The organism is Phaeodactylibacter sp., assembly GCF_022763345.1.
Taxonomy (GTDB): Bacteria; Bacteroidota; Bacteroidia; order Chitinophagales; family Saprospiraceae; genus Phaeodactylibacter.
In genome coordinates this window covers 1-57,671 of record NZ_JALEGS010000040.1, presented here as the reverse complement: position 1 = coordinate 57,671, position 57,671 = coordinate 1, and the positions used below count along the sequence as shown (strand labels likewise).

Here is a 57,671-nt window from a genome sequence, read left to right as displayed (position 1 = left end):
GTAGTGCGGGTAAGAGATTATGGCATCGGTATTGACCTGGACCGCTACGGGGATAAAATTTTCAAACTGGGCGGGCGCCTGCATCAGGATAGCCGGGGGGAAGGCCTGGGGCTGTTTATGACCAAACAGCAGGTGGAAGCTCTTGGGGGGAGCATTGAAGTGCAAAGCGAGCCTGGGCTGGGCTCTACATTTATCCTTACCTTTGTGCAATGAAAATTGCCCATGCTTACCGGGGGCTTGTCCGTCAGATTACCGCCGTATACGATGAACGGGAGGCCCGCAATATCGCCCGTTTGGTTTTCGAGGATGCTTTCGGGGTCCGTAACCTGAACCGGGAAGATGAGCTGCCAACAGAGCAAGCGTCAAGACTTCAGGACATCGCGCAAAGACTAATCAATGGCGAACCCTGGCAATATATCCTTGGTCAGGCTGACTTTTACGGGCTGAAGTTTACGGTTACCTCCGATACGCTTATCCCAAGAGCGGAAACGGAAGAACTGGTTTATGAAATATTGCAGGACCATCCTGTGGGGTCCGGGCGTTCTGTTTTGGATATTGGTACCGGCACAGGCTGCATCCCACTTACCCTCAAGGAGCACCGTCCTAATTGGGCTGTTGCCGGGCTGGACGTCAGTCAGGGTGCCCTGGAGGTCGCCAGCCAAAATGCAGCCCAGTTGGGATCAGTTGTCCATTTTCTGCAGGCCGACATCCTTGACGAACAAAGCTGGCCCCGATTTCCTGTTTATGACCTCATCGTGAGCAATCCGCCATACATTCCGCCCTCAGAAGCCAGGCTGATGCCCAAACACGTGCTTGAGCACGAGCCTCATCTGGCGCTATTCACCGATACCGAAAACGCCCTTGTCTTTTACGAGGTTATTGCCCGGTTTGCGAAAGCTCATCTTTCCTCAGGGGGCATGCTCTACTACGAGCTCAATGAGTTCAATGGAGCTGAGGTGCTTAAAACTGTTGAAAGTCAGGGTTTTAAAATGGCTAGGCTCAAGCAAGACATGAGCGGTAAGCCCCGGATACTAAGGGCTGTGAAAGGCTAATAACTGTTGAACAGCGATTGCAACAGCTCGATAAGGGTTTTATTCAGTGCGGAAAGGGCTTCTTCCACTTTCCAGTTGTCCCGGTTGCGGGGCTCCACAAAGTTGGATACGGACCGGATTTCCAGAAATGGCACCTTTTCCATCAGGCAGGCGTAGAAGAATGCCGCGCCTTCCATCGACTCAATCTCCGCGTCCGGGTAGTTGTGCTTCAATTGCTCAATAGAAGCCGCTGACCCGTGCACCCGGTTAACGCTGATGCCGTGCGCCTGAGGCAGAAAGTCAAACCCTTGTGCGTGCTGATTGCGCAGTCTGCCCTGTTCATCAAAGGGAGCCTGCCCCTTTTCAATGAGCCCCATTTCATGGACGGAAGTAAAGCGCCCGTCCGCTTCTTCCACCCCCAGGTCCGCAAAACGCTCTGTCACCACCTGTACCACACTGCCCGGATCGAACTTAGCAGACAGCGAGCCTGCAATGCCGGCATTGATCACAAGGTTCCATTCCTCCAGTGCCAGCACCCGCCCTAAAGCATATCCGGTCAGGGGCAGGCCCACACCGGTAATCAAAAGCGCAACTTTGACATCTCCTTTTTGAAATTGATGCTCAGCCGTCTGTACGAATGCAGATTGTAAGTGGGCGCGGAGAGCTGCGATTTCAAAGGGCGTGGCAGAGACGATAAGTATATTCAAAGCAAAGCGTTTTTTAGAACTGATAATGAATGCCCCCGGCGGGCGAAAAACCCAGGATTTCGTGATAACCTGATGCTACATCAAACCAAAGCCGGTCTGCAATTTGGTACCCGATCCCTAGCGTCACGGTCGCCGGGTGCGTAGCAGCACCAAACCGCAGGTAAAAGGGGTCGGCAACCTGATATTCAATGCCGATTTTAGTGCGGACCGGATAGTCGATGTCTTTTTCTGCTTCCAGTAAAATGGATACCTGATCGGAGGGCGAATACCGTGCGCCAACACTGAGCACGGTAGGCAAAAAGGCCCCGTTGGCTTCCTCCACCCGCGCCGGGCTATTGATATGGGCGGCAAATTCCAGCTGTGGCAATGCCTGATATTGCAATCCTAGAGCGAAAGTCAGCGCCAGCCGGCTGCCGTATTCCTCAATTTGAGTATTCAGGGCTAAAAACTGCCCTCCGATGGAAAGGTTATCAGCCAAGGGCCGGGCATAGGCGAGTCCGATACGCTGCTCGTTATAGCCTTCAAATCCAAAGTGCTGAACGCCCAGCCCAAAAGTGCCGGCATTGGTAGGCAAAGCCACTGCAAAGGAATAAACGCCCAACTCTTCAAGGAGGAAGCGCTGCTCTCCAAAAGCAGCTACAGAGGTGCGGTCAAGGTTGGCGATACCGGCCGCATTACTGAATACCGCGTGTACATCATGGAAGGTCAGGCCCGTAAAGCCCATGCCAATGCCCCGGGCACCCGCCGGAGGAGGCGTGCCGTTTTGCCCAAAAAGCGAAGGTACAACCAGTAATGCAGCAAACAGGGTCAATAGGTATTTCATAGGGTTCTTTTCAGGCCCTAAAATTAAGATTTAAAACGGGAAAGCCGGTATAACCCCGAAAGGATATACCGGCTTTCCATAACTACAGAAAGGCGGCCTTTATTAATCTTGCCACTCTGCAAGGAACACATTGGTGTCGCGGGTGCCGCCATTATTGCGGTTGGAGGAGAAGACCAGGTATTTGCCATCGTAGGAAAACATCGGGAAGGCATCGAAGGTCTTGTCGAAAGTCACCTGCTTGAGCCCGGTGCCGTCCAGGTTGATGGAGAAGATATTGAACTGCCGGCCGCCTTCTACATGGTGATTGGTTGAGAACAACAACTTGTCACCGGAAGGGTGGAAATAAGGAGCCCAATTCGCGCCACCGAGATCGGTAATCTGCTGCATGCCGGAGCCATCCACATTGCAAACAAAAATTTCCATTTCAGTAGGCTGTACCACCCCCTGTGCCAGCAGAGCCTTATACGTTGCCTGGTCTTCTTCTGTTTTTGGACGAGAAGCCCGGAAGATGAGCTTGGTCCCATCGGGAGAGAAGAATGCACCGCCGTCGTAGCCCAGTTCATCCGTTACCTGTGTCAGTTCAGAACCATCGGTGTTCATGGTCCAAAGTTCCAGGTCGCCCGAGCGGGTGGAAGTGAAAACAATTTTGGAGCCATCCGGGCTCAGGGTCGCTTCAGCGTCATAGCCGGGATGATCCGTGAGCTGCTGCTTGATATTGCCCTCAAGGTCCGCCACAAAGATGTCATAACTTTCGTAAATCGGCCAAACGTACTTGCCATTTACAACTGGGGGGGTCTCCGGGCATGCATCTCCCCCAAGATGGGTAGAGGCATAGAGGATCGTGGTATCGCCCGGCATAAAGTAGGAACAGGTGGTTCGGCCCTTACCGGTGCTGAGCAGAGGGGGGCGTTCGCCGGTATAGCCGCTTATGGGCATGTAGAAGATTTGATCACAGGGAGCATCCCATGCTTCATTGGCCGCCTGAAAGACAAGCTTGGAGTTGTCAAAGCTAAAATAAGCCTCAGCGTTATCGCCGCCAAAGGTGAGTTGACGGAGGTTTTTCAGATTGGCTTCCTGCTCATAGCGCAGGGTATCAGCAGCCGGTGCATCTGTGTCTTCCTGAGTGGTTTGATCAGTGGACCCAGTATCGCCTCCGCATGCGGAAAGGAACATTAAGGCAGCGAGGAGCCCAAAGAGTTGGATTTTCATGCTTAATTTTTCCTGCAAAGATACTCGTCGGGCTGAATTCTCAAAATGCAACCTTCTCACCGCTGCGTCATCAAATGGTCATACTATCCTTTTCAATCCCTTGGGTTAGCGTCCAGGTTGAGGTCCCCGACTTTGATAGCTTTCCATTGCAGGGGCTGTAGGCTGCCCGGTGTGAGTACGGCCTGATTGAGGTTGCCGTTATATACTTCATCAAACGGGTCTTCCGGATTTTGAAAGTCATAATCTGCAGGTATCACGATCCAGGAAGGTTGTTCCCCAAAGTCGCTGTCAATGCTCAGGATCAGTTTTCGGATCCGGATTTGATCCAGGAGACTGACCCCTCCACTGCGGTTGGCATCTGCGGCGAGGAGGCGCTCGGGATCGGTAATGGGCTGCACGCCAAGGATATGCTGGCTCAGCAAGATCAGGTCAAGGGTGCTCACACCATTGGTCGGGTTGATATTCTTGGTGGCTTGAAGGGTGTAAGATTGCCCAGGCATGACCTGCAGGTTAAAGCTGTAGGAACCGGTACTATTGGTCTGCGCTACCATGGAGTCCAGCTCTACTATTTCCAGGGCCATGCCGGCTACGCCGTCATCTTGGGGGTCTACAGCACTCCCGTTATTCGCCAGGCTGACCAGCGGTCGCTGAGCACCTGTTGCCTCAATGGCCGCATCCACTTCCATAATGGTCGCGGATTGATTTGAGCCTCTGGGATCATAATCGACGGTGCCATCCGGAGCAATGACCACAAAGGTGGGAGTGCCCAGGAAAAAGCCGTAGGTGCCATTTTGGTAGGGAGCAGTGGCTGCCAGGCTACCGCCCGCCGGGCTTGCCCCAGGATAGGTGATGCCGTGGTTGGCTTTATAGTTATTGACCAGGTTGTCTGTGTCGTTGCTCAGTATACTCAAGCTAATGAAAACCACATCATTGTTGCCGCCGCCCCATTCCTGGTTAAGCTGTTCTGTAGAACTGGCGATGGCATTACAGGGCGGGCAGGAAGTGAAAAACAGTTTGAGCACCACCGTTTTCCCCTGATTGAGGTAATCCGCGTAGAGCTGATGGCTGTTTCCTTCGCTATCTGTGATGCTGAAATCCGGAGCAGGCTGCGCAAGGAGATTCAGGCAGCTGAGAAGAATAAGGCAGGGGGTAAGCAGATAGGTTCGCATATTATCAGTGGTTTTTATCAGATGATACAGTTGCTGTATTCAAAGCTGGGTAAATCATTTTTGCAGTTTTTGCCCCTCCATGATATTCCCATTGATGTTAATGATCATTTTGGAGCCTTCAAATTGTATACGAAGCTCGTTCGTATAAGTTAGCATCAGGGTACCTTCTTTTTCGGCCAGCAGTTCGTCGTTCAGGAACAATTTGCCTTCGAAAGCGTGCAACCGGATGACCGCTCGGTCCATGCCCAGGTGCCTGGTCAGTTGTTCCTGATCAAATTTATATTCGCCCATCCGCGCAGCGTAATCTCTGGGGTTGGCCAGCACATTTTCTGCCGGCGGGGCGGCTTCCGCTCCGATAAGGGTAAGATACAAGTCTCTGAGCAATTGAAGAATAGGCGTGTTGCCCCAATTAGAAGTAATACCGATATAATTGCCGGAATCCGGCATTCGAATGATGACACTCTTAGTGCCATAGCCGCTGCCTGCTGCAAAGTGGATTTTTTCCCCTCCGAATTTTTTAATACTCCAGGCATACCCTTCAAAGTCTGTTTCACCGCTTTGCACATGTGGCTGAAACAACAGCGCAGTATAAGTTTCCGGCAACAGCTTTTGGGCCTCGAGCCCAAGCACATACTTGTAAAGGTCTCCGGCAGTAGAGTAGAGCCCGCCCCCGGCATTATCCCCGAAGTGTTTGCTCCTCTGGGCAGTCTCAAGCCCGTTGGCAGAGAAGCGGTAAGGGACTGCCTGACGTGCCACAACATTCCTTCCCTGATAGCAGCCGGTGTTGGTTAGGCCGAGCGGCTCAATGATTTCCTGCTGTATGAAATCCCCATAGGGCCGGTTGCTTACTTTTTCCAGAATGGCACCAAGCAGGATTAGCCCGCAGTTCGAATATTCAAAACGCTTGCCCGGAGAAAAAAGCAGCGACTTGGTTTCCACCAGTTTAAGTTGTTCCATAAAGGAGAGCTCATCGCAGGCCTGAATACCTGACTCCCTGGGCAAACCTGAGGTGTGAGACAACAGGTGGTGCACAGTGACGGTATCTTTCCACGGGGCATTGAGCTCAGGCAGGTAGGCCTTGATGGGCACCTGCAGGTCAATTTTCTGGTCCCTGGCCAGCATTAGTATCGCAGTCGCTGTGAAGGTTTTGGAAATAGAGTTGATGGAAAACCGGGTTTGGGGCGTATTTTCAATACCGAAGCTTCGATTGGCCAGGCCATAGCTTTGTTCAAAGATCTCCTTGCCGCCCTGTACCACTTTAATATTGCCGGAAAAGCCAAATACAGACTGATACCCCTTGGCCATTTGATGGAGCTGCTGATGGAGATCGTTATCCTGACCATAGGCAATAGAAAGGGATAGGAAAAGAAAGATTGCGGTGATTTTCAAATGTGGCATAAGTGTCCTTTTACATTTTACAGGTGTCAGAGACTAAGCTTAAGATGAAAATAGCAATCGTTTCCCTGACGTACCCATGGGCAATTTAGGTTCAAAGATACCCACCTGCAGAGATGTAAAGGATTAAATATCAGAATAATGCCCTAAAAAACTTGATTTATACCCTAATCCCGTTACCTTTGCGGCACATTTTGAAAAGCATGCAGAAAGTTGTATTTCAAGACTTGGGACGCATCCGCTATCAGGAAGCGTGGGACCTACAGGAAGCGCGCTTGCAGGAAGTTGTCGGGCGCAAACTCCACAACCGGTCTCAGCGCAAAGCTGGTAAGGCGGAGATCCCACAGTCACACTATCTGCTGTTCTGCGAGCACTCCCCGGTTTACACCCTTGGCAAGAGCGGTTCTCTGGATCATCTTTTACTTTCGGAGGCTGACCTGGAAGCGCAGGGCTTTGAGTTTTTTAAGATCAACCGGGGTGGGGATATTACCTACCACGGGCCTGGTCAAATCGTGGGATATCCGATTTTTGACCTGGACGAATTCTTCACCGATATACACAAATACGTCCGCTACCTTGAAGAAGCCGTGATCCTTACCCTCGCCGCCTACGGTATTTTCGGTACGCGGGAGGAAGGGTATACCGGTGTCTGGCTTGAGGCCACCTCCCAAAAGCCTAAGCGGAAGATTTGTGCAATTGGTGTCCACCTCAAGCGGTGGGTGACGATGCATGGCTTTGCATTCAATGTCAATACCAACCTTAGCCACTTTGAGCACATCATACCCTGCGGCATAGCCGATGATGACAAAGCGGTCACTTCCATGGAAGCAGAGTTGGGGTACACCGTAGATATTGAAGAAGTCAAGACAAAATTAAAAACCACCTTTGCACAGTTATTTGAATACGAATACGCGGATGCCAACGTATCCAAGCAGCCCGCAGGGAAATAACCCCAGTTGCTGAATCCTATGAAATCCTATAACGGCATGACCGACCCAACTATGATGAAAGACATTCCTAAGCTGAAAGTGGAAGATGTAGCCATCGCTGTCGCGCCACGCGAGGCACAAACAACCGAAGAAGAACTCTGGGACAGTTACCTCATTAACCTGAAGGAGGAGCCGATCTCCAATGTGCTGATCAACAGCCGGGGCTACGGCGAACTTGATGGCGAGAAGATGAAGACCACAGTCCTACGCCATTTCTTTGAGGAAATTGGCCCACTACAGATCGTAAAGATTGAGCCTATTCAGGTAAAGCTCTTCGACCTGACTAACGAATACTGGATCAGCTTCACCCATCAGGGGCATATGTACGACAAGAAGTACGTCTTTGTCAAAGGCAGTATTCAGGAGAACAACTTCACCACGATCCCCTTCATCAACCTCAAAGGGGTAATGATCCGATAATAGCATGAGCGAACGCAAAGCCAAGCGGGTAAGCGAGTCCCGTACTGTAATGACGGAAATGGTTATGCCCAACGACACGAACCCTATGGGCAACCTGATGGGCGGCAACCTGCTGCGCTGGATGGATATTGTATCCGGCATTTGTGCGGGCAAGCATTGCGAAGCCCATGTCGTGACAGCCTCCGTAGACCATGTGTCTTTTCAAAAGCCCATCAAAGTTGGGGATGTAGTTACCCTGGAGGCTTCCGTCACACGGGCGTTTCGTTCCTCCGTGGAAGTCTATGTAGAGGTATTTGCCAACAATATCAAGGGCGGAGATGCCCGTCGCTGCAATCATGCCTACTATACCTTCGTCGGTCTTGATGATGACCACAAGCCCATACCGGTCCCGCCTGTGCTGGCCCTTACAGAGATTGAACAACAACGGTATGACAGTGCGCCCCGCCGCCGGGAAGTCCGCCTAATCCTAAGTGGCCGCATGAAGCCGGAGCAATCCACGGAAATCCGCTCTTTTTTTGACGATATGCCACGGCCACAATAAGCTGTATTCTGTCTGAATGATGCCAAATACCGCTTTTTCAGTTTAGGGCAACTAACTTTAACCGGCAGATGCTGTACCTTTCTTGTAACAACAATCTGCTGTATGAAAAACAGACTTCTTCTTGCCGTGCTATCCTTGTGCTTTTTGTGGGGATGCGGGCAAGATTATGACTCCAGTTTCTCCTCCTTTGACGCTAAGCACCAGCCGTCAGAAGACTTCTTCCTTAAGCGGTCCTATCCGGACGACCATTTCAACCTTAAAGGGTATGAAAAAGCCCTTTCCAAAGCCAGGGCAGCGCTGCAATTGCGGTCGGGGGCTTTTCCCGGCTTCGATCAGCCCTGGACGGTCAGAGGCCCTGGAAACCTTGGTGCCCGAATCAATACTATTGCTGTACACCCTCAGGATGATGCGACCATTTATATTGGCTTTTCCAGAGGAGGCGTTTGGAAGACCACCGATGACGGAGCTTCCTGGGCTCCCATTTTTGACGACCAACCTTTCCTGGCTATTGGAGATATCGAAATAGACCCCACCGATCCTGAGCGCGTATACGTAGCTACCGGCGATCCGAATATCAGTTCGCACCCTGGGATAGGGGACGGCCTTTACAGAAGCGAGGACGGCGGGCAAACCTGGGAAAAACTCGGGCTTCAGGCACAACGCATCCTACCCCGTATCCTGGTCCATCCTGACCAACCCGATATACTAACGGTGGCAGCCATGGGCCTCCCTTTTGAACGCAATACACAGCGTGGTATCTATCAATCTACAGACGGTGGGGCGAGTTGGGTGCAAACCTTGTTCATCAGTGATCAGGCGGGCGCCATTGATTTGGTGCGCCACCCCGCTAACCCGGAGGTGCTCTACGCCAGCGGCTGGGACCGGATCCGGAGCAATACCGAGAGCCTGGTCACCGGGCCAGGCGCTAAAGTGTTCCGGTCTATGGATGGCGGATTGACCTGGGAGATGCTCTCCGGAGGCCTTCCTATGGAACCTACCGGACGGGTGGGGCTGGCCGTCACACCTGCCGCGCCCGAAAATGTCTATGCCATGTACGTAGGGCCGAATAGCCAGTTGCAAGGCATTTACAAATCAGAAGACGAAGGAGAGTCCTGGAGCCTGATCACCGAAAACCTGGGGATGAATGGCTTGCCTACAGATGCCCTTGGAGGCTTTGGCTGGTACTTTGGCAAACTCCGGGTAAGCCCGGTTTCTGAAGACGATATCTTTCTGCTTGGCGTGGACCTGTGGCGGTCGCCGGATGGTGGCGCAAACTGGGCTATGGCATCCCCTCCCTGGTTTATCTACGAGGTCCATGCCGATAAGCACGACCTGGTGTTTGACAGTCAGGAAAATATTCTACTGGCTACCGATGGCGGGCTGTACCGTTCGGATTACAGCGCCTTTATCTGGGAAGACATGGAACGCATACCCACCAGCCAGTACTACCGGATAGCCTGGAACCCTCACCGCCCCAATTGGGTGTACGGGGGGGCTCAGGACAACGGAACGTCCGGCGGGCCCAATCTCGAATTCGAATGGCCCCGCATTTACGGTGGGGATGGCTTTCAGACGGCTTTCCGTCCGGATTTGCCGCAGGTGATTTACGCAGAGACTCAAAGAGGGAACATCGTGGGCTCTTCTGACGAAGGGCAGTCCTGGTTTAGTGCCACTGAAGGGATTATTCCGACCGATCGCCGGGACTGGGATATGCCTTACATCATCAGCCCTCACGATCCGGATGTGATGTACACCGGCACCTTCAGGGTTTACCAAAGTACGGCTGGTATTGTTCCGCAGTGGGCCCCAATCAGCGAAGATTTGACAGATGGATTGGTGCTCCACCCCCGCTATCATGCGATTACGAGCATTCAGGAATCGGCGTTAGTTGAAGGGAGATTGTATGTGGGGACAGTAGATGCCAATGTCTGGCGTTCTGACAACGCCGGTGGGCAGTGGACCAACATCAGCGCCGGGCTTCCGGAACGTTACGTGACAAGTGTGAAACCCTCCCCTGATTTCGAAGACTACGTTTATGCGGCTCATTCCGGTTACAAGGACAATGATTTTATCCCTCACTTGCACCGGAGCAAAGACGCCGGTCAAACCTGGGAAGATATTTCCGGAGACCTGCCCCCTTTAGCCGTTAATGACGTATACATTTTGCCGGGTCATCAGGATTCTATCCTTTTCGCAGGTACTGACGGAGGGGTATATGGCACTATGAATGCCGGTATGCAGTGGGAGAGACTTGGGTCCGATCTTCCCTTCGTACCAGTATACGACCTGGAGTACGACAGCATCAACAACCGTTTGCTGGTGGGGACATTTGCCCGGTCAATTCTTTCCTATCCGCTTGATTCCTTAATTGTTGAACAGGAAATGGAAGACACCACCGTGGTTCAGGTTAATGAACTGGAACTTCAATCTGCCGTGGAAGCTCATCCGAATCCGGCCACAGCCTTTGTCAACCTTTCTTTCTCAAATATTTATCCCAGGCGGGCCTATGAAATTGCCATTCTGAATGCTAACGGGCAGTTGGTTGAATTGACAAAAGGGCATCAGCAGGGCAGGGCTGTCCATCAAATTGACATTCAAAACTGGCCTGCGGGCTGGTACGTCGCAAAAGTAAAAATGCATCACCAAATCCATCAGGTCAAATTCCTGAAGCAATAGACTGAAACAGACAGGGCTTCGATGATGACCATCGAAGCCCTGCAACTCCTTCCCAATCATCTTCGCTGGGTTATTCCTCCTCTTCGTACCGGTCTCTTCCCGAACGATCGATGATGGTACTGCTGGCTTGCTGTGTACCCTGCAGGACCACATCAAGGATATTGACATGTGCCGGCTGAGTAACCATAAAGTAGATGGACGCTGCGACATCGTGGCTGGACAATGGTTTGAAGTCCTCATAAATCCGGGCCTTTTGCTCATCGCCATCGAATCGGACCAGGGCAAACTCGGTTTCTTCCACATGTGCCGGGCTCACCATGCCAACCCGCACCCCGTGTTTATGGAGGTCCATTCTCATGGCTTTGGTCAGGCCATCCACCCCAAATTTAGTAGCGTTGTAGACATTGCCATTTGGATAGGCCTCCTTGCCCGCTGTAGAGCAGATATTAATGATATGACCGCTGCCGCGCGCGACCATACCTGGAGCCACAAGACGCGTCATATACAGCAGCCCTTTGAGGTTCGTATCAATCATCTCCTCCCAGTGGCGGAATTCTCCTTCGTGCACTGGAGCCAGCCCTTTAGCTTTGCCAGCATTATTAACCAGGATGTCGACATCGGCCCAATGCCCGCTCAGTTGGTTGAGTGCGGCTTCGCACTCCTGTTCACTGCGCACATCAAAAGTCAAGGGCATTACTTCTGCTTCAAACTGCTCCGTAAGCTGTGAGCGGAAGAGGTCCAAACGCTCCCTGCGCCGCCCGGTGATAATCACGCGATAGCCTTTTTCTGCAAACAACGAAGCTGTTGCCATGCCGATACCAGAAGTCGCGCCGGTTATCAAAACAGTCTGATCGACCTTAGGGCGGGGTGGGGGCGGAGGCGTAGCCGGGCGGGCGGCAAGCTGCCCCTGTAAATTATTGACCGTTTCTTCTTTTTCCCTTAGTAACTGTTCGAGTTGAACGATACTGTCCTTGAGGGCTTCGATAGCACCAATGTTGACAACGCTTGAAGGAGTTGTAGAAGGTTGCTTTTGTTGTTCCTGTTGCTCCGCCTGAGCAGCGGCAATCGCGAAAGCTTCGTCATTTTCCGCAGTCTTCAGCTCCGGATTGATCTGAATCGCTTTCTGATAAGCATCTGCTGCCTTTCGGTATTCGCCAAGCTGATGGTAGACCAGTGCCATATCGTAGTACGCAAACGGATGGAAAGCATTGATTTTCAAGGTTTTTTTGAAATACTTCACTGCTTTTTCAGGCTTACCAAGCACTTCATTCAGGAGCAGTGCATATTGGTAGAGCGCATCGTAGTTGCTTCTGTCCTGCTTCGCCGCTTTTTTGAAGTATTTAGCAGCTTCGGCACGTTCTTCTTCAAAATGAGCAGCCGTGATCATGCCCAGTCGGTAGTACGCATTTGGATAATCTTCATCCACATCAAGCAGCATCAGGTAATGGTTGCGGGCAGAACTGAAATCGCCATCCAGCTCTTCCAGTTCTCCGAGCAAAAACAGCGCATCTGTATTTTCCGGGTCCAGCTCAATAACCGGCAGCAGCTCTTCACGAGCGGAATGGTAATCCTTGCGGGACCGGGCAAGCATCAACGCATAATGGTAGCGAAGGGCGGCGTTATCAGGTTGTGCCTCGATGGCATCAGCCATGGTTTGCAGCCCATCCTCTACCTGTCCGTTATTGAGGAGGCTCAGGGCACGCTCAATTCGGTCCTGGTCCTGTATTTCGGTTGAAGCTTCCTCTTCTTCCGGCTCGGTTTCTTCAGCAGCAGGCTCGAAGACTTCCTCATGTTCCTGATCGCCCGATTGCTGCCAGTACCCGGAGCCATCTTCCATATTTGCTTCTTCAGCCTCAGGTTCCTCCTCCTCTTCCTCAGGGCTGAAGCCAGTCTCTGTTTCGGGCGTAGGAGTGTCGGCTACCACATCTTCATCTTCCTGTTCATTGAATTCCGGCGCCTCAGTAGGCATATCCTCCACCGCTTCATCCATATCCGGGCTGACGTTGCTTTCGTTTTGCTCCGGGTAGAGTTTGTCTATGCCTGGTATATTGGCGATGATTTCGGGGTCTGGTTCCGGCGCTGCTTCGATTTCTACTTCACGGGCATCCGGTTCCGGGGCAGGCGTTTCCCGATGCGAAACAGGAGCACTAAAGGTGGTTTTGAAGGAGGCCCAACTGGCTTCGTCTTCTGTGAAGATGAAAAATTGCTGGTAGGCATTGGCTTTGAACTGGGGCAAGATCAGGTAGTTCATACTGCGCAGCAAACGGAGAAATTCACCCACTTCGCTGGATACCTCCCGCATCACTTTTAGATGCGAATTAAAGTGGTCTTCATCGAGCTCGCTCATCTGCCGCTTCTGCCGGCGCAGGTCGAGGTATTGGTCCTGCCAGTAATTGATGTACTGAATAATATCGCTTACCCGCTCAAAATCGGTATGCACCGCTTTTTTCTGCCCTGTCGCCGGATCTTCGGTGATGCCATCAATGATAATCGGCAGAATATCGTGCCGCTTTTCCTGCAATAGCTTCAGCCCCCGGCTCATGCATTGGGCCGACTTCAGGTAATTGTCGCTAATGAAAAGCAAGATGGGGTCTGACTGCCCGAGCAACTGATCAGTCAGGAAGTTGTTATCCGTCGACCGGTTGCAGGAATAATGGTGAAAAGTGTAAGGAGAGGCAGACAAGTGCTCCTGAACTTCTGCAACGGTAGATTCATTGTCAGCGCAGTAGGCCAGTGCAATACTATTCGTACTCATGATTGTTGATGATTTTTGGGTATTATGCTCAGTAGTATGACGGGAATAAAGAAAATTCCATCATTTATTTTTTCTCCGTCACTCACTCCAGCAGGCTAGCTATAAATGTATTAAAATCTTTCCTGAAATCCGCATAGGCAGAGGTGGCAGGACCATTGAAACCGGTATGTATGCGCTCTACTTCGCCGTTTTTGTTTAGGATAATCATCGTGGGATAGGCAATGACTTCGGATAGCATCGGCAGGGCTGCTGCGGCTGCTGATTTGTCAGCGGGCCCGGCAAGTGCGATGTCATAGCCCGGATTCAGATGATCTTTAAAACGCCGGATGGCCTCCATCGCTTTTTCCGGGTCTTCGTGGCGCTCAAAAGCGAGCCCGATGACCTCCAGGTCAGCCTGTGGGTGGTTCTCCAGGTATGCTTTCAGGAATTCCGTTTCATCCCGGCAGTTGGGGCACCAGGTGCCGAGCAGCTGCACGATGACGACCTTGCCTTCATACCGGGCATCCGGAAACCGAAGGGTATCACCAGAAGGGGTAGGAAAAGCAAACTCAAGTGTAGAGTAGCCCGCCTTCAGCCCGGTCAGGCTATCGGGGTCAGCCAGCGTGGCCTCCGGATCTTTTTTGGCCGTCCAAAGGGTCTGAAAGTGTTTGCCGGAACGGAAGGAGCCCAAGAGGCTGCCGTCTTCCCGGATCCGGGCTTCAAACATAAAGGCATGGGCGCCGTCGAAACAGCTGAGGTAGACTTTGTCGGTCTGCACACTGCCCTCTAAAAAGCGGTAATCGCCCGTTTCGGTCATAAAGGTGCCGGTCAAAGCATTTCCATCTTGCTTTAGCTCAGCTACTGCCGGGTACTGATCGCTTTCCGCTCCTTCCACTCCAAAGGTTACCGCCCATTTGCCGCTCAGGTCCATTTTAGGCGTTTTGCGGAGCGTGGTAAAACGATGGCCTTTTCCGTGATAGCCTTTAAAGGGGATACGGTAGTCCTCGCCCCGGTTGTTGACGATCCATTCACCCTCCATGACATCTTCTTCGTAAATAGCTTCGATGCGGGAATCGTAGACCGGGAAATTGATCACGATGGTATCTTTCGCGGTAGCCCGGTCCAGCCCAATCGTAATGTCATCTACCCGGAACCGCTCGTCTCCGTTGATCAGCTCAATGTAGAAATCGGTGTCGTTGGTGTAGATGACTTCAAAATTGAAAGGCAGCTCACCGTTGGTTACTTCTTCGAATTCCAGGTTGAGTTTCTCCGGCAGAGGTTCGCCATCGGGGTTGGGGGTTACCAGATTGGGTTCCAGCTCAAGTACGCCACGCCATGGGCCGGGAGGCAGAGCCGAAAACTCATTTTCGACAACGATGCAACCGGTGTGCTGTAACAGCATAACGGAAACGATCAGCAGGGCGGCTAGCCGGGAAGCGTTGTTCATGTAATATTCGGGTTTGCTGGTTTTGCTTTTTATACTATACTCCATAATCGGTCGAAAGATACATTTTTAAGGCTCAAATGTTAATTTTTCCATTTTGTTGCCCGAAATCTCCCCCGATTTAGGATTTTGTTCCTCTAAACTGGTCTTCTTTGTACTTGAACAGCACATTGAAGCTGGTCAGGCTGCCGTAAATGCGGGTGATGTACTGCTGCAGATTGACTTTTTCTTCATCGTTCAGATTGCTGCTGTTAATGCGCTGTTCCATTACGCGCAAGCGGTCGCGGACCATCACGATTTTATGGAAAAAACTCTCGATGGGCATCTCCTTAGCTTTTGCCGGATCGCCCGGCTCCAGTATGAGTTTGCCGCCTTCCCAGCGGTTGCCCAGCTCCGTGATTTCCTGTAAATCTGAAAAATTGCGGAGGACTTTGATCAGGGACTTTTCGATCTCGTTGAAGGAGACCCCTTCCTCAGCCGGGACCGCATCAATGATTTCCCATTTATCGTATTCCTTACCGACCTGTTTGATGCCATAAACCATGAAGCATACATCGTAGGCCACTTTGTGCAATCGGATGACGACGCCATCACCGTAAGCCGGGTGCTTGACCCGGGAGCCAATTCCAAGCAGTTGTTGTTCAGCCATGGGTATTTAAAATTAAACAGTTTCAAGTTCTTCGAGCCGTTTCACATCCAGTTCGCCTTCCGTTTGGGCAATCAGGGTGGAAACCGTTGCATCCCCGGTCACATTTACCACCGTCCGGCACATATCCAGGATCCGGTCCACCGGGAAGATGATCGCGATCCAGGCCGGGTTGAGCCCTACAGATTGCAGCACTACGATCATCATAACCAGGCCTGCACTGGGCACGGCAGCTGAGCCGATGGAAGCCAGCGTGGCGGTGAGCACGATCGTCAGCTGTTGCCCAAGGGTCAGGTCTACCAGGTGCATCTGAGCTAAAAAGACCACCGCAATGGCCTGATAGAGGCTTGTACCGTCCATATTAACGGTTGCCCCAATGGGGAGTACGAAGTTGGTGACATTTTGAGAAACCCCGATGTTGTCCCGGACGCATTCCATCGTCACGGGCAGTGTGGCCGCACTGGAGCTCGTTGAAAAAGCCAGGAACTGCGCCGGGCTGATGCGCCGGAAGAACCCACCGTAGGATAGTTTCTTTACGAAAAAGGAAGCGACCAGAGGATAAAAAACAAAAATCATGAACAGGAGCCCGATCAGTACGGCAATGGAGTAACTGAGCAGGCCTTTAAATATTTCGATAACCTCTGCCGGTGTACTGGCCATTTTGGAAATCACCCCTGCCATGAGGGCAAAAACGAAAAACGGTGCGGCTTCCATTACGACTTCTACCATTTTGAGGAAGACTTCATTGACGCCATCAATAAGCTGCCGTACCGGTTGTGCCTTTTCCTGAGGGATGAGCAACAACATAATGCCAAAGAAAATCCCAAAGAAGATAACTTGCAGCATGCGGCCTGAATCGGTCAGTGCTGCGAAGATGTTGTCGGGCACGAAGTCTACTAAAAACTGCAACGGGCCTGCTTCTTTAAATTGCTCAGCGGCTTTCATCCGGGCTTCCACACCTTCGTCGCTCATTTCTGTCTTCATGGCGGCTTCTGCTTCGGCCACAAGGTCTGCGTACTCTGGCTTGGAAAGGTATCGCTCCCCGTCTAATATACGTCCGCCAGGGGTGCTTTCTGCCCATAATTCGTACTTGAGCCGGTTCTTGACCCGCTGCCCTTCATCGATATAGTCGCCTGGCTGGAACAGGTTCACCACCACCAGCCCGACGGTAACCGCTGCTACCGTGGTGACGACATAGGCTACCAGGGTCTTTGCCCCCATTCTGCCCAGTTTTGCAGGGTCAGGAAGCCCTGCGACACCGCCAATGATGGAAAACAGGACAAGTGGTACAGCGATAAATTTCAACAGGCGGATAAAGATGGTGCCAAAGGGGTCAATCCAGTTTTGGGTAAAACCATTCCATCCCAGTGAGCTGGAAACGAGAGAGTAAATAATACCGGCAATAAGGCCAATGATGATCTTCCAGTGCAGCGGTAAGTTTTTTATCATAATCGTGTAAGGTCAGGTAGTTGAAGCCCCCAAATTAGACATTTTATAGCAAGCAAAATAAAAATTTGGCTAAGTTTGCCGCATGAGCACAAAGAATGACCTCTTTCTAAGAACCGCCCGTGGAGAGGCGGTGGAACGCCCGCCGGTATGGCTAATGCGGCAGGCAGGGCGCATCCTGCCACAGTACCGCGCCATTCGCAACCGGCTTTCCGGCTTTAAAGAATTGGTGGAAACACCGGAGCTTGCTGCCGAAGTGACCATTCAGCCGGTAGACGAGCTCAATGTGGACGCTGCGATCATCTTTTCTGATATTCTGGTCATCCCCGAGGCGATGGGGCTGCCCTATGAAATGGTAGAGAAACGTGGGCCGCTTTTTCCGGAAGTGATCAAGAGCGAGGCGGACGTTCAAAAGCTGACAAGTGGTGCCGACGCAGCGGCTGAACTGCAGTACGTTTACGATGCCGTGGCCCTCACGCGGCAGCAACTGGATGGCCGGGTGCCCCTCATCGGCTTCTCGGGCGCGCCCTGGACGCTGCTGGCATACATGGTGGAAGGCAGTGGCAGCAAGACGTTCTCAAAAGCCAAGAAGCTACTTTACACAGACCCAAAGCTTGCCCATCAGTTGCTGGAGAAGATTTCGGAAACGATCATTGCTTACCTCAAGCTGAAGGTCGAAAGCGGCGCGCAGCTTGTCCAGGTTTTTGATTCCTGGGCGGGCATTCTCAGCCCGGCACAGTACCGGGAGTTTGCACTGCCGTATATAAAGGTGATTGCGGAATCCATTACCGATGTTCCGGTCACTGTATTTTCGAAGGGCGCCTGGTTTGTCTACAAAGACCTTGGGCAGGTGGATTGTCAGGTAGTTGGGCTGGACTGGAACACGCCCCCTGAACTTGCCCGGGAATGGATAGGGCCTGATAAAGTATTGCAGGGCAACCTGGACCCTTGCCAGTTGTACGCTCCGCCTGAGGAGGTAGCGCAGGCAGCTGTAGCCATGCTGGACCGCTATGGCAGGGGGCATATTGCCAACCTGGGGCACGGTGTTTATCCGGATACGCCCCTGGAAGGTGTTAAGGCATTTGTCAACGCTGTCCGGGCCTATCGGTACAAATAAGTATCTGGTTTTTTATTAGATTTGCCCCCGTGCGCATTATTTTGGATGCGTTTTTACGACAGGCAAAGCTGGATAAATAAGCTTTTTATGATCGTATACCGCTGACAATCAATACACTGCCTGTTTGCGGCAAGGTGCTTTTACCGTTGCTCAACAGTGGTGCGACCCCCGAAAACCTTTTGTGTTGCTGTAACAGCGAAAACTAATCATCATCCAAAAAGCAACTGAATGGGCTGGTTTAAACGACTCAAAGATGGCATTCAAACCGCCACACGAAATAAAAAGGACACCCCTGAAGGACTATGGTACAAATGCCGGCGCTGCAAGGAAACGTCTACCGTTAAGGAATTAAAGGACAACTACTTTAAATGCCCGCATTGCAACTTCCATGTCCGTCTGCGTTCCTACGATTACTTCGGCCTGATTTTCGATGGGCAGTACGAGGAGCTTTATGAAGATTTGCGTTCTAAGGACTTCCTGAACTTCACAGACCTCAAGCCCTACACCGAGCGGTTGGAGGATGCTAAAGACAAAACCGGCCTCACGGACGCGGTAGCTGTAGCGAAAGGAAAAGTCAATCGCCGTTCCCTGGTGATTGCGGCGATGGATTTCAAGTTTATCGGCGGGTCTATGGGCTCCGTTGTGGGGGAAAAGATCGCGCTGGCCATTGACCACTGTATTGAGCACCGCATTCCTTTTCTGATGATTTCCAAGTCAGGCGGCGCCCGGATGATGGAGTCGGCATTTTCGCTGATGCAAATGGCGAAGACTTCGGCTAAGCTTACCCAACTAGCGAGGGCTAAAGTGCCTTATTTCTCTTTAATGACGGATCCGACCACGGGTGGTGTAACAGCTTCTTTTGCCATGCTTGGCGATATCAATTTTGCGGAGCCGGAAGCACTGATTGGTTTTGCCGGCCCCCGGGTCATCAAGGAAACGATTAAAAAGGAGTTGCCGGAAGGCTTCCAAACTTCGGAGTTTCTTTTGGAGCATGGCTTCCTCGATTTTATCGTGGACCGTAAGGATTTGAAAGAGGTGATTTCCGACCTGCTGTATTTCTTCGAAAAACCACCTGCAAATCCGGTAACTGAAGATGAGCAGCAATAGTTTTCTACGGCTTAAGGAAGATATCCGTGAAAAGGAGCTGGTCCCTGGCTTCACCGCCCGCCTTATTCATACGGATGAAATGACTATCGGTCATGTACAAGCTCAACGGGGGAGTATCCTGCCTGAGCATCTGCACCCGCATCAGCAAGTCACCAACGTGATCTCCGGAAAGCTTTCAATGACTGTCGACGGTGAAACAAAGATCTGTGAAGCCGGAGATGCTGTGGTGATTCCCGGTAACACCCCACATTCGGCGGAGGCGCTTACGGATTGTTACCTGATTGATGTTTTTCACCCGGTGCGGGAGGACTATAAGTAGACTTGAACTGGGGTTGTGCTGTTTTCTTTTTGACTTGATAGTTATCCAGACTCACATTCCGCACCTGTGGCGCGGAGCTAATGCTATGTCTTAGGTTTACCCACATTGTGCCCCTAATGGGGCATTGAAATGGCATAGCTGAGTTGAACACCAAGCAGTGCTTATTTTCAATTCGCTCTTTAAACTCAAGGGAACCTTTTCAAGTCCCGTTAGGGACTGTATGTTGGTAACCTCCTATCTGCAACCGCTTTCCCCGCGCCGTAGGTGCGGAATGTGCCTCCCAAAAAGACCTGCTAATCAACTGAGCGGCGTTATCGTGTAGATGCCTTGAGCAACTCACATTCCGCACCTAACGGCGCGGAGCCGGAGCGATGCCTTGGGGTTACCCATATTTTGCCCCTAGCGGGGCATTGCACTGGTAGCGTTTCGTCCTATTGAAGGGGAGAAGGGGCTACGGTCAGGGCGTTTTTTTTTCGGGCGAACGTGTAGTTCACCCCTTGAAGTACCGTTAGGGACTGTATGTGGGTAACCTCCAATCTGGTGCCGCTTCCCCGCGCCGTAGGTGCGGAATGTAAATCACTCCAAAGGTTTAAAAACAAACCGTTCATCATACTCCACCTCGAAGGCTTTTAGGAAGTCTTCATACTCTTCCAAAAAAGTTTTTTTCCGGTGGTGCTCTTCCTGGTTTTGAATATACCGGATTACCCTGGGCACCTGGGATTTGGCATAAGAAAACGCACCATACCCGCTCTGCCAGGAAAAATTGGCTTTACAGAAACCACTCTTGTTAATCCACTCTGAAGATTCTCCTTTGACAACTCTCATGAGGTCAGACAAGGATTGAGTGGGGCGCATGCCAAAGAAGAGGTGTACGTGGTCTGGCATACCTCCAATTTGAAGAACCTTATGGTTGTGGTTTTGTACAATGCCGGTGATGTAACGATATAATTCTTCCTGCCACTCTTTTTGTAGGACAGCTTGCCGGTAGCGCACAGCAAAGACGGCTTGTATATGAATTTGGGTGTAGGTATTCGGCATTGATTTTAAGAGTGAGCGGTTATTTAGAAAGCGTTTGCCTTACAAATATAAGCCTTGATTCCCTATTCCACTTAATTAAACTGGGACAAGGCAGGCTAACCATCTCATTTTTACAGTAGAAATAGTAAATTTTACCTTCCGCACCTATGGCGCGGGATTATTGCGATGTCTTAGAGTTATTGACATTTTGCCCCCTAGCGGAGCATTAGGGTGATATAGCTCGGTCCCCCCAAGGTTTTTTTTACCAATTCCTCTTGTAGAACTTTGAGAACAAGGAAGCAAAGGCTTTAAGTCCCGTTGGGGACTGTATGCGGGTAACCACAATGCTACCGCTTTCCCCGCGCCGTAGGTTGGGAAAGTGCCTCCGTTGAAGTTCAGGTATGCTAAGGAGAGATCAACAGAGCGGCGTTTATCGTGTAGAAGCCTTGAGCAACTCACATTCCGCACCTAACGGCGCGGAGCTAGTGCTATGTCTTAGGTTTACCCATATTGTGCCCCTAATGGGGCACTGAAATGGCATAGCTGAGTTGAACACCAAGCAGTGCTTATTTTCAATTCGCATTTTAAACTCAAGGGAACCTTTTCAAGTCCCGTTAGGGACTGTATGTTGGTAACCTCCAATCTGCAACCGCTTCCCCGCGCCGTAGGTGCGGAATGTGCCTCGTGGATCACCTAAGCATCCACCTCATACTACCGTTACCTACTCCCCAAACGGGTTACTAAACGCCGGATTATTCACAAAGCTCGTATCCGTCAGCATATTCAGGAAGGCGATCATAGCTTGCTTCTGTTCATCGCTCAGGGCAAAGGGTTGGATGTTTGGGTCTTCATTGGCGATACCGTGCCCGCCAGCTGCGTAAGAGTCCAGTACCTCCTCAAGTGTGGCAAAGCGCCCATCGTGCATGTAGGGTGCGGTAAGGGCGATATTGCGTAGGGTAGGTGCCCGGAACTTGCCGTTGTCGTAAATATTTCCAGTCACCTCTCCGAAGCCCTTGTCCGGAAAGCTTTCCAGGTCTTCCACATCAGAGATACCGTTGTTGAAAAAGTTGTTTTCTGTGAAAAGAGAACTACCGTGGCAGTGCGAGCAGCCCGGGTGCTCTTGAGTAGGTAACGCTTGCTCTACAAAGAACAGGTCACGCCCCATTTGCTCTTCCTCGGTAGGCCAGCCCTGCTGTGCCCATACCACCTGATCAAAGCGAGACTGATAGCTGACCATCGTCCGCTCAAACTGAGCAATCGCTTTTACGGCCAAATCCCGGTCAATTTCACTCGCGTACTCAATGCCAAAGGCTTCCCGGAATTTTGCCGGATAATCCGGGTGATTCCGAAGTTTCTCTTCCACTACGTCCCAGGACTCATCCATCTCCCGGTGGTCTTCGATAGGCACCAGGGCCTGCTCTTCCAGCGTGGCGGAGCGGGCATCCCAGAAAAAGCCCCGTGGGTTAAAGGCGAGGTTGACCAAAGGCATGGAGGACCGTACCCCCAACTGACCGTCAATACCCGTGCTCACCGATGCGCCATCCGTAAAGCTCAACTCCTGAAAGTGGCAGCTGCCACAGGAAATCGTGCTGTCTCGTGAAAGAATGGGATCATAAAACAGCATGCGGCCCAGTGCAATGCCCTCTTCTGTCATCGGGTTGTCCGGCGGAAGGATAGGGTTGGGGAAATGATCGGGCAGATAGTCAAAGGAATAGTCCGTCGGGGCGTAATCCGCCAGTATCGGTTCTTCCTGCGGGCAGTTATCGCATACGGTAGGATCACCGGTGTTATCTTCCTGACAGGCACTGAAAAGGGTCAGGGTGAGCAGAGCAAGAAAAAGGGGTAGCGCAGGTATTTTCATTGTAGCAAAGCTTTTTGATCGGACAATTTACGAACAAATGAAGTATCGGTCAGGGTTCCCAGGAAAGCGATTAAAACCCGCTTGTCCTCGTCATTGAAGTGTAATTTTCTGATTTTGGGGTCTACATTGAGCCCGGGGTGCCCCCCGCTGTTGTAATGCTCAATGACTTCCTCAAGGGTGGCAAAGCGCCCATCGTGCATGTAGGGCGCCGTAAGGGTAATGTTACGCAGGCTGGGTACTCTGAAGCGGCCGTTGTCGTATTTTACGCCCGTTACGGCACCCCGTCCGGCATCTGGATAATGATAAGGAGCCAGCTCCTGTTGCACACCATTATTCATATAGGTCTGATCGGTGAACAGAGGTGGCGTATGGCAATGGCCGCATTCGCCATCCGGCAGGTCTTCTGAAGAATCAAAAAAGATATGCTTGCCATGCAACTCCAAATCCGTGTAAGCTGCTTCCCCCCGCATCACACTGTCGTACTTGCTTTCACTGCTGATTAGGCTCCGCTGAAAGTGCGCCAGGGCATGGACAACTGTCTGCTGTGCGATGCCTTTTCCAAATACCTTCTCAAAGTAGGCGGGATATTCCGGATGCGCTTCCAAACGAGACAACACCGTAGCCCAGTCGCTGCCCAGTTCATTGGGATTGATGACCGGATGCACGGCTTGTTCCTCAAGGGTGGGGGAGCGGCCATCCCAAAACAGCCCCTCGGTTATCCAGGCCAGATTGACCAGGGAAGGTGCATTGCGGGTGCCTTCGAGGTTATCAACGCCCACTGCGATCGCTTTGCCATCGGTGAAGGCTCGCTCCGGCAGGTGGCAGCTGCTACAGGAAAGCGTAGAATCTTTGGAAAGGACAGGATCGAAAAACAGCATTTGCCCCAGCGCTGCTTTTTCCGGGCTAAATGGGTTTGCGGCATCCTCCACCAACTGTACAAAGTGGGCTGGCCCCTGCAAAGGAGTTTCCCTCACTGAAGCAGCCGGATCAGTGGTACATTGAGGCAGACTGAACAACAGTAAAGCTGCCCCGATCATATGCCAGGGGCGTTTTGTCATTTACCGGGTTTCAAGGCGGACTGCATTCGGGAAATTCTCACCCATGAAAACAGCAGCCGGAGAAGTGGTGGAATGCGCAAACTGCCCTTCCCGGAAATCCCAGTACGTCCCGTCTCCTTTGATCAGGATTTTCTGAAGGTCGATGTTTAGGGCGAGGGTCTTCGGCGTTCCTTTTTCTAGGTCAATTGCTCCGGTAAATTGGACCGTGCTGTAGTTGTTGTCACCCCCGACATGGTAGGTGAGCTTATCCTGGAACTGCCCATCGGCATCCAAATCTGCATTACCTTCTACTTTAAAAAAGATATAGCTGGAGGCATCTTCCCAGTAGTTCTGAGACAGCGGGTGCGTCAGGTCGTAGTCAGGTGGAATAGTCGCATTAAGCTCGGGAGAAACACCGAGCCCGATTTTTAACCCCGTGTAGTTGCGGACGGGCACTTCCATCTTAACAACTTCCACGCCTTCGGCGGCATCTTCGTCCGTGAAGACATTGCCAAAGCTGACCAACGCAACATCGGTCATCAATTCTTCTTTTTCGACACCGTCTTCTTCGTAGACCAGCGCGATGTCAGAAAGGTAAGTCTGCAGCAGTTGCATCTGCAGCGCCATATTGTCTTCGTACTCATAGGTCCGCTCAAACATCACGAGCGGGTCGTCTCCGTAGGTGCCCGTAGCCAGGAGGGTAAGCTCTGTAGTGGCGGGCCCACCGTTGTCATCAGAGTTGCCACAGCCAGCCACAAAGACGGCAGCGGCAAGCGCAAAAAGGAATAGTATTTGCTTCATAAATTCAGCTTCTAATTGATTTTAGCTGTAAACATAACAGGTTTACCACAAAAGCTGTTGTCCTTTTCAACGCTATTCCAGTACGATTTCCTTTAAAGAAAAGGCCTCTGCTGTATTGCCGACAATTATTTGCTGCAATTCGGCATTGGAATCTGTCGCTACATTGATGCCCGCCAGCCACTTGCTGTAATCGATCTGTATCACAACTTTGAGGTTGAAGCCGGGAATTTTCTCCCCACCTACGGGCAACTGCACCTGCTGAAGATTGGCAAAAGTGCCGATGCGGAGCTGCTCAGGTATGGTATCGGCCGCAGTGGTATCCCGGAAGAGCTCTATGAATTGGTACACATAACCCGAGTCCCGGTTGAAGTAAAGCAGGCTGTCGGTCAGCCCGAGCGGGTGGCTGAGCGGGATGGAATCGGCAATGGCGACGTTGGCCTGCCCATTCACACCCACAAAAAACCGCAGGCTTTGCAGATCGGCAGCCTCCCGCAGGGTGCCGAGACTAATGCTGCTGCTGTTGCCTGCCCGCACGAAGCCGAAATTGTCTGGCACCATTTGCAGCACGACGTTGCCATTGTTGTCGAACAGGTATACATCAAGCTCTTCCTCTATATTTAGGTAGGTCCCATCGGTACGCTGCAGTTCAAAACCGGATATGAAAAACTCGAACGCATTCACCGTGAAGGGGTTGCCGGCTTCATCCAGATAGACGCTGTCGCGCAACCGGAAATTATAAACGGTATCCGGCGTGCTGTAGACGTGGGTGAACTGCACCCTCACCTCCGGGTATTCACAATCTTCCGGCGCATTGTTATCGGCCGCAAAATTGTAGTTAACGGCCTCCAGGTCGAGGCACCCGTCCTGAGGCTCGTAGCAACCGCTCCATAGCGTCAGGAGCAATATTATACCTGCAATAATTCTACTGATTCTCATATTCGCGTACCAATCTCTTCACAATTTGCTTCACCTGCGAGCTGAATTCCTTATTGAGGATCCAATTGAAGTATTGTTTGTCTTTGGACAGTGTCTCGCCGACCGGCTTGCCATTGTATTTACCGAAACTGAACACAATAGAGCCGTCAATATCGTACTTCATTTTCTGCGTCGCATCCACATAACGCAAATCGTTGGTGAAATCGTGCACCACTTGCATATCGTTGGTCACCGGGGTAGGGGTGATGTTTCCATCGTCGTCTTCGTAATCCACGCCTCTGTATTTTTCCAACTGCCCTTTGAAGACGTCAATGGTCGCGTAGACATCGGCGAGGGCGTCGTGGGCGTTCTCCATTTCCTTGTTGCAGTAAAAGCGCACGGCAGCTTTGAGATTGCGGGGCTCCATTTTGTAGAAGATGCGCTGCACATCGATGGTACGGCGGTTGTCGATACTGAATTCGATGCCCACGCGGTCAAACTCCTCCATCAGCATGGGAATGTCAAAGCGGTTGGAGTTGTAGCCCGCCAGGTCGGCATTGCCGATGAAGTTGTGAATCTCCTCCGCCACCTGCTGAAAGGTAGGCTTGTTGGCGACATCCTTTGGGGTGATCCCATGGACTTCCATCGCTTCTTCGCTGATCGGGATGCCCGGGTTGATGAGCATGCTCAGTTCCTGAGGCTCGCCGCCCTTTTTGGGGTATTTGACCATCGCGATTTGTATAATCCGGTCTCTGACCACGCTAAGCCCAGTGGCTTCTAAATCAAAAAAAATCAAGTCCCGGTCCAGGTTGAAGTCCATAATAATGGTTATTCGTCGTTTGATTGAAAAAGTTCTTTAAGCCCCTGCGTATAGGTCACGGCCATGCCGCCGTCCGGTAAGCCATAGATAAAATACGCCTCTATGCCCGCCAGCGATTCTGCCATCGGCTTTGCTTTTTCAATGCCCATGGTCATGAAAGCGGTGGCGTAGGCATCAGCGGTCATACAGTCGTCTGCAAACACAGAAGCACTAAGCAGGGTATTGCGCTCCGGATAGCCCGTTTTAGCGTTGATGGTGTGGCTGTATTTTTGCCCTTCCACCTCGTAGTAGTTCCGGTAATTGCCGGAAGTGGCCAGCGCCCGGTCCTTTAGAGGCACGGTGGTCTGTATTTCATCCACCGCAGCCCCTTCTTTGGGCACGTTGATGCCGAGGTTCCAAATGTCCCCTCTGGGGCTTTTCCCTTTGGCCAGGGCTTCTCCCCCGATGTCTACCAGGAAATGTTGCACCCCCAGGCTGGAAAGCAGCTGGCCCACCAGGTCCACACCGTAGCCCTTGGCTACCGCGCTAAAGTCCAGCTTAACCCCAGGAAAGGCTTTGATCAGTAGATCGGTATCGTCGAAGCGCTGCAGTTCCACCTTTTCCATGCCTACATACTGCAGCAGGGAATCGACCATCAGGCTATCCACCTGTGCCACCTTCCGTTTTTCCGTATAGCCAAAGCCCCAGTAATTGACCAGGGGCATGACGGTGGCATCGAAGTACCCCTCCGTTTCGTGGTACACTTCAAGAGCGGCCTTGAAATTCCGGATAAAGTGGTCATTCGGGTAGGTATCTGCAGCACCGTCCACCGGATTGGTGTTCAGGTTGAACAAGCTATCCGCCCGGTTGAACCTTGAAATTGTAGACTGCGGGATATAGGTCGACACCTCCAGGTTGAGTTGCCGCAGTATGGAGTCTATTTTCGGTTGCACCTCCTCAATGCCGGGATTGTCGAAAGTAACCCGGTAGTAAGTCCCCATCGTTTCCCCTTCCAGAATCTGGTAATCGCTGGAAATGGCATTGCCGGAGGGGCTGCCGCAACCGCTGAGGAGTCCGGTCAGAAGCGCCAGGAAAATAAAGTGCAGAAGCGTTTTCATGGTAATGAGTTAAGCTGACTTTCTGATTTGAGCATCAATCGAATACCAACCGGGGCCTGCCAGTAAAATACAAACATAGGGCACCAAAAACAACAGCCCGCCTTCCATATCAGAATAGGGGTCGCCCCAATGCGCCACAAAGACCGCCACAAACATGGTAATGATCAGCGGTAGGGCCGCCAGCCGGGTGAATAGCCCCACGGCAAGCAACAGTGCGCAGAACAGTTCGGCAAAAACCGCCAGCCCAAGTGAAATTTCGGGCCCCAGGCCCAGGAAATCGAGGAACTTCACTTCTTCGCCCCCTGTAAGCCTTTGGAGCTTAGGCCAACCGTGCGCGTAGGCCATACTGAGCCCAAACATAAGGCGGAGGAGCAATAGAACAACGTCGTGATACCGGGTGTGCGTCATAAACAGGTCAGGTTTGCGTTGGCGACAAAGGTAGTCAAGCTGGGATTAATAATGGAGTGTGCGGCGGCAAAACTGCAGAAACTCAATTCCTTGAAGGTATCGATAGTTCTCCTTCAAAAAATGGTAAATTCGCAGTCTACCCGGCTCCATTCAGCAGTTTTCTCCAATTGGAGTATCAGGATCTGGGCTTTGAAAATTCTGGCAAAGTCGAAATCGCATTATCAAACAGCTTAGGCATGAGGGTGTACAGCCACTCGTATCAGGAGGTGTTTGAACAAGGTACATTGTCCATCACCAACCTCAGCCATCTCCCCTCCGGCATTTATTGTTTGGAAGTGGCCATAGAAGGGCAGCCCCCTCAGTTGTTCAAGTGTATCAAACAATAAATATGATGCGTCAGCGCATTTACTTTTTTTTCCTGTTGGGCACCTTGTCCGCCTTGTCCTCAAAGCCGGCAAATGCTCAGGACTTTTGGGTGTTCGATAGTATAAATACTATTTTTAGTGCTCGATGGGTGCATTATGATATTCAGAACTGTGAGGAACTTGACACGAGGACATTAGGGTCATTACTGACCCCTAATGGTTATACATTCATTGGCACGGATAGCCTCATAACCTATTATACGGGGTTACAGGCAGAGTTTTCCCTGGCAGGCGAAGGCATTTACACCTTCCCGATCAGCAGCAACTTCAATGCCGGGATCACTCTAAAAGGGACACTGCCCGATACAAGTATTGAGGGGGCAACCTGCAATTACGAAGGGCTGGCGTACCTGGCCGGCGCCGCAGTGAGCACCTATGACTATACCAACGGTGCCCTGCAGGAGCTGGGCAGCCTGCCCGATACGCTGCGCTGTGGCGGAGGCTTTACGCAGCGGGGCGGGCGGTTCTATATGGTTACTCTGGAAAATGAACTGGTGCTGCTCAATATGGCTGACCTTCAGCAAAGCCAGGTTGTGCATGCCTTTCCGGATTCTATAGGCGATATACAGGCAATGGGCTCTTTCCCTTATGCCTGCGACAGCATCTCCACCTACGTTTTTGCTACGGATGACACCGGTGATACTCAGGTCTATGAACTGGATGTTGAGGACTATAGCTTGTCCTTCCATTGTACACTTGATGCCTTTGTCACGGGGGTCGCTTCTTCTACCGAATGCACTTTGCCGCCTTGTAGTATGCTTTACACCGACCTGGACCCCGACGACAGCTCCGGTGCCTCCGGGCTGGGCTATCAGCGCACGACTTGCACCGGCCCGGTGCCGGTGGCCGATGCGGATGTGGAGGTTTTTTCGCCTTTTGTGCTAGATTCAATCCGCCTGCAGGTGCTGAGCCCGCCCGATGGGGGGGCAGAGCAGTTATCCTGCCCGGGGGCGCCCGGAGTGGAGGTAGCGGGCAACAACACCGGGAGCTTGCTTTTATCCAACAGCTATGCTTCCCTCGGTACCGATTTTGCAGCTGCTGTCCAGGCTGTGGTGTATGAAAATACCGCTGCTTTACCTACCCTGGGCAGCCGGGAAATCCTGTTGGAAATGTATTCTTCCTACTACGGGACTATGCCGAGCATCGCTACCATTACGCTCGATACCCTGAACAACCTCGCCCTTGCCGCTGATACGGCTTCTACACGCTGTTATGGACAGGAGGACGCCTCCGTCTCCCTACAGGGCGAGAACGGCACGGGTGGGTACACCTTCACCTGGCCCGATGGTGTACAGGCGGCTGAGCGCAGCGGGCTTGGAGCGGGGAGCTACCTCATCCAAATCGGTGACGGGCAGGGGTGCAGTGGACAGGATACGCTTTGGGTACAAGCCCCCGATAGCCTTTCGGTGGGCATAACGGCAGCGGCACTGTTTGCCTGTGAGGGCAGTGGCAGCCTTACCGCCTCCGGGGTTGGGGGTACGGGCGCTTACGCTTTCGCCTGGAGCAACGGGCAGTCCGGTACCACCACAACGGGGCTTGATGCAGGCACCTACACCGTTACCCTTACCGATGCCAATGACTGTGAAGCTACAGCAGCCTTTGAGCTGTTGCAAGCTGATACTTTCCTGCAAACCGATGTGGTGAAAGACTGTGCAGGCACGCCTTACACATGGCAAAACCAAACCTTCACCACCGACACCGCCCTCTGCCTCACCTACACCTCCCAGTACGGCTGCGACAGCACCCACTGCCTGGAGCTGCGCTACGAGCGTCGGGAGGGGAGCGTTCAGGTGGACATCTGCCCCGGCGGGGCCTACGCCTTCGGTGGGCAGTTGCTCACCGCGTCCGGCACCTACCGGGACACGATTAGCGACGGGCAGCCTTGCGACAGTGTGGTGGTGCTACAGCTCGGGCTCCTACCGGAGCCGGCTTTGTCCATCAGTCAGTCGGGCAGCCTCTGCAACGGCGGCAGCGCAACGCTTACGGGCAATGGCAGCGGCACTTTCATTTGGAGCGATGGCACCGCAGGGCCTGCACTGAGCACCACGGCCTCCGGCACCTACGCCGTCACCCTCACCGATGCCAATGGCTGCACCGCTTCGGACAGCCTGAGCCTTTCAGAAAACAGTATAGACTTCACCTTTACGTTGGGCTATACCGGCTGCCCGGAGCCCGGAGCCGGTCAGTTGCGGGTCGACAGCATCTGGGGCGGTATGCCGCCTTACAGCTATCAGCTCAATGATGGCCCGGTACAGCCCGGCCCGGTCTTTTCCAATCTGTCTGCACAGCCTTATACGATTACGGTAGCCGATGGCAGCGGCTGCGCCCGGGCCCGTCAGGCGGCCCTGCCGGCAGCCACGGCCCTGCAGGTGAGCCTGCCCTCCGATACGAGCATCCGCCTTGGGCAGGAAGTGCGGCTGTCGGCTGCTACAAATGCCACTAGCTTTGACATCGCCTGGGACCCGCCCACGGGCTTGTCCTGCACCGATTGCCCAATGCCCCTGGCTCAGCCGCCGGCCACCACGGCCTACACCGCTACCCTGACGGACAGCCTGGGGTGCACGGCCACCGCCCGTACCACCATTTTCGTGGATGCGGCTGCGCCGGCCTACCTGCCTAATGCCTTTTCGCCCAACGGCGATGGCCGCAATGACCTGCTGACCGTCTATGCCGGCACGGGCGTCGCGGAGGTCCTCCTGATGCAGGCCTACAACCGCTGGGGCGGTCTGGTCTATGAGGCGCAAAACTTCGCTCCTGGCTCGGGGGGCTGGGACGGTACGCATAATGGCGAGGCGACGCCTTCGGGCGTTTACCTGTGCCGCCTGCGCCTGCTGTTGCTGGACGGACGGGAGGTGGAGATTGGGGGGGAGGTTTTGTTGGTGCGGTAGTCTCGCCCGGCGCACTCCTTTCGCCGGGCGTGCTTGAGTTAGAACGCCGGGGGAAAGGAGTGCCCCCGGCGTTGGGCGAGCGGTGCCGGTCGGTGGGTCGCCAGGAGGCGGCCGCAAAGCGGCCGTGGCCTTTGGAGGACGCAGGCTGGTGCTCAACCTCATCCTCGCTGGGGCTGCGCCGGGACCAACCTGACCCTTGCAAGGATTTTGGTATTGTGGTGTTTTCCCGCCGTCGCCTGTGGCTTTGGCGGGCGGTGGGTGTTGTGGTGGCGAGCAGTGCCGGTCGGAGTAGCAGCCTCGCCTGGTGCACTCGCTGTCCGACGTAGTTTAAAACGCCAGTATGCATCCATACGGACAAGTTCATACGGACCTGTCCGTATGGATAAATTATGGGAAGTCGGTCCTTTCGCCGGGCGTGCTTGAGTTAGAACGCCGGGGGAAGGACCTCCTTCGTCGAGACTTCGGCGGTCGGGGAGTGCCCCCGGCGTTGGGCGAGCGTTGCCGGTCTTCATCCTGGCGAACATGGCTCGTGGGGCCTGGAGGCGACAGTAAGCTGTCGCTGTGTTGCGGGCGGCGCTTGGGCTCTCAACCTCAACCTTAGCCTCAACCTCAACCTTAGCTCCTCATCCTCCGGGCTACCCTCAGCTCAGATTGGTCCTTCCACCCGCCCATCAACCCCTTTCGTCGGATTCTTTTGCCCACCACACAGAAAATAGGTAGCTTAGATCGTTCGTTCATAATTTGACTCAAAGCCGAAATGATGTTGTACCCAACCTTATATATTGCTACGACTGCAAGCCTTGCCCTCTGGTTTTTATACCGCTCGGACGAAGAGCGGGAGCGCTGGCTGCAGCGTATTTTCTTTGGCCTTTTCCTTAGTTATGCACTGGTAGTCTTTACCGCTGATGTGAAGTTCGGGGTAAAGCTGTGGGTGTTGTTCCGGGACTTGCTGGTTCTGGGGCTATTGGGTACTGTTTTTCAATTGGCTACCCACAAGCGGCTTTGGTTCATGGGGGCAGCACTGGCTTCTGCGGTCTTCCTGGCCTGGTTTGTGCCGGCTCAGATGAGCGGTAGCCTGCGCACACTGGAAGCCGCGCCGGTAAGCTATGACCCGGATGGGGAGTTGCTGCTGGAACTGGCGGAAGGGGCAGATCAGGATGTGCTGAGCACGCCGGCTTATAAGTACGATTTGACTTTTTCCACTGCTTTTGAGGTTGGCGAAGCTGATCTCACAGAGCTGGATGACTACCTGGTCGTCAATATACCGGAAAGCCATCTGGCCGACTTGGAGGACATCCTGAATGACCTGCGCGCGGTGCCTGAAGTAGACTGGGTGGAACCTAACGAGCGCATCAGCATCAGCCCGGTAACGGGTGAGAAGCTGCCGGGGGTGAATAAAAAATTCGGCGTCAACGACCCTGGCATTTCGGAATTGTGGGGTTTTGAGGCGATGGCGGTCAATGACTTGTACCGGCTTTTGCGGCAGCAATCTGGCAAACCTGCAAAAACCGCGCTCATTGCCATTTTGGATACGGGGGTTGATGCCAATCATGAAGACTTATCCGCGAATTACAAATCACTGAATTCAACGGACGATAATGACCCAAGAGGGCACGGCACCCACTGTGCAGGCATTGCAGCGGCTGTGACCAACAACGGCATCGGCATTGCTTCCTTTTCGCCGGGCGCTTCCTACGTACAGGTGACGAGCATTAAGGTGCTGAATGCCTCCGGGATGGGGACACAAAAAAGCATCATCAATGGCATGATCAAGGCTGCGGATGCCGGGGCGGACGTTATTTCCATGTCCCTGGGCGGCTTGTCCAATCAAAGCAAAGAACGGGCTTACCGCAAAGCCGTGAAGTATGCCAATGACAAGGGGGCAATCGTTGTAGCGGCGGCCGGCAATGCCAACCGAAATGCCAAAAATTATGTGCCCGCTGCGGTAGACGGCGTGATTAGCGTAAGCGCAGTGGACAATGAGCTCCGCAAAGCGGTATTTTCCAACTACGTAACCGACCTGAAACGCGGTATTGCTGCGCCCGGTGTAGGTATTTACTCCACCATTCCCGGCAATCAGTACGACACGTATAACGGGACTTCTATGGCAACGCCTTACGTAGCGGGGCTGATCGGGTTAATGAAAAGCTTCAAGCCCGGGCTGACCACAGATCAGGCGTATCAAATCCTCAACAAAACGGGTAAGTCCACTCAGCAGACGGATCAGACCGGTAAGCTTATTCAGCCCGCGAAGGCTGTGGAACAGGTCTTTTCGGCTTCGGGAGGGTGAAGGTGAATGTGGCCCCTTTTTCTTTTTCGTAGGGTGCGATAGCAATGGTGCCGCCGTGCCGTTGAAGGATCCTTTTGCAGATGGCGAGCCCGATGCCAGTGCCTTCCACAAGCTCGTGGTTGCGGCTGAACAGGTTGAATATTTTCCGCCGGTCTTCTTCCGGGATACCGGGGCCGTTGTCGGTAATGGAAATGCAGTACTTTCCCTCTGCCGTGCCTGCCGCTATCTGAATTTTGGCAACAGCCGCATCACAGTATTTTACCGCATTGCTAAGCAGGTTTTGCACGACCTGTTCCAAATGGACCTCATAGCCTTCCACAACCGGTAAGGGCTGTTCCGGCAATTCCACCTCGACGCGCTGCTGAGGGTAGGCCTGTTGCAGCTCTTTGATCTTTCGGGCAAACAGCTGTTGAAGATCCACCATTTCGTACTCATCCTCTACAGCAGTAATCCGTGAATATTGCAGTACGCCTTCCAGCAGCCCGTACATCCGGCGGGCGCCGTCCACTGCTTCGTCAATATAGGTCAGCAGTTCGGCATCGATTTTTCCTTTAGCTTTCCGTTTGAGCAGCCCAAGATGGGAAGTCACAGAGCGCAGGGGCTGTTTTAAATCGTGAGAAGCACTGTAGGCAAAGGCTTCGAGGTCCTCCACGGCCTGACGTAGACGATGGGTCCGTTCTTCAACGGTTTTTTCCAGGTTTTGGCGGGACTCGATTTTATCTGTGATATCCCTTTGTACGCCAATGAAATGGGTAGTCCAGCCTGCCTCATTTTTTACGGGCACGATATTGATCCCCACCCAATAGCAGGAGCCATTTTTATGGTAGTTTTGAAGTTCTGCCTGTACGGCTACTTTTTCCTTAAGCGCTTTTTTGATACGATCAAGCTCGGTCCGGTCTGTTTTGGGCCCCTGCAGCATTCTGGGCGTCTTGCCTAGTACTTCGTGCTCTTCATAACCCGTCATATCTGTAAAAGCCCGGTTGACATAAACGATAGAGGGCCCCTTGGGCGCATCCAAAGGGCTCGCTTCAGTGATGATTATGGCTTCACTGGAATAGTAGGGGATCGACAGGAGCAGCTTAGAAAGTTTCGGTGGGTAAGGCGCACTTTTTTCAAAAGGATAAAGAAGCAGGACCCCACCTGTTATTTCCGAGGCCGAAGTCTGACCAATGTAATGATAAGGGAAAACGGCCGCGGAAGCATGAAGCATGACCCCATTAATCAGCCGAAGTTTTAAATCATGCAGGTATTCTACTTCTGTTTTTTCTTCGAAAACCTGCTTTTCTATTATGGTGCCCAAATGTTCCTTCAGCCCCGGCAGGATATCGTAAATCGACTTTCCTAAAGCCTCTGCTCTGGAAATACCGGTATGCTCTTCAATGCTATTGTTCCAATGAATAATCCGGTAGCGTTTGTCAAAGCTCGCGACAAGATCGCTTGAGCGTTTTAAAATGTTAATCAGCGGCATTAGGATATTTTTCAGGGAACTGGGATATAATAATTCCTGAAACTACTACTTTTGGAATAAAAAACAAAACATGGCAAAGTTCAGGAGCAATCATCAGCGCCGGGGCAAGGGGAGCACCGGCATGGTGGCTAAGGTAGGGATTTTCAGTGCGCTGATTGCCGGGCTATTTTTCATCTTCAATTTATTCACCGGAGCGCATTTTGAAACCAACCCTGCGGACCCTGAGCTGTCCTACTTTTTGCCGAAAGGCGGTAGGGGAGTCGTGGTGGCGCAAACCACTTATGCCTTATCATACAATGAGTCGCACGAACAGGCGGAGTGGGTGGCCTACAAGCTGTCTGGCGAAATGCTTCGTGAACCTTACGTGGATCGTACAGATGACTTCCGTCCTGACCCTGCCATCGCTACCGGCTCCGCCCATCCCAATGACTACCGGCATTCCGGCTACGACCGAGGGCACTTGATACCAGCTGCAGACCGGGCTTACAGCAAGACAGTCATGTCCGAAACCTTTCTGATGAGCAATATTTCTCCTCAGGCCCGTCAGTTCAATGGTGGCATATGGCGGGAACTCGAGGAACTGACCCGGGAGTGGGCCAAAGATGCAGGTGAACTGTACGTTGTGACGGGCCCCTTACTGGACATGGAGCCGAAGGGCGTTATTGGCAACAACGAAGTCACCATCCCCGGCGGATACTTCAAAGTGTTGCTTGATCTCGAAGAGCCACAGCTCAAAGCCATCGGATTTGTGCTCCCGAATACCATTTCCTACGAGCCTTTGTATAAATTTGTGGCAACGGTAGATGAAGTGGAGGCGATGACCGGGCTGGACTTCTTTGCCGGTTTTCTGCCGGAGGAGGTGGAAACGGAACTGGAAGCCAAAGCAGATATTGACCTGTGGCCGCTGGACAAAGACAAATTCAGAAAAAGAATCGAAAACTGGAACAACCGATAAGCAATATGTCAAAGCACGACCAATTCCGACAAGTTATAGAAGAAGGCTACACTTTTGAGGGAGCGAGCATCACCCTGGGCGGTGCCATGCTGGATGGGGCATGCCTGACCAACGCCCTGGTCCGCGTACCATTGGAGACCCTCAACCGGCACGGGCTGATCGCGGGCGCTACGGGCTCGGGCAAGACCAAAACCCTGCAGATTATTGCGGAACAGCTATCGGCTGAAGGTGTACCGTCTTTGCTCATGGATATCAAGGGCGATTTGTCGGGCATTGCGGTGCCCAGTGGCGGGCACCCCAAAATTGATGAGCGACATGCGCAGATCGGTTTTCCGTTTGAGCCCGGTCAGAGCCCGGTAGAGTTCCTCTCTTTATCAGAAGAAAAAGGCTTGCGCCTGCGGGCAACGGTACATGAGTTTGGTCCCGTATTATTCTCTAAAATTCTTGACCTGAACGATACCCAAAGCGGGATTACAGCCGTGCTCTTCAAATACTGCGATGACAACCAGATGCCACTGGTAGACCTGGAGGATTTTAAAAAGCTGCTGCAGTATTCCACCAATGAGGGCAAGGACGAAATGGAATCCCTCTACGGGCGTATTTCCACCGCCTCCGTTGGCGCCATTATGCGGCGCATCGTGGAGTTAGAACAGCAGGGGGCAGACCGGTTTTTCGGAGAGCGCTCTTTTGATGTGGAGGATCTCTGCCGTATAGATGAGGAAGGCAAAGGTATGGTTTCTGTTATCCGGCTGACGGACATACAGGACCGCCCGAAGCTGTTCTCCACCTTTATGCTGCAAATCCTGGCAGAAATCTATGCTACTTTCCCGGAAGAAGGGGATATGGACCGGCCAAAGCTTGTGCTTTTCATTGATGAAGCCCACCTGGTCTTTGAGGAAGCATCAGATGCGCTCCTGGACCAAATCGAGGTCATGGTCAAGCTCATCCGCTCCAAAGGTGTCGGTTTGTTCTTTGTCACCCAAAACCCTGCCGATATTCCGGATGACGTACTCGGACAGCTGGGCTTGAAAGTACAGCATGCCCTGCGCGCCTTTACCGCAAAGGACCGCAAAGCCATCAAGCTTGCCGCTCAGAATTATCCGGAGTCAGATTACTACGATGTGGCGGAGGTCGTGACCAAGCTGGGGATTGGAGAAGCCCTGGTCACTGCTCTGAACGAAAAGGGCATCCCTACGCCATTGGCACACACCCTGCTGCGTGCACCACAGTCCCGGATGGATGTACTGACCGAAAAAGAAATCGACAGCATCATCCGGAAATCACGAATTGCTGATAAGTATAACGAAGAAATAGACCGGGAGTCTGCCCATGAAATCCTGACCGCGAAAATCAAAGCCGCCCAGACTGAAGAGCGGCAGGAAGAGCTAAAATCACAGCAGGAGAAGGCCACTAAAACCTCCTCCCGACGGGCCCAGAAAAGCATGTTTGAGAAAATCCTGAACAGCCCGACTACGCGGCAGATTGGGCGGACGGTCGCAAGGGAGCTAACGCGGGGGATACTTGGGGTATTGGGGGTAAAAAAGCGCCGGTAGCGCCGGATGAGAATACCGTAGTTAATCCTCTTTTTTGATCAGCTTAGGCGCGTAGTCGCGTTTAAAGGCCGACCATGGGGTTTCCTTGTAGTAGTCCTCTGCAAAGTAGGTCAGAATACGCTCGAATTCTTCCGGGGATTTATAGCCGACAATGGATTGAATGACTTCCCCTTGCTCATCCATAAAGACGACAGAAGGGAAGCTCATACGGCCCCGAAGCAGCTCTGCCGCAAACTGATGATAGCCGCGTTTGCCATCTTCGACAAAGGTGTAGCTTTTATCTTTGTAGTCGATACTTGCTTTGCGCTCCGCATTGAGGCGCACCGGATAGAACTTATCGTTGATGTAGGATGCAATAGGGGATGCGTTAAAGGTAATGGTATCCATTCTTTTGCACCAGGTGCACCAATCGGTATAAATATGCAGCAGGACCTTTTTGTCTTGCTGTTCAATATGCGAAACAGCCTCCTCCCAGCGCATCCACCTGACCTTATCGCCCGGTGCAGCAGCCTGCTGAGGTGCAAAACTCATGGCAGCGAAGGCCAGGAAGAAGACAATAATGCTCCGATACTTACTCATAGATGTCAATAATTTGGCGTTTACCCGTGACAAACTTCACAACAAACAAACAAAAATTGCCCGGTTCTTATGTCGACAGCCCGGTCCTTTAAAGGAAGTTTAACGAATTTGCGGGCGATAAAACAGGCTTACCTTATCACTTCCCAGGTCATAAGTGGAAACAGGCCCGACAGGCAGGTGCGGTGCCCGCCGCCCCGATGGCAAATAGGATGCTGCTGTCAGAATGAGGGCTTCATCCCACAGCCCCTGATCAATAAAGGCTTGCAGGGTCTGAATACCTCCTTCCACCATAAGTGTACTCAGTTTCAGGTCATGGAGTTGATGCAACAGAAAGGGGATAGAGCCTGCTGTTTCCGGTATCTCAATACATTGCACCGTTTCTGGCAAATTCGCCATTTCAGGCAGCCCCTGCGCCCGGAAGAGCAGGGTAGGGGCGCCATCGGTAAAAATGCGGAGGTTGGAGGGAAGATTGCCTTTCCGATCGATCAGCACACGTACAGGCGAGCGCCCGTAGTACAACCGGTTACTGAGTTGTGGGTTGTCTGCTAAAGCCGTATTGGCACCTACAAGAATAGCGGAGGCCTCACTGCGCCATTTGTGGACAAGGCGTTTGGTGCAGGGGTGGGTCAGCCAAAGCTGCTGATTGTTCTCCGGGGCAAAGATGCCATTGGCGGATTGGGCATACTTGAGCTGTATGTAGGGGCGGTACTCAGTGACAAAAGTATTCCGGGCCTGACTGAGGCGTTCTCCCTGCTTCTGAAGCACGCCAGCCTTAACTTCTACGCCAGCTTTTCGTAGCCGGTCCAGCCCACTGCCATTAACCCCGGGGGTTTGATCTACGCTCGACACGACTACCCTTGGGATACCTTCCCGCAGGATCAGTAGGGTACAGGGCGGGGTGTTGCGGTGGATATTGCAGGGTTCCAGTGAAACATAAAGGGTGGACTCCCGAAGCAAAGGGCGGTCAGCCGGGGTGACACTCTTAACGGCATTGACTTCCGCATGGGCTTCGCCGTAGGCCCGGTGATAGCCTTCTCCGATAATCCGCCCTCGGTGCACGATTACCGCGCCAACCATTGGATTAGGGGAAGTGGAGCCCGCTCCAAGCCGGGCCAAATCAAAGCAACGCTGCATAAAATGCTCATCGCGGTGGTCCATGAAGGCTGATTTTTCGCCAAAAGTAAGGATATCCTGTATTTAGAGGAATTAATCCGGCTTTGGCTTTTTAGTTTTTGGAGAATTGCTTTATTTTAGAGGACGTAAAGGTTGGTCTCAAACCTTTTGGAAACTCCCTGATTACTAAAACTATATTTGCACGCTCGCGTTTTTCCCAAAACGACGTGCACTTGTAGGCCAAAAAACCATCTGTTTTGCTGTACAAAGTCAAACTGAAAAACTCAGATGACTCAGTGTTAGTTGATGCTCCAGTCTATGAATACCTGACCACGGACACTTACCTGGTTAAGGTCAACTTCATCAACAACCTGAGAAAGCACTCTAGTGGTTGCGCGGTCTTCCAGAAAACCTGGAAAAAGGCAGACGGGAAGTATAAAACGGAAACCATTTACCTCCATAAACTCATCGCAGAGCGATTCCTTGCCCACGAAAAAACAACAACCTCTAATCTTGTAGGTACCAAAAACGGCAACAAACTCGATTGCAGACTGGCCAATATACAATACCGTTCCAGAAGTGTGGCCAGCCGGAAGCGTAAGACAAGCAGCAAAGCCGGCTACACTGGCGTTTATCAGGAAAACAACCGGTTCCGGGCAGTTATTTCCATCAACCGGAAATCGGTGCATATTGGTATGTTCGATACCGCTGAAGAGGCTGCACTGGCCTACAATAAAAAATCAAAAGAATTATACGGGGAGGAGGGCAAAATTAACATCATCAAGCCCAAGCGAAACCGGGAACGCACCGATGATGCTACGCCGGAGTGACCTTTAGCCCTCTTGTCATTTCCCGCTTACCCGGTGGCCCGGGCAACGCTTCGATAGTGAACCCGAGGCTTTTCAGGCAGCGTTTGACGGCTCCCTTAGCGCAGTAAGTCACAAATACGCCATCTTCCCTTAGTCCGCGGTACATGCGCCCCAGCACTTCTGCTTCCCAAAGCTCCGGTTGGGCATTGGGCGCAAAGGCGTCGAAGTAGACGACGTCAAAGGTGGCTGCTTCCTCGAAGGCCTCAAATGGGGTATGGCGTTTTTCAAAAGTGAAGTAGGGCGTGATGTCTACCGGTTGGCCCCATTCGGAATGATGAATCTGGTGCAAAACAGCGACCGCTGATGCTCCCAGATGCTCGGCGTAATTTAGAGTGTCTGCCTGCGCTGTACTGAGTGGAAAGGCTTCCAGCGCTACGTAACGAATGTGCTTTTGCACTTTTTCCGCCTCAAGGCAGGTCAGCAGGGCATTAAGACCGGTGCCCAGCCCGGCTTCCAGTACGGCGACCTGTTTCAGCGCCTGTAGCCTGGGGTATAATCCGGATTGCAAAAAAACGTGGCGGGATTCCTGTATTGCTCCGTATTTGGAGTGGTAAGAAACCCCAAATTTTTCTGAGAAGATAGAGTCAGAGCCGTCCTGTGTCTTTATAATTGATAAGTCTTCCATAGCCTTGCAACGCATTTTAATACTCAAATTCGAATCAGGCTCCAACCTGTGATGCAATATCGGGAGCGCTAATGCCCAGGTGGGAGGCATCGTAAACACACCTGCCATCCTTTATTAAGAGGACCTGTGGGGACTCATGCCTGACGCCAAATTGCTCCGCCACGGCGTTGGATAAATCTCGGTGGGCGATTAGATCAAGATGGTAGGGCAGAATAGTATTATCATTCAAAGACCAACCTTTACTCAGGCGGTTTTGCGCAAGCGAACTTATCGAACAGCGGGTGCTGTGCTTAAAGATCAGGCAGGGGACAGACTTGGAATGCTCAATGATTTCCTCGATCTGACTGCGGGATTGCAATTGCAGCCAATTGATTTTGCTCATTTATCCTATGTAGTTGATGACGGTAATAACCGTATCAACAACCGTAGTGAGGGCATCGTTCAAGGAAAAATTATTTGGGCATCCGTAGCCGCGGTTGCAGGAGGACAAAGCAGTGATGGCAACAACTGCAAGGGCGGTGTTTTTGACGATCTTTTTCATGGCTTCTTGTTTTCCGATTGATTTTTGATATTCATGGGATGGAACGGAAAAGCAAAGATTGCTATTATTCCAACGCCCGCAAAATTACGAATTTCTTAGCTTATTAGCCTTACTGGCGTCAGGTTATCCGATTCTTTAGTAGAACAAGCCTGCGGCAGAATTGTTAAAATGGGGAAATTCTGAGATGTTGCAGCTGTTTTTTGCAGTTTCATCAGATTGCTTATTTTTGCCGGACCGATGGGATGATGTCTGAACATTAGCCCGGATTAACAACTCACAAAATCACTCAATTAAAACATAAAAATGGCAAAGACACTGGCATTACGTGACGCACTCAACGAAGCGATGTCTGAAGAGATGCGCAGAGACGAGAATGTCTTCCTGATGGGAGAGGAGGTAGCCGAGTATAATGGTGCCTACAAAGTCAGTAAGGGCATGTTGGACGAGTTTGGCCCAAAGCGGGTTATTGATACACCGATTGCCGAACTGGGTTTTGCAGGTATTGGCGTTGGTGCAGCGATGAACGGGCTGCGCCCCATCGTTGAATTCATGACCTGGAACTTTGCAGTCCTGGCTTTCGACCAGATTGTAAACAACGCCGCCAAGACCCTTTCTCAGTCAGCCGGCCAGTTCAAATGCCCCATCGTCTTCCGTGGCCCATCGGGCAGTGCCGGGCAGCTGGCACAGCAGCACTCCCAAACTTTCGAGAGCTGGATGGCCAATGTACCGGGGCTGAAAGTTATTTCCTGTGTTGACCCTGCTGATGCCAAGGGGCTGTTGAAGTCTGCTATCCGTGATAACGATCCGGTATGTATGATGGAATCTGAGATGCTATATGGGTACGAAGGCGAAGTGCCGGAGGAAGAGTATCTCATCCCGATCGGCAAGGCCAGAGTGCACCGTGAAGGTTCCGATATTACGCTGGTGACTTTCAACAAAATGCTGCTGCCCACACTGGAAGCCGCAAAAGCGCTGGAAGGGGAAGGCATTTCTGCGGAAGTGATTGACCTGCGGACCATCCGCCCGCTTGACCACGCTACGATTGTGGAGTCTGTGAAAAAGACCAATCGCCTGGTCGTGATTGACGAAAGCTGGCCATTTGCCGGTGTTTCAGCAGAAATCGCCTACGAAATACAAAAGTACGCCTTCGACTACCTCGACGCACCGGTAACCCGGGTGAACGCAGCAGACACTTCTCTGCCTTACGCGCCCACACTGGTAGAGGCTTATCTGCCTAATGCCGATAAGATCGTAAAGGCCGCCAAAGAAGTCCTTTACATCAACGCATAAGCCCTCGCGGCACGAAAAAACCAAGCCGGTTGTTTTCCCTGACGGGAAACGACCGGCTTGTTGTTTAGGGTGTATTCCAAAGTGAAAATGATGAGTGAGATCTGGCAGCAGTTTGATTCCGATCAGTGGATGGTGCTATTTATTGCCGCGTTGCTGATTGGTATGGCCAAAGCAGGCATTAAAGGGCTGGGCATGTTTATTGTGCCCATGATGGCGGCTGCTTTCGGAGGTAAAGCCTCTGTGGGGCTTGTCCTTCCCATGCTTTCGATGGCCGATATATTTGCAGTCAGTTACTACAACCGTCATGCCGAATGGCACTACATCAAACGGTTGTTGCCGATGGCCGTAGTGGGCGTGCTCATTGCGATTGGGGTGGGCTACTACGTAAATGATGCAGTATTTACGGATATGATCGCCGTTATTATCATCGGTAGCCTGGTGCTGCTGATTTTGCAGGAACGCACGAGCTTTTCCTCCTTCATGGCCAGCAACAAATACGTTGCGGGGGTTTTCGGCGGGCTGGGCGGGTTTACCACCATGATTGGGAATGCAGCCGGGCCGGTAATGGCCGTTTACCTGCTGTCCACCCGGATCCCCAAAAACAACTACATCGGCACTGCAGCCTGGTTCTTTATGATCATCAATCTTTTTAAGTTCCCCTTTCATGTTTTCGTATGGGGGACCATCACCTGGCACAGTTTTCGAGCCAACCTTTTGGCGCTGCCTGCCATTGTGCTGGGCGTGTTCATCGGCATCCTAATTGTGAAACGGATTCCCGAACTGGCGTTCCGCTACTTTGTAATCGTGATGACTTTTATCATTTCCTTAAAGCTTTTGCTAGGGTGGTAGTGGCAACATTTCGGGTGCCACAGGCGTTCAATAGTTGTTTCCTAGAACATCCTTTGAATAATCCCATGATTACGAGCATCATTCTTGCGGTCCTGCTGACCCGCTCCAAGAAAGTTCAGCAGTTTGTGAAGTTGAATTTGCCGCGCGTGCATGCCTATCTTAAGGAACGCGTTAAGTTTTAAAATCATTTTGACTTCCCGGCATTGACTGCCCACGCCTCAAAAAGAGGCGTCACTCCCTTTACCGGGAATGACGCACTCCGTGATTTGGTTAAGGCTGTTCTTTAAGACAAGCAGTTCACTTAACGCCAGCCACCGCCCAAAGTGCGGTAAATAGCCACTTTAGCCTGCAGCTGTTCCAGTCTTGTTTCCATTAATTCCATTTTAGCATCCAATACTTCCTCCTGAGTAAGGAGTACTTCCACATAGTCAGCACGGGCATTGCGGTACAGGCTGTTGGCAATGCTTACTGATTTGTTCAGAATGTCCACTTCAGCCGTTTTGGTATCGAAGCTTTTGGAATAATTGTTAAGCTTGTTAAGCTGATTCAGCAAGTCGGTGTAGGCCGACAGGACGGTTTGTTCATAGGCATAAACGGCCTGAATCTGTTTCGCAGTTGCCATATTGTACCTCGCCTGAATGGCTTTCTTGTTTATCAGAGGTGCCATGAGGTCTCCAGCCAGGTTAAAAACGATAGACTCCGGGCTGGCCAGAAACTTGGGATTGAATGCCTGAAAGCCGAGCCCGGCAGTAATGTCCAATCTAGGGTAGAAGTCGGCCCGGGCTACATCAATATCCAGATTTGCTGCCGCCAGCTCATATTCTGCCTGACGGATATCCGGCCGGTTTGCCAGCAACTCAGCGGGGACACCAGCCTGAATACTGTCGAGCGGCATATCCATAAAGGACTGGGGGTTCCTGGCCACCTCAGAAGGGTAACGCCCTGCCAGAAAGTTAATCCGGTTTTCAGCTTCCGTAATCTGCTGCTTAATAGCGTACTGCAAGTTCCGGGTATTGAGTAGCTGTGCTTCGAAACGGTTAACAGCAAGCTGGGTGGCGCGGGCGTTTTCCTTTTGGAGCTTCACCTTACTAAGTGCATCCTGCTGTAGTAACAGGTTATCGTTAATGATTTTGAGCAGATTATCCAGGGCTAGCAGCTCATAATAGGTCTCCGATATCTCTGCGACGAGATTGGTAACCAGGAAATTACGACCTTCAGTAGCAGCAAGGTAGCGCAATTGAGCTGCATCCTTTGCGTTGCGCAGCTTTCGCCAGATATCCACTTCCCAGGTAGCCACAGCGCCCAGCTGAAAGTCACCGAGCGGTTCCGGGAATGCTTTTTCAGGCTCAATATCCAATTGCTCTTCCACTGCGCCGGCTCTGGTATAACGCCCGGGCTTTTCCGCGCCTATACCGGCTCCCAGGCGGACAAAAGGAAGGTATTCCCCTTCTCTTTCCAGTACCTCATTCTGACTGACCTGAATTTCCTGTAGCAGGATATTCAGTTCCTGATTGTTTTGCAGTGCCGAGTCAATAAGAGTAATCAGATTGGGGTCGTCAAAGTAAGCCCGCCAACTTATGGTGGCAATATTTATGCTATCTTTAGCAAGCGACGGCTCGTATTGATCAGGAAGCGTTTGGCTCACCGGCAGAAGTGCCTTTTCTGGTACATTGCAACTCCATGCAATGCTGGCCAGCACCAAAAATATGCCGATTCTGTAAAAAATATGGTTAGTTGTCATTTTTATTATTTTTTCGGTTCCGTGCCTTCAGCAAGACATCCAGTTTGGTCAGCTTCTTCAAAAGAGAAGCCTGAGAATGCGCCTCCATGTACTCCTCTGAAAGAGAAGAGTGCGCCTCGTCGCGGATCAGATCTCTTCCTTCCACCAGTTTGGCAAAAGCGAAGTAAAGTCCCGGGATTATCAGGACACCAAAGATGGTACCGAAGAACATTCCACCCAGGGAGGCAGCACCAATAGTGCGGTTGCCTACCGCGCCGGCACCATGCGCCAGCACGAGTGGTATCAATCCGGCGATAAAGGCAAAAGAGGTCATGAGAATGGGGCGGAAGCGAGCTTTAGCTCCTTCCACAGCAGCATCAAAAATGGAAGCGCCTTCGTTGTGCTTCTGTACTGCAAATTCTACAATCAGTACGGCGTTTTTGCCCAACAGGCCTACGAGCATGATCATACCGATCTGTGCGTAGACGTCATTGGCCAGCCCCATCGCTTTGAGCATAAAGAAGGTGCCAAAGATTCCAACAGGCAGGGAAAGTAGGACGGCAAGTGGAAGCACAAAGCTCTCGTACTGCGCTGCCAGGACCAGGTAGACGAAGAAAATGACCACCAGAAAGATATACAAAGCTTCATTCCCCCGGCTGGCTTCATCATAAGATAATCCTTCCCATGCAATATCATAACCCCGGGGCAGGGTTTGCTCAGCCACTTCTGAGATGGCTTTAATGGCGTCACCTGTGGTAAATCTGGCAGAGGGCAGCCCCCTGATTGCAGCGGAGTTGTAAAGGTTGTAGCGTGTGATCTCGTTGGGGCCCTGGGTTTTTTTGAGCTTCAAAAAAGCAGAGTAGGGGACCATTTCTCCGGCTTCATTTTTCACAAACCACTCCTCCATATCGGAGGGGTAGCGGCGGTATTCCGGTGCAGCTTGCGTGTAGACTTTGAAAAAACGCCCAAACCGGATAAATCCCTGCTCGTAGGTACTGCCAATCAGAATATTAAGGTTTTCCATAGCAGCGCCAATAGACACGCCCTTCTGCATAGCTGCCTGATTGTCGATCTCCAGTTCATACTGCGGATAATTGGCCGCATAAAAGGTGAATAAACCAGAAAGTTCCTCCCGCTCTTTCAACGCTTTAAGGAAGTTTTGATTGATCTCATCAAACTCCTGATAATCAGTGGAGTTGGTTTTGTCCAGCAAGCGGAAGGAAAAGCCCCCGGAGGAGCCAAATCCAGGTACTGCCGGTGGCTCAAAGTACTCGATAATAGCGCCGAGGTCTTTCGTCTCCTCTTCGAGTTCCTCCATGATTTCGTGGACGTTCTTGTCCCGCTTTGACCAGGGTTCGAGGTTGATAAGGCAGGTGCCGGCGTTGGAGCCCCGGCCTTCCGTCATGATTTCGTACCCTGCCAGTGAGGTTACGGATTCAATTCCGTCAACTTCTTCAGCAATAGCCTGAAGTTTACGGGCCACCTCATTGGTTATTTCCAGTGTGGAGCCCGGAGGGGTTTGTATGATCGCATAGATAGTCCCCTGATCCTCATTGGGGACAAAACCGGCAGGTAGGATTTTGTTTTCATAAACAATACCGGCAATGAACAGGGCCAGCACGCCAAAGGTGACCACCCGCCTGGCGACTACCTTGTTGAGCACGCGGACGTAGAAGCCTGTACCTTTGTCAAACAAACGGTTGAAGCCATTGATAAAGCGGTCAAACAGTGAATTCTTTCGCTTGCCATGGTTGTTTTTGAGGATAATGGCACAGAGGACGGGCGTTAAGGTAAGGGCAACAAGACCAGAGATTACGATAGAGCTTGCCATCGTGATGGCGAATTGCCGGTAGAAAACCCCTACCGGCCCTGTCATAAATACAATCGGCAGGAATACCGATGCCATAACGAGGGTGATAGCAATAATGGCGCCGGTTAGTTCCCCCATTGCTTTTTGTGTAGCCTTGTAAGGAGAGAGCGAAGGGTCTTCCTCCATTTTTGCATGCACGGCCTCCACTACCACGATGGCATCATCCACGACCACCCCAATGGCCAGGACAAGGGCAAAAAGTGTGATAAGGTTAACGGACATGCCCGCAAGGTTGATAAAAAAGAAGGCTCCAATGAGGGAGACCGGCACAGCAAGGATAGGGATGAGGGTGGAGCGCCAGTCGCCCAGAAAAATAAATACCACAAGTGCTACCAAGAAGAAAGCATCGCGTATGGTATGTATGACTTGCTCGATAGAGGCATCCAAAAACCTGGATACATCATAGCTATACTGGTATTTGATGCCAGCAGGGAACTCCTTTTCCAGTTCAGCTATTTTGGCTTTGACCTCTTCAATTACATCGCTACCGTTGCTCCCCAGAGTCTGCTTAAGTACGATGGAAGAGGAGGGCTTGCCGTCCAGGTTGGAGTAGATATCAAAAAACTCACTGCCCAGTTCTACCTCAGCAATGTTTTTAAGTTTTATCTGCTCGCCCTCTTCCGTACTTTTGACGATAATCTCTTCATACTGTTCAGGGGTGTTGTAGCGGCCAGGGTAAGTGAGCACATATTCCAGGGATTGCGCTGCTTTGCCCGAACTGCGTCCCAGCCGGCCCGGCCGGGCAATCAGGCTTTGTTCCTCCATGGCTTTCAGGACTTCCTCTGCTGATATTTTGTAGGCGCGCATCCGGTCCGGTTTGAGCCACACCCGCATGGCGTATTTCCGGGAGCCCAGAATATTGGCCCGGGCAATCCCTTTTATCCGTTGAAGTTCCGGGATGACCTTGGTATAGGCATAATTGTACAGGAATTTTTCGTCAATGTTGCTGCCTTTATCGCTGTAGAGGTTGACATACAGCAGCATACTGGGCTGAATAGGGGTGATGATAACCCCTTCCCGCTGTACCAGGGGCGGCAGGTTAGGCATCACCTGGTCTACCCGTGTTTTGACACGGACTACCGCCTGATTGGGGTCGGTGCCGGGCTCAAATACGATGCGGATGGTCCCCTCACCGGCGCTCGTCGCATCCGAAGCGATATACCGCATGCCTTGTACACCATTAATTGCCGTCTCCAGTGGGATAAGCGTGGACTTGGTCAGCACATCCGCACTTGACCCCGGATAGGCAACAAAGATATTGACTGTTGTAGGCGCAATAGATGGGAATTGTGAAATGGGGAGCTGGAAAATCGAGAGCAGCCCCACAAAAACTATCGTTACCGATAATACAATGGCCAATACGGGCCTCTTCAATATATTTTGAAACATGGTTGTATACTTTTGACCTCAGTTTATTTACTCCGCGTGCAGCTCCAGTTCAGCAAATACCTTTGCAGCAGCTTTCTTTTCGTACTCGATATGGTCACCGTTCTGCACTTTCCGCAACCCTTCAATAAGGATCTGATCGTCCAGGCTCAGGCCATCTTTCACGACATAAAGGTGATTTAATTCCGCACCGACTTTGATTTCCTGTGAGCTGACATGACCGTCCTGACTGACCAGGAAGACATACTTTTTATCCAGAATTTCAAAGGTGGCTTTCTGCGGGATAATAACGACTTCACTGAGCTCCACCGGCCACAGGATATTTCCGGTTTGCCCGTGCCGCAGCAATCTGTCCGGATTTTGGAAGGTCGCCCGGAATGGGATAGTACCGGTTGCATTATTGAAGTCAGATTCAATCGCGGTAACCATGCCTTCGTGTTCGAACAGTTCGTTGTTGGCCAGTTTCAGTTTCAGTGAAGCAGGAGTGGAGGATTTGACCTGCTTCATATAATCGAGGTAGGTTGCTTCGGGAACGTTGAAGTAGACCCACATTTTGCTGTTGTCAGAAAGTGTAGTCAGCAATTCACCTTCATCCAGCAAACTGCCCAGGCGCACATCTTCAAACTGCCCGATAATGCCACTAAAGGGCGCACGAACCTCGGTAAAGTTGAGGTGAGCCTGCATAAGAGCGGAGTCAGCCCGGGCTCTTTGAAGATTGGCGTTTGCCAGCGCCAATTCATTTTTAGAAACGATATTGCTATCGGCCAGCACCTTTGTATTTTGAAACTCAATGGCTGCCCTTCCAACTTCTGCCTGCGCCTTTTGCATCTCGGCCTGATAAATGGTGGGCTGTATCTGAAAGAGCAATTGTCCCTTTTGCACGTACTGCCCTTCATCAACTAGGATTTTCTGAAGGTACCCCTTCTCCAGGGCCCGGAGTTCTATATGCTGATAAGCATGAATCTGGCTGACGTAGTTTTTGTAGTAGAGGGTGTCCTTTTTCATAGGGTTAGTCACTTCGAGTGTCCCTATCTCGTGTTTCTTATGCGTTTCATGTTCACAGCTGCTTAGGGCTATTACCGTAACAAGCAGGCACAGGAAAACAATCTTTGTATTCATGATTTTCAAACTTATAATTGTGGAAATACATCGCCACCCGCATCTTCCATCCGGAGGGCGGCTCAATTTTCTAAGCAAAAGCGGGTATGTTGACTACAGCGACAGATCGATAGCAGGTACGCCTGTCTGTTTCCATTTCAAACAATGTTTGAAATAGACCATAAAAGCTCCTGGCTTAATGGGCAAATGCACCCATCAAACCATGCCGGAGCCATTGGGGCACCTGCATACTGTAGGCGGTAGCCGTTGATCGGCCTAATTTCGAAATACCTGAAATAGAATGAAAAGGGGAGCGGAGCGGGAAAAAGCTAAGGTGCTTTCGGAGAGCAATAAATTGGTGAACGCTGATGAAGGTTCACGTTTGCTCAGAGAGAAGATCGCGCAATCAGCGACATCGCTGGTATGCGTTTCTTCGTCTTTTTCCTCTACAGACTCCGAGAAGAAGGGAACTACAGCGAGCCAATCGGAGGCAGAAGCTGTAGCTGCATATTCATCGTCTGCCGAGGCGGCAATCTGCATTCCTGCAACTTTGGCAACAGGCTTGGTGTCTGCCCCGAGAGACTGGGACAGGCTAAGCAAGACCAGGAAACAAAAATGAAACAGATTCATTTGAAATGTTTTAACGCGACAAATCTAGATCAATTTGTGACAAAAAACAATTCGATTGTTGAGTTTTTTACCTTTTTGCCCAAAATCCCGCCATCCTTTAGCCGCCTTTTGCGCTCCATGTGATTCATTTCACTTAACCTTAAGGCTGTTTTCCTTTGCTTTGTCAAAAAGCAATTAGACATGACGGTAACACGAATTATGCTTACAGTAGCAGTAGCTGTTTTGCTCGCCCAAAACGTTCAGGCACAGCACCATGAAGCCAATACGGCGCTCCATACCGGGCCAAGGGCGTATTCTGATGAGCCCCATTTCCGGTTTGCCTCATTTATCAGCCATACTTTTATTCCGGGCCTTTCGGATGGCGGCAGGATTGCCATTCCTTCCTACGGTGTGGATTTGGAGTATTGGTTCAATAACCGTTGGGGGGTGGGCTTGCACAATGATATTGAACTGGAGACTTTCATTGTAGAACGGGAAAACGATGAGTTCACAGAACGCCGTTTTCCAATTGTGACAACTTTAGATTTGCTGTATCACCTTAATTCCGGGATTGTTTTTGTTATCGGCCCGGGATTGGAGTTTGACATTAACGAACAGTTTATGTTATTCCGGATCGGTGTGGAGTACGAACTGGAGCTGGAGCACCACTGGGACCTGTATCCTACTATATTCTACGATATGCGAGCTGACGCTTTTACCACCTTCACGTTTGGCTTAGGCGTAGGAAAACGATTCTAGAAAAGCAGCAGAGGCAAGATGCCCCGTTTTTAAGCTTAGAAAAGCAATTAGGCAGCGATTTTTTCGTGGCATTTGGTCTTTCTGGTGCAATGGTCTACTTTTACCAGTGCATATTGAAGTGCAGGAACTGCCATCAATAAAAACACTTCAGACCAGCATGCCATTCAGACCTTTGTTTAGAAAACGGCCGCCTGCCCCTTCCCTTAAAGGTGACCTATCCGGAGCATTCCTGGCTGCCATCATTGCATTGCCTATGGCACTAGCCTTCGGTGTGCAGTCCGGGCTTGGTCCGGAAGCAGGCTTGTACACCGCCATTATCCTGGCTATTGTTGCCGGTATTTTTGGGGGTACAAACACGCTGATCTCTGATCCGACCGGCCCGATGACCGTGGTGGCTGCCACAGTGGTTACTACCGGCCTGGCGCAATCCGGTGGCGATTTGAGCAACGCTGTACCACTCATTATTGCGACTTTTCTGCTTGCTGCCCTGCTGGAGTTGCTGTTTGGCATTTTCGATTTTGGCCGCTTTGTGAAGTTTATGCCTTATCCGGTCTTATCGGGTTTTATGGCGGGCATCGGGTTGATCATCATTGCGGCGCAGATCTTCCCCATCCTTGGTCTGGATAATCCGGGCGGATTTTTAATCATTCTGACCAGTTTGGGTGGGGTAGAGATGGTGAATACACAGGCCATTGGGTTGGGCCTGCTTTCCATCGCTATCGTTTACCTTTTTCCCAAGCTTACCCGGCGGGTGCCTTCCATACTGGTGTCACTTATTGCCTGTACAGTTTTAGCTCTTGTGCTCAATCTGGATGTGCCCGTTATTGGTGAAATCCCGACCCAACTGCCCGCTCTTCAGCTCAACCGGCTGCTGGAACTGGAAGTTGGAGACCTTCAGTACATCATCACGCCGGCGGTCATGCTGGGTGGGCTGGGCGTCATTGACTCCCTGCTGACTTCAGTGGTCGCGGACAACCTGACCAAAACCAAGCACAACAGCCGCTGGACTATTATCGGGCAGGGGGCAGGAAATTTCCTGTCTGCTGCGTTCGGAGGACTGCCTGGGGCGGGTGCTACGATGGGTACGGTCACTAACATTAATGCCGGTGCCCAAACTAAGCGATCGGGCCTGCTGAAAGGGGTGATCTTACTATTGATTGTATTGACTACTGCGGATTACGTGCGCTACATTCCTATGAGTGTGCTGGGCGGCATATTGGTCACTGTTGGAGCGAGTATCATAGACACCAAGGGGATCAAAATGTTTTTCCGGATTCCGAAATCGGATGCAGCGACCTGGGCCATTGTCCTTCTCGTGACCCTCTTTGACAACCTGCTGAATGCCGTTGCAATAGGGTTTGTGGCTTCTTCAATTTTCTTTATGAATAAGATGAGCCGCTCTCTGACGTCCTCGCAGGAGTCAAAAACGCTTCAGGATTTCATGGGCGAAAGTCAGGCCATTCCGGGAGAGCTTGCAGAGCGGATTTACGTACAGTCGTTCGATGGCCCGATGTTTTTTGGATTTGCCAACCGGTACCGCGAACACTGCCACGACATCAAAGGTGTGGATGCAGTCATCATCCGGATGGAAAGAGTGCCGTTTATGGACCAAAGCGGAATGGTCACATTAGAAGATGTCATTACCGACTGGCAAAAGCGGGGGATTACCGTTTACATCACCGGGGCCAATGATCTGATCAAAGAGAGTTTTGCGCGGGTGCAGCTCCTTCCGGATGTCCTCGAAGAAGATCAGTTTTTCAACAGCTTTCAAGAGTGTGTAAATACCCTGAAAGCCGAAATGACGCTTTCTTAATGCCGTACATCACCACCGACGATTTCTCAGAAGCTTACTCCAAGCTTCGGCAGCGGGGGCTGGCCTTTTTAGCTTCCAAGTTTTCCTGGGCAGCCCGGGACCGTACGCGCAGTGCCTTTGATGAATTAGGGCTGCAGGCGGCCAATTGGTGGATCGTCCCTGCAGTCCGGAGACGCTGGAATAGCCTTATCACAGGGCAGCCGGAATTGCCCTATGAGCCTTATTTTATGCAGCAGCACCTAAACGGGAAGACTGGGCTGCGCATGCTCTCTATCGGATCAGGGATTTGCAGCCACGAAATGGTATTTGCTCAAAGCCCGCACTTCAAGCAGGTGGTTTGTGTGGACATTGCCGGCAATTTACTAAAGGCGGCAGCAGCCAAAGCCCGGGAGCTTGGGCTTGCCAATATGGAATTCCGGGAAGAGGACCTGTATAAAATGGATTGGCCTGAGGAAACCTACGATGTGGTGTTCTTTCACGCCTCGCTTCATCACTTTGAAGCAGTAGAAGACCTGTTACAGACCAAAGTACAAACCACCTTAAAGCAGGACGGGCTCGTCTTGATAAACGAGTACGCAGGCCCCAACCGGTTGCAGTATCCTAAGGCTCAAATCCGGGCGATCAATGAAGCACTGCAGCTCATTCCGGGGGCTTACCGCCGCCGCTTCAAAACAGATATACTTAAGCGGCGGGTTTCCGGACCGGGGCTTTGGCGGATGATCCTGGCAGACCCTTCAGAGTGCGTTGATTCGGAATCAATTATCCCGGCCCTGCACCGGCATTTTGAGGTGGTGGAAGAACGCCCTTACGGGGGCAACCTGCTGATGCTTGCGCTAAAGGATATTGCGCACCATTTTGTTGATACTCATCCGGAATCAGAACGGGTGCTGGAAAGACTTTTTGCTGCGGAAGATGCCTATCTGGAAAACCATGAAAGTGACTTCATCTACGGCGTTTACCGGAAACATTAGTCCAGCATCGACTGTAAATATTGGTGTACGCTTGCTGATAAGAACCGGATGTCCTCTCCCCATATACCTTTGTTAGACAATACTTTATCTACTATTAAATCCGGTGTTTCCAATGCCCAGCACGCCTCAAAAAACTTGACGGCCTCTTCGCTGTCCCTGGGCAGACCCGAAATATCGCCTTTGTACAACAGGATAAGCGCTGCCAGCGACTGGGCAATATGCTCAGGCAATGTATTCATTTTTTGATGATAGGCTATGGCCGTTGGCAGTAATCTGACCCTGAATTTGGAAGTGCTGTTCAGCGCAATGGCTGATAATTTGTGATGAATGTAGGGATTCCGGAAGCGGTCAAGGATGGCCACAATGTAATCCTGGATTTCTTGATTACTAAACGGCAGGGTAGGGGCAATTTCTTGTTGGAGCAGGTCGGTAAGCCAGGTGCCCCATTGTGGATGCTCTACAAATTCACGCACAGTCTGTACGCCATTGGTCAACCCGACCGGCACCATAGCGGTGTGCGCGCCGTTCAGCAACCTGACTTTGAGCGTGCGGAAGCGGTCCAAATCATCCGTGAAGACAACATTTTGCCCGGTTTGGTCAAAGGGAAGTTCCTGCTTCACCTGCTCCGTAGCTTCGATAGCCCACAGCAGGTAGGGCTCGGCGGTGACCAATTCGCGGTCTTCCCAACCGGTTTCCGCCCAGATTTCCGCTGCGTTAGCCGGTGTGCCCGGGACGATCCGGTCTACAAGGGTATTGCAGAAAATATTGTGGGTTTCAATCCAGGATTCAAAGGGCTCGCCAAGGTTCCAGTACCTGCTGTATTCTAGGATGCAATTTTTCAGTTCCTGCCCGTTTTGCTCAATTAATTCACAGGGCAGGAAGATCAATCCCTTGTCCTCCGCGCCTTCGAAGTGCTGAAAGCGATGGAATAGCCATTGCGTGAGCTTGCCAGGGAAGTCTTTTGCTGGGGCATCGGCAGGCATAGGCTCCTCGTGGAAGGCAATGCCTGCTTCGGTGGTGTTGGAAAGCACGAAGCGGACTTCAGGCAGGGTAGCGGTGGACATATATGCTGTCCAGTTTTGGTACGGGTGTATGATTTGCTGTATGCATTCCACCCGTTTGATCTCCCGGACCGGCTGCCCGTCTTGTATGCCTTGCGTCAGTACGTGAAAGAGCCCGTCTTGCTGACGGAGACTCGCGTAGTCGCCGCCCGCTGTAGGCTTTACCAAAGCTACACCACCGCCAAAAGCCGTCTCTTCGTTAAGGATTTGGATGAGGTAATCTGCGAATGCACGCAAAAAATTACCTCCTCCAAACTGAAGGACCCGAATAGGGTGGGCCGTTTCCTGGCCCACCGCAGCGCTGCTCAATATCTGCATCCAGCGTTTAGATTTTTATTTCCTTCAGGTAGTCTGCATCCGCTTTGGCGCAGTCTATCGGTGCACATTCATCGTAGCGTTCCTGTTCCACGATGTAATAAGCCATGCCTTGCTTCTCAGCGATATCCAGAATTTTTGGATAATCGATAGTGCCGTTGCCAAGGACGCAGGAAGCCGCGCGCTCGTCAGCTGGCACATCCTTCATTCGGTCCTTGACATGCGATAGCTTAAAGCGGCCGGGGTATTTCTCCAAATATTCAATAGGGTCCGCACCGCCGGTTACTACCCAGTAAATGTCCATTTCAAAGTCTACAGTATCAGGATCCGTATTTTCCATCATGTAATCCTGAATGATCTGCCCATCGAGTTCCTGAAAAGAATAATCGTGATTGTGGTAGCCAAACCGGAGGCCATATTTCTTGGCAATAGCGCCACATTCATTGAATTGGTCTACTACGCGCTTGTAATCATCAAGTGATTCCTTCATCCCGATGTAAGGGCAAATCAGATAAGGCATTCCGATTTCTCCGGCCTGCTGTGCTTTTTGCTCAAAATCTTTGTTGATGTCGCAATGAGAGGAAATGGCATCCATGCCCAGTTCATCGAGGTAGGCTTTGTACTCTGTATTGGTCATGCCCCAGAAGATGCCGTCTTTGCCTTCGTAGCTTTCAATTTGCTTGTAGCCAAATTCAGAGAGCGCTTTCAGTACGCCTTTAGGGTCGTCAGCGATGATATCGCGAAGGGTCCAAAGCTGTATACCGAATTTGTCGAGCTTATGACCTGCTCCTGCCATTTTCTCGGTCGCTGTTGCAGCATCCTCGCCGCCTGTTGCTCCATTTGCCGGTTCGCTGCTACAGCCATAATAGGGGAGTAGCGCGGCTGCTACTGCTGCCTTGGTAGATTGCTTCAAAAATTTTCGCCGGTCTTGCATAGGTGATGGTTTTGTTTTGAAAGAATGCGAAAAGATAAAAAATATGTGGCAGAGTAGATTATGGACCTTGGGAAGAATAGAACAGGGATTCCGCTTTCTCAAAACCCTATTTAACATAATATAAATTATAGGGTAAAATATAAGCAGAAAATAGCGCCTTAAAGCCGCCTGTAGCACTTTGTAAGCAAGCTGCGGAAGCATAGCGTCTGAGAACACTAAATACTTGTTCTTCTCAAACTGAATGAGTCGTTCAGCAGAATATCTCTCGCTTAAATTTACCGTACAGGCATTTCTAATGCTAAAATGTCAATTTGTGCCCAAAAAACTCAAAACTGAGCTGTTACGATGACTTCCAGGCTCGACTAGCATGACTTAGGCTGGGACGAACGCGCTTAAACTTCATTCGTTTTTTGCAAATAAAGTATAAACATTTTGTTTACCCCTACTCTAACTTGACTTATTTTGATTACAATAAAACATTGTGGACTTGTGTTGCAGATTACGCGTAATACCTCGTAAAATGCCTAAAGCTTCACTACCCTCGCTGCATGAACAGCATCCGCCGTAATCAGGTGAAGATGATACACGCCGGCGGGCAAAGCACTCAGGTCCAGTTCCTGCCCGGGGCTGTCATAGCGAGCGATGCGCTGACCCTGCGCCGTGTACACGACCACTTCTTTGGCGGTAACATTGCGCAGCTGCAGCAACCCATTGGTCGGGTTTGGGAACAGCTCGATATAGGTTTGGGATATGTCAGTGGCAGAGACCATGCATCCCGTTTCCACTTCATCGCGTGTCGTACAGCCCGTTGCGTTGCCACTTATATCAGCTGTATTCGTCTCTACGCCCAAGTAATTACAAATGCTCTCTATAGCGCAAATAGATAGCTCCGAGTTGTCTTCAATTCTGAGATCGGTAATCGTATTTGCATCAAGGTTCTCTAAGCCTGTTAAACTGATTAGGGCATCGTTGTTGCGAACGGAAAGAAGACTGCCGATGGAGCTGAGTTGCTCCAACCCCGTCAAACTCGTTAAGATAGTGTTTTCGATAATCGAAAAGACTCCCTCTATGGAGGTAAGCTGTTCCAATCCTGTCAAATTTATTAAGCTAGCGTTTTCTCCAATAACAAGGTTTCCGCCGATGGAGATGAGGCTCTCCAATCCGGTCAAACTCGGTAAAACCTCATTGAAGCGAATAAAAACGTTTCCGCCGATGGAGGAGAGTTGCTCCAATCCGGTCAAACTCGTTAAGGCAGCGTTTCCGCTAATCGAAAGGTCTCCGCCGATGAAGGAGAGCTGCTCCAATCCTGTTAAACTCGTTAAGACAGCGTTGATGCGAATATCAAGGTCTCCGCCGACTGAGGAAAGCTGCTCTAATCCGGCAAAACTCGTTAAGACAGCATTCCCGCTAATCCCAAAATCTCCGCCGATGGAGGAGAGTTGCTCCAATCCGGTCAAACTCGTCAAGGCAGAGTTATCCCTAATCAAACAAACCCCATCTATGGAGGTAAGCTGATCAAACTCCGTAAAACTCGTTAAGGCATCATTATAGTTAATGACAAGTCCTCCGCCAATGGAGTTGAGCTGTTCTAATCCCGTCAAACTGGTTAGGGCATCGTTGTTGCTAATAGAAAGGAATCCGCTGATGGAATTGAGCTGCTCCAATCCCGTCAAACTCGTTAAAACCTCGTTGTTGCCAATAGAAAGAAATCCGCCGATTGAGATAAGACTACTTAGGCCAGATAGGTCGGTAATATTAGTGGGATCTATGCTGGAAAGAGAGCCAATTAGCATATTTCCCGCTATTTCCGTACAGTTGGGATAGTCAGTCACAAAGGCATCCACCTCCGCCTGTGAGCTGAGGATGACATCGCCCGGCGGGCATTGTGCATTTAAACCATAACAAGCAAAAGCAGAAATTAAAATTGCAAAGTAGTGCTTCAACATGATATGAGTTTTCTT

50 protein-coding genes (1 of these 50 running past the window's edge) are annotated in these 57,671 nt (G+C 51.5%); 20 read left to right on the top strand and 30 right to left on the bottom strand.

Translation table 11 applies throughout. The features are described 5' to 3' along the window. A protein-coding gene (locus MRY86_RS10925) for a PAS domain-containing sensor histidine kinase (protein ID WP_293567563.1) crosses the window boundary here: on the top strand, positions 1-213 show its 3' portion. The gene continues 1,641 nt to the left of window position 1, outside the view; 213 of the gene's 1,854 nt are visible here — the last part of the coding sequence; its start codon lies beyond the left edge, outside the window; the stop codon is at positions 211-213. Next, positions 210-1,052: a peptide chain release factor N(5)-glutamine methyltransferase gene (prmC, locus tag MRY86_RS10920; RefSeq protein WP_293571445.1), complete on the top strand. Its 843-nt coding sequence runs from the start codon at positions 210-212 to the stop codon at positions 1,050-1,052. Before MRY86_RS10925 ends, prmC begins: the two co-directional genes overlap by 4 nt. On the opposite strand, the gene mqnB is transcribed toward prmC, so the two are convergent. The 5 genes from mqnB to MRY86_RS10895 form a co-directional block, all read right to left on the bottom strand. Beyond that, positions 1,049-1,738: a futalosine hydrolase gene (mqnB, locus tag MRY86_RS10915; RefSeq protein ID WP_293568738.1), complete on the bottom strand. Its 690-nt coding sequence runs from the start codon at positions 1,736-1,738 to the stop codon at positions 1,049-1,051. The genes prmC and mqnB overlap by 4 nt on opposite strands. Before the next feature lie 13 nt (positions 1,739-1,751). After that, on the bottom strand, positions 1,752-2,561 hold the full coding sequence (locus tag MRY86_RS10910; protein WP_293568740.1) for a hypothetical protein: 810 nt from the start codon (positions 2,559-2,561) through the stop codon (positions 1,752-1,754). A gap of 102 nt (positions 2,562-2,663) precedes the next feature. Beyond that, a complete protein-coding gene (locus MRY86_RS10905; RefSeq protein WP_293568742.1) occupies positions 2,664-3,770 on the bottom strand; it encodes a hypothetical protein in 1,107 nt (368 codons plus the stop codon). Between the two features lie 92 nt (positions 3,771-3,862). Beyond that, complete coding sequence (locus MRY86_RS10900) at positions 3,863-4,939, bottom strand: redoxin family protein (protein WP_293568744.1); 1,077 nt, start codon at positions 4,937-4,939, stop codon at positions 3,863-3,865. A gap of 54 nt (positions 4,940-4,993) precedes the next feature. Then, entirely contained in the window at positions 4,994-6,337 is a 1,344-nt protein-coding gene (locus MRY86_RS10895; RefSeq protein WP_293568746.1) for a serine hydrolase domain-containing protein, read from the bottom strand. 200 nt (positions 6,338-6,537) lie between these two features. Between MRY86_RS10895 and lipB the strand changes: the two genes are divergently transcribed. The 4 genes from lipB to MRY86_RS10875 all read left to right on the top strand — a co-directional run bounded on the left by lipB (position 6,538) and on the right by MRY86_RS10875 (position 10,960). Then, positions 6,538-7,284: a lipoyl(octanoyl) transferase LipB gene (lipB, locus tag MRY86_RS10890; protein ID WP_293568748.1), complete on the top strand. Its 747-nt coding sequence runs from the start codon at positions 6,538-6,540 to the stop codon at positions 7,282-7,284. A 36-nt stretch (positions 7,285-7,320) separates the two neighbouring features. Continuing rightward, positions 7,321-7,743, top strand: coding sequence for a hypothetical protein (locus MRY86_RS10885; RefSeq protein WP_293571444.1), 423 nt, complete (start codon positions 7,321-7,323; stop codon positions 7,741-7,743). Positions 7,744-7,747: 4 nt separating this feature from the next. Continuing rightward, on the top strand, positions 7,748-8,284 hold the full coding sequence (locus MRY86_RS10880) for an acyl-CoA thioesterase (protein ID WP_293567006.1): 537 nt from the start codon (positions 7,748-7,750) through the stop codon (positions 8,282-8,284). Positions 8,285-8,386: 102 nt separating this feature from the next. Further along, the gene (locus tag MRY86_RS10875) at positions 8,387-10,960 is read left to right on the top strand and encodes a T9SS type A sorting domain-containing protein (RefSeq protein WP_293567005.1); all 2,574 of its coding nucleotides are present in this window, start codon (positions 8,387-8,389) and stop codon (positions 10,958-10,960) included. Positions 10,961-11,030: 70 nt separating this feature from the next. Here the strand turns inward: MRY86_RS10875 and MRY86_RS10870 are convergent, their stop codons facing one another. From MRY86_RS10870 to MRY86_RS10855, 4 genes are all read right to left on the bottom strand, one after another. Continuing rightward, positions 11,031-13,715 (bottom strand): SDR family NAD(P)-dependent oxidoreductase, encoded by a 2,685-nt coding sequence (locus tag MRY86_RS10870; protein ID WP_293567004.1) that lies wholly within the window; start codon positions 13,713-13,715, stop codon positions 11,031-11,033. A gap of 82 nt (positions 13,716-13,797) precedes the next feature. Continuing rightward, entirely contained in the window at positions 13,798-15,141 is a 1,344-nt protein-coding gene (locus tag MRY86_RS10865; protein WP_293567003.1) for a TlpA disulfide reductase family protein, read from the bottom strand. A gap of 118 nt (positions 15,142-15,259) precedes the next feature. Further along, a complete protein-coding gene (locus MRY86_RS10860; protein WP_293567002.1) occupies positions 15,260-15,787 on the bottom strand; it encodes a hypothetical protein in 528 nt (175 codons plus the stop codon). Positions 15,788-15,799: 12 nt separating this feature from the next. Continuing rightward, complete coding sequence (locus MRY86_RS10855; RefSeq protein ID WP_366145564.1) at positions 15,800-17,230, bottom strand: dicarboxylate/amino acid:cation symporter; 1,431 nt, start codon at positions 17,228-17,230, stop codon at positions 15,800-15,802. 85 nt (positions 17,231-17,315) lie between these two features. Here MRY86_RS10855 and hemE point away from each other — a divergent pair, with 85 nt between their 5' ends. The 3 genes from hemE to MRY86_RS10840 all read left to right on the top strand — a co-directional run bounded on the left by hemE (position 17,316) and on the right by MRY86_RS10840 (position 19,773). Then, positions 17,316-18,347: a uroporphyrinogen decarboxylase gene (gene hemE, locus MRY86_RS10850; protein WP_293571440.1), complete on the top strand. Its 1,032-nt coding sequence runs from the start codon at positions 17,316-17,318 to the stop codon at positions 18,345-18,347. A gap of 228 nt (positions 18,348-18,575) precedes the next feature. Then, complete coding sequence (gene accD, locus MRY86_RS10845) at positions 18,576-19,454, top strand: acetyl-CoA carboxylase, carboxyltransferase subunit beta (RefSeq protein ID WP_293571438.1); 879 nt, start codon at positions 18,576-18,578, stop codon at positions 19,452-19,454. Further along, positions 19,441-19,773: a cupin domain-containing protein gene (locus MRY86_RS10840; protein WP_293567513.1), complete on the top strand. Its 333-nt coding sequence runs from the start codon at positions 19,441-19,443 to the stop codon at positions 19,771-19,773. Before accD ends, MRY86_RS10840 begins: the two co-directional genes overlap by 14 nt. A gap of 576 nt (positions 19,774-20,349) precedes the next feature. On the opposite strand, the gene tnpA is transcribed toward MRY86_RS10840, so the two are convergent. From tnpA to MRY86_RS10800, 8 genes are all read right to left on the bottom strand, one after another. After that, positions 20,350-20,811 (bottom strand): IS200/IS605 family transposase, encoded by a 462-nt coding sequence (tnpA, locus tag MRY86_RS10835; RefSeq protein WP_293567511.1) that lies wholly within the window; start codon positions 20,809-20,811, stop codon positions 20,350-20,352. 700 nt (positions 20,812-21,511) lie between these two features. Beyond that, on the bottom strand, positions 21,512-22,651 hold the full coding sequence (locus tag MRY86_RS10830; protein WP_293567510.1) for a cytochrome c peroxidase: 1,140 nt from the start codon (positions 22,649-22,651) through the stop codon (positions 21,512-21,514). Next, entirely contained in the window at positions 22,648-23,709 is a 1,062-nt protein-coding gene (locus tag MRY86_RS10825) for a cytochrome c peroxidase (RefSeq protein ID WP_293567508.1), read from the bottom strand. The genes MRY86_RS10830 and MRY86_RS10825 overlap by 4 nt, the downstream gene beginning before the upstream one ends. Then, a complete protein-coding gene (locus MRY86_RS10820) occupies positions 23,710-24,489 on the bottom strand; it encodes an MbnP family protein (RefSeq protein WP_293567506.1) in 780 nt (259 codons plus the stop codon). It lies immediately after the preceding gene. A 72-nt stretch (positions 24,490-24,561) separates the two neighbouring features. Then, complete coding sequence (locus MRY86_RS10815; protein WP_293567505.1) at positions 24,562-25,425, bottom strand: MbnP family protein; 864 nt, start codon at positions 25,423-25,425, stop codon at positions 24,562-24,564. Beyond that, entirely contained in the window at positions 25,412-26,224 is an 813-nt protein-coding gene (locus tag MRY86_RS10810; protein WP_293567504.1) for a 3'-5' exonuclease, read from the bottom strand. The genes MRY86_RS10815 and MRY86_RS10810 overlap by 14 nt, the downstream gene beginning before the upstream one ends. Positions 26,225-26,232: 8 nt before the next feature. Beyond that, positions 26,233-27,321 carry an FAD:protein FMN transferase gene (locus tag MRY86_RS10805; protein WP_293567503.1) on the bottom strand — a complete coding sequence of 363 codons (1,089 nt, stop codon included), beginning with the start codon at positions 27,319-27,321 and terminating at the stop codon, positions 26,233-26,235. Between the two features lie 9 nt (positions 27,322-27,330). After that, complete coding sequence (locus tag MRY86_RS10800; protein ID WP_044226543.1) at positions 27,331-27,729, bottom strand: DoxX family protein; 399 nt, start codon at positions 27,727-27,729, stop codon at positions 27,331-27,333. Between the two features lie 56 nt (positions 27,730-27,785). On the opposite strand from MRY86_RS10800, the gene MRY86_RS10795 reads away from it, so the two are divergent. The 3 genes from MRY86_RS10795 to MRY86_RS10785 all read left to right on the top strand — a co-directional run bounded on the left by MRY86_RS10795 (position 27,786) and on the right by MRY86_RS10785 (position 33,332). Beyond that, positions 27,786-28,115: a T9SS type A sorting domain-containing protein gene (locus MRY86_RS10795; RefSeq protein WP_293567502.1), complete on the top strand. Its 330-nt coding sequence runs from the start codon at positions 27,786-27,788 to the stop codon at positions 28,113-28,115. 2 nt (positions 28,116-28,117) lie between these two features. Beyond that, complete coding sequence (locus tag MRY86_RS10790) at positions 28,118-31,042, top strand: gliding motility-associated C-terminal domain-containing protein (protein ID WP_293567501.1); 2,925 nt, start codon at positions 28,118-28,120, stop codon at positions 31,040-31,042. Positions 31,043-31,799: 757 nt separating this feature from the next. After that, the gene (locus tag MRY86_RS10785) at positions 31,800-33,332 is read left to right on the top strand and encodes a S8 family serine peptidase (RefSeq protein WP_293567500.1); all 1,533 of its coding nucleotides are present in this window, start codon (positions 31,800-31,802) and stop codon (positions 33,330-33,332) included. Here the strand turns inward: MRY86_RS10785 and MRY86_RS10780 are convergent. Beyond that, entirely contained in the window at positions 33,280-34,800 is a 1,521-nt protein-coding gene (locus tag MRY86_RS10780) for an ATP-binding protein (protein ID WP_293567499.1), read from the bottom strand. The genes MRY86_RS10785 and MRY86_RS10780 overlap by 53 nt on opposite strands. A gap of 70 nt (positions 34,801-34,870) precedes the next feature. Between MRY86_RS10780 and MRY86_RS10775 the strand changes: the two genes are divergently transcribed. After that, complete coding sequence (locus MRY86_RS10775; protein ID WP_293567497.1) at positions 34,871-35,755, top strand: DNA/RNA non-specific endonuclease; 885 nt, start codon at positions 34,871-34,873, stop codon at positions 35,753-35,755. A 5-nt stretch (positions 35,756-35,760) separates the two neighbouring features. Further along, on the top strand, positions 35,761-37,308 hold the full coding sequence (locus MRY86_RS10770; protein ID WP_293567495.1) for a helicase HerA-like domain-containing protein: 1,548 nt from the start codon (positions 35,761-35,763) through the stop codon (positions 37,306-37,308). 21 nt (positions 37,309-37,329) lie between these two features. Here MRY86_RS10770 and MRY86_RS10765 read toward each other — a convergent pair whose 3' ends face one another. Continuing rightward, positions 37,330-37,887, bottom strand: coding sequence for a DUF255 domain-containing protein (locus MRY86_RS10765; RefSeq protein WP_293567493.1), 558 nt, complete (start codon positions 37,885-37,887; stop codon positions 37,330-37,332). Positions 37,888-37,986: 99 nt separating this feature from the next. Continuing rightward, positions 37,987-39,045, bottom strand: a complete 1,059-nt coding sequence (gene ribD / locus MRY86_RS10760; protein WP_293567491.1) for a bifunctional diaminohydroxyphosphoribosylaminopyrimidine deaminase/5-amino-6-(5-phosphoribosylamino)uracil reductase RibD — start codon at positions 39,043-39,045, stop codon at positions 37,987-37,989. Positions 39,046-39,257: 212 nt separating this feature from the next. Between ribD and MRY86_RS10755 the strand changes: the two genes are divergently transcribed. After that, on the top strand, positions 39,258-39,830 hold the full coding sequence (locus tag MRY86_RS10755; protein ID WP_293567489.1) for a hypothetical protein: 573 nt from the start codon (positions 39,258-39,260) through the stop codon (positions 39,828-39,830). Here MRY86_RS10755 and mnmD read toward each other — a convergent pair. Genes mnmD through MRY86_RS10740 form a run of 3 tightly spaced genes read right to left on the bottom strand, consistent with a single transcriptional unit; the run spans position 39,817 to position 41,035 of the window. Beyond that, the gene (mnmD, locus tag MRY86_RS10750) at positions 39,817-40,494 is read right to left on the bottom strand and encodes a tRNA (5-methylaminomethyl-2-thiouridine)(34)-methyltransferase MnmD (protein ID WP_293567487.1); all 678 of its coding nucleotides are present in this window, start codon (positions 40,492-40,494) and stop codon (positions 39,817-39,819) included. The two genes, MRY86_RS10755 and mnmD, sit on opposite strands and share 14 nt — an antisense overlap. A 34-nt stretch (positions 40,495-40,528) precedes the next feature. Then, entirely contained in the window at positions 40,529-40,876 is a 348-nt protein-coding gene (ytxJ, locus tag MRY86_RS10745; RefSeq protein ID WP_293567485.1) for a bacillithiol system redox-active protein YtxJ, read from the bottom strand. Then, positions 40,877-41,035, bottom strand: a complete 159-nt coding sequence (locus tag MRY86_RS10740) for a hypothetical protein (RefSeq protein ID WP_293567483.1) — start codon at positions 41,033-41,035, stop codon at positions 40,877-40,879. Positions 41,036-41,338: 303 nt separating this feature from the next. Here MRY86_RS10740 and MRY86_RS10735 point away from each other — a divergent pair, with 303 nt between their 5' ends. Both MRY86_RS10735 and MRY86_RS10730 read left to right on the top strand, forming a co-directional pair. Further along, positions 41,339-42,325 carry a pyruvate dehydrogenase complex E1 component subunit beta gene (locus tag MRY86_RS10735; RefSeq protein ID WP_293567481.1) on the top strand — a complete coding sequence of 329 codons (987 nt, stop codon included), beginning with the start codon at positions 41,339-41,341 and terminating at the stop codon, positions 42,323-42,325. A 90-nt stretch (positions 42,326-42,415) separates the two neighbouring features. Further along, a complete protein-coding gene (locus tag MRY86_RS10730; protein WP_293567480.1) occupies positions 42,416-43,174 on the top strand; it encodes a sulfite exporter TauE/SafE family protein in 759 nt (252 codons plus the stop codon). A 301-nt stretch (positions 43,175-43,475) separates the two neighbouring features. On the opposite strand, the gene MRY86_RS10725 is transcribed toward MRY86_RS10730, so the two are convergent. The 4 genes from MRY86_RS10725 to MRY86_RS10710 form a co-directional block, all read right to left on the bottom strand. Next, positions 43,476-44,915, bottom strand: coding sequence for an efflux transporter outer membrane subunit (locus MRY86_RS10725; RefSeq protein WP_293571437.1), 1,440 nt, complete (start codon positions 44,913-44,915; stop codon positions 43,476-43,478). After that, positions 44,905-48,153: an efflux RND transporter permease subunit gene (locus MRY86_RS10720; protein ID WP_293569207.1), complete on the bottom strand. Its 3,249-nt coding sequence runs from the start codon at positions 48,151-48,153 to the stop codon at positions 44,905-44,907. Before MRY86_RS10720 ends, MRY86_RS10725 begins: the two co-directional genes overlap by 11 nt. Positions 48,154-48,180: 27 nt before the next feature. Further along, positions 48,181-49,269, bottom strand: coding sequence for an efflux RND transporter periplasmic adaptor subunit (locus tag MRY86_RS10715; RefSeq protein ID WP_282784961.1), 1,089 nt, complete (start codon positions 49,267-49,269; stop codon positions 48,181-48,183). Between the two features lie 255 nt (positions 49,270-49,524). After that, positions 49,525-49,878 carry a hypothetical protein gene (locus MRY86_RS10710; RefSeq protein WP_293569204.1) on the bottom strand — a complete coding sequence of 118 codons (354 nt, stop codon included), beginning with the start codon at positions 49,876-49,878 and terminating at the stop codon, positions 49,525-49,527. Positions 49,879-50,058: 180 nt separating this feature from the next. On the opposite strand from MRY86_RS10710, the gene MRY86_RS10705 reads away from it, so the two are divergent. The 3 genes from MRY86_RS10705 (at position 50,059) to MRY86_RS10695 (ending at position 53,400) form a co-directional block, all read left to right on the top strand. Continuing rightward, the gene (locus tag MRY86_RS10705) at positions 50,059-50,616 is read left to right on the top strand and encodes a hypothetical protein (RefSeq protein ID WP_293569202.1); all 558 of its coding nucleotides are present in this window, start codon (positions 50,059-50,061) and stop codon (positions 50,614-50,616) included. A gap of 157 nt (positions 50,617-50,773) precedes the next feature. Beyond that, on the top strand, positions 50,774-52,429 hold the full coding sequence (locus tag MRY86_RS10700) for a SulP family inorganic anion transporter (RefSeq protein ID WP_293569200.1): 1,656 nt from the start codon (positions 50,774-50,776) through the stop codon (positions 52,427-52,429). Then, positions 52,429-53,400, top strand: coding sequence for a bifunctional 2-polyprenyl-6-hydroxyphenol methylase/3-demethylubiquinol 3-O-methyltransferase UbiG (locus tag MRY86_RS10695; RefSeq protein ID WP_293569198.1), 972 nt, complete (start codon positions 52,429-52,431; stop codon positions 53,398-53,400). The genes MRY86_RS10700 and MRY86_RS10695 overlap by 1 nt, the downstream gene beginning before the upstream one ends. Here MRY86_RS10695 and MRY86_RS10690 read toward each other — a convergent pair. The 3 genes from MRY86_RS10690 to MRY86_RS10680 all read right to left on the bottom strand — a co-directional run. Next, on the bottom strand, positions 53,397-54,779 hold the full coding sequence (locus MRY86_RS10690; RefSeq protein ID WP_293571436.1) for a tagaturonate reductase: 1,383 nt from the start codon (positions 54,777-54,779) through the stop codon (positions 53,397-53,399). The two genes, MRY86_RS10695 and MRY86_RS10690, sit on opposite strands and share 4 nt — an antisense overlap. Positions 54,780-54,786: 7 nt before the next feature. After that, the gene (locus tag MRY86_RS10685) at positions 54,787-55,710 is read right to left on the bottom strand and encodes a sugar phosphate isomerase/epimerase (protein ID WP_293571435.1); all 924 of its coding nucleotides are present in this window, start codon (positions 55,708-55,710) and stop codon (positions 54,787-54,789) included. A 524-nt stretch (positions 55,711-56,234) separates the two neighbouring features. Further along, positions 56,235-57,671, bottom strand: a 1,437-nt coding sequence (locus tag MRY86_RS10680; RefSeq protein ID WP_293571433.1) for a T9SS type A sorting domain-containing protein, incomplete at its 5' end; no start/stop codon positions are given.

Bases quoted from the DNA above. Each gene is read 5' to 3' on its own strand.
- MRY86_RS10865 (WP_293567003.1), bottom strand. From the start codon at position 15,141: ATGAACAACGCTTCCCGGCTAGCCGCCCTGCTGATCGTTTCCGTTATG.
- MRY86_RS10790 (WP_293567501.1), top strand. From the start codon at position 28,118: ATGATGCGTCAGCGCATTTACTTTTTTTTCCTGTTGGGCACCTTGTCC.
- MRY86_RS10685 (WP_293571435.1), bottom strand. From the start codon at position 55,710: ATGCAAGACCGGCGAAAATTTTTGAAGCAATCTACCAAGGCAGCAGTA.
- MRY86_RS10775 (WP_293567497.1), top strand. From the start codon at position 34,871: ATGGCAAAGTTCAGGAGCAATCATCAGCGCCGGGGCAAGGGGAGCACC.
- MRY86_RS10825 (WP_293567508.1), bottom strand. From the start codon at position 23,709: ATGACAAAACGCCCCTGGCATATGATCGGGGCAGCTTTACTGTTGTTC.
- MRY86_RS10730 (WP_293567480.1), top strand. From the start codon at position 42,416: ATGAGTGAGATCTGGCAGCAGTTTGATTCCGATCAGTGGATGGTGCTA.
- MRY86_RS10830 (WP_293567510.1), bottom strand. From the start codon at position 22,651: ATGAAAATACCTGCGCTACCCCTTTTTCTTGCTCTGCTCACCCTGACC.
- MRY86_RS10710 (WP_293569204.1), bottom strand. From the start codon at position 49,878: ATGAATCTGTTTCATTTTTGTTTCCTGGTCTTGCTTAGCCTGTCCCAG.
- prmC (WP_293571445.1), top strand. From the start codon at position 210: ATGAAAATTGCCCATGCTTACCGGGGGCTTGTCCGTCAGATTACCGCC.
- MRY86_RS10880 (WP_293567006.1), top strand. From the start codon at position 7,748: ATGAGCGAACGCAAAGCCAAGCGGGTAAGCGAGTCCCGTACTGTAATG.
- MRY86_RS10910 (WP_293568740.1), bottom strand. From the start codon at position 2,561: ATGAAATACCTATTGACCCTGTTTGCTGCATTACTGGTTGTACCTTCG.
- MRY86_RS10695 (WP_293569198.1), top strand. From the start codon at position 52,429: ATGCCGTACATCACCACCGACGATTTCTCAGAAGCTTACTCCAAGCTT.
- MRY86_RS10805 (WP_293567503.1), bottom strand. From the start codon at position 27,321: ATGAAAACGCTTCTGCACTTTATTTTCCTGGCGCTTCTGACCGGACTC.
- lipB (WP_293568748.1), top strand. From the start codon at position 6,538: ATGCAGAAAGTTGTATTTCAAGACTTGGGACGCATCCGCTATCAGGAA.
- MRY86_RS10785 (WP_293567500.1), top strand. From the start codon at position 31,800: ATGATGTTGTACCCAACCTTATATATTGCTACGACTGCAAGCCTTGCC.
- MRY86_RS10700 (WP_293569200.1), top strand. From the start codon at position 50,774: ATGCCATTCAGACCTTTGTTTAGAAAACGGCCGCCTGCCCCTTCCCTT.
- MRY86_RS10875 (WP_293567005.1), top strand. From the start codon at position 8,387: ATGAAAAACAGACTTCTTCTTGCCGTGCTATCCTTGTGCTTTTTGTGG.
- MRY86_RS10770 (WP_293567495.1), top strand. From the start codon at position 35,761: ATGTCAAAGCACGACCAATTCCGACAAGTTATAGAAGAAGGCTACACT.
- MRY86_RS10725 (WP_293571437.1), bottom strand. From the start codon at position 44,915: ATGACAACTAACCATATTTTTTACAGAATCGGCATATTTTTGGTGCTG.
- MRY86_RS10860 (WP_293567002.1), bottom strand. From the start codon at position 15,787: ATGGCTGAACAACAACTGCTTGGAATTGGCTCCCGGGTCAAGCACCCG.
- accD (WP_293571438.1), top strand. From the start codon at position 18,576: ATGGGCTGGTTTAAACGACTCAAAGATGGCATTCAAACCGCCACACGA.
- MRY86_RS10800 (WP_044226543.1), bottom strand. From the start codon at position 27,729: ATGACGCACACCCGGTATCACGACGTTGTTCTATTGCTCCTCCGCCTT.
- hemE (WP_293571440.1), top strand. From the start codon at position 17,316: ATGAGCACAAAGAATGACCTCTTTCTAAGAACCGCCCGTGGAGAGGCG.
- MRY86_RS10900 (WP_293568744.1), bottom strand. From the start codon at position 4,939: ATGCGAACCTATCTGCTTACCCCCTGCCTTATTCTTCTCAGCTGCCTG.
- MRY86_RS10715 (WP_282784961.1), bottom strand. From the start codon at position 49,269: ATGAATACAAAGATTGTTTTCCTGTGCCTGCTTGTTACGGTAATAGCC.
- MRY86_RS10780 (WP_293567499.1), bottom strand. From the start codon at position 34,800: ATGCCGCTGATTAACATTTTAAAACGCTCAAGCGATCTTGTCGCGAGC.
- ribD (WP_293567491.1), bottom strand. From the start codon at position 39,045: ATGGACCACCGCGATGAGCATTTTATGCAGCGTTGCTTTGATTTGGCC.
- MRY86_RS10810 (WP_293567504.1), bottom strand. From the start codon at position 26,224: ATGGACTTCAACCTGGACCGGGACTTGATTTTTTTTGATTTAGAAGCC.
- MRY86_RS10765 (WP_293567493.1), bottom strand. From the start codon at position 37,887: ATGAGTAAGTATCGGAGCATTATTGTCTTCTTCCTGGCCTTCGCTGCC.
- MRY86_RS10885 (WP_293571444.1), top strand. From the start codon at position 7,321: ATGACCGACCCAACTATGATGAAAGACATTCCTAAGCTGAAAGTGGAA.
- MRY86_RS10705 (WP_293569202.1), top strand. From the start codon at position 50,059: ATGACGGTAACACGAATTATGCTTACAGTAGCAGTAGCTGTTTTGCTC.
- MRY86_RS10895 (WP_293568746.1), bottom strand. From the start codon at position 6,337: ATGCCACATTTGAAAATCACCGCAATCTTTCTTTTCCTATCCCTTTCT.
- mnmD (WP_293567487.1), bottom strand. From the start codon at position 40,494: ATGGAAGACTTATCAATTATAAAGACACAGGACGGCTCTGACTCTATC.
- MRY86_RS10740 (WP_293567483.1), bottom strand. From the start codon at position 41,035: ATGAAAAAGATCGTCAAAAACACCGCCCTTGCAGTTGTTGCCATCACT.
- MRY86_RS10905 (WP_293568742.1), bottom strand. From the start codon at position 3,770: ATGAAAATCCAACTCTTTGGGCTCCTCGCTGCCTTAATGTTCCTTTCC.
- MRY86_RS10870 (WP_293567004.1), bottom strand. From the start codon at position 13,715: ATGAGTACGAATAGTATTGCACTGGCCTACTGCGCTGACAATGAATCT.
- tnpA (WP_293567511.1), bottom strand. From the start codon at position 20,811: ATGCCGAATACCTACACCCAAATTCATATACAAGCCGTCTTTGCTGTG.
- MRY86_RS10840 (WP_293567513.1), top strand. From the start codon at position 19,441: ATGAGCAGCAATAGTTTTCTACGGCTTAAGGAAGATATCCGTGAAAAG.
- MRY86_RS10690 (WP_293571436.1), bottom strand. From the start codon at position 54,779: ATGCAGATATTGAGCAGCGCTGCGGTGGGCCAGGAAACGGCCCACCCT.
- ytxJ (WP_293567485.1), bottom strand. From the start codon at position 40,876: ATGAGCAAAATCAATTGGCTGCAATTGCAATCCCGCAGTCAGATCGAG.
- MRY86_RS10820 (WP_293567506.1), bottom strand. From the start codon at position 24,489: ATGAAGCAAATACTATTCCTTTTTGCGCTTGCCGCTGCCGTCTTTGTG.
- MRY86_RS10720 (WP_293569207.1), bottom strand. From the start codon at position 48,153: ATGTTTCAAAATATATTGAAGAGGCCCGTATTGGCCATTGTATTATCG.
- MRY86_RS10815 (WP_293567505.1), bottom strand. From the start codon at position 25,425: ATGAGAATCAGTAGAATTATTGCAGGTATAATATTGCTCCTGACGCTA.
- MRY86_RS10735 (WP_293567481.1), top strand. From the start codon at position 41,339: ATGGCAAAGACACTGGCATTACGTGACGCACTCAACGAAGCGATGTCT.